Annotated in this window: 54 protein-coding genes and 1 riboswitch (1 of these 55 only partly in view); of the genes, 32 read left to right on the forward strand and 22 right to left on the reverse strand. The window is 71.2% G+C overall.

What is annotated here, in order from left to right; translation table 11 throughout:
* Both ACFO60_RS07845 and ACFO60_RS07850 read left to right on the forward strand, forming a co-directional pair.
* The coding region (locus tag ACFO60_RS07845; protein WP_380838668.1) for a cellulose binding domain-containing protein at positions 1-589 on the forward strand (589 nt) is incomplete at its 5' end.
* Positions 590-805: 216 nt separating this feature from the next.
* Positions 806-2,197, forward strand: a complete 1,392-nt coding sequence (locus ACFO60_RS07850) for an extracellular catalytic domain type 1 short-chain-length polyhydroxyalkanoate depolymerase (RefSeq protein ID WP_380838670.1) — start codon at positions 806-808, stop codon at positions 2,195-2,197.
* A gap of 204 nt (positions 2,198-2,401) precedes the next feature.
* Here ACFO60_RS07850 and ACFO60_RS07855 read toward each other — a convergent pair whose 3' ends face one another.
* Both ACFO60_RS07855 and ACFO60_RS07860 read right to left on the reverse strand, forming a co-directional pair.
* Positions 2,402-4,420, reverse strand: coding sequence for a CehA/McbA family metallohydrolase (locus ACFO60_RS07855; protein WP_380838671.1), 2,019 nt, complete (start codon positions 4,418-4,420; stop codon positions 2,402-2,404).
* 368 nt (positions 4,421-4,788) lie between these two features.
* Positions 4,789-5,559, reverse strand: coding sequence for a glycoside hydrolase family 25 protein (locus ACFO60_RS07860; RefSeq protein WP_380838672.1), 771 nt, complete (start codon positions 5,557-5,559; stop codon positions 4,789-4,791).
* 12 nt (positions 5,560-5,571) lie between these two features.
* Positions 5,572-5,717: riboswitch (cyclic di-AMP (ydaO/yuaA leader) on the reverse strand.
* A 142-nt stretch (positions 5,718-5,859) separates the two neighbouring features.
* Between ACFO60_RS07860 and ACFO60_RS07865 the strand changes: the two genes are divergently transcribed.
* Both ACFO60_RS07865 and ACFO60_RS07870 read left to right on the forward strand, forming a co-directional pair.
* A complete protein-coding gene (locus ACFO60_RS07865; RefSeq protein ID WP_380838674.1) occupies positions 5,860-6,141 on the forward strand; it encodes a substrate-binding domain-containing protein in 282 nt (93 codons plus the stop codon).
* A 299-nt stretch (positions 6,142-6,440) separates the two neighbouring features.
* The gene (locus ACFO60_RS07870) at positions 6,441-7,616 is read left to right on the forward strand and encodes a PP2C family protein-serine/threonine phosphatase (protein ID WP_380838676.1); all 1,176 of its coding nucleotides are present in this window, start codon (positions 6,441-6,443) and stop codon (positions 7,614-7,616) included.
* A 22-nt stretch (positions 7,617-7,638) separates the two neighbouring features.
* Here ACFO60_RS07870 and ACFO60_RS07875 read toward each other — a convergent pair whose 3' ends face one another.
* The gene (locus ACFO60_RS07875; protein WP_380838678.1) at positions 7,639-8,277 is read right to left on the reverse strand and encodes an STAS domain-containing protein; all 639 of its coding nucleotides are present in this window, start codon (positions 8,275-8,277) and stop codon (positions 7,639-7,641) included.
* Positions 8,278-8,451: 174 nt separating this feature from the next.
* Between ACFO60_RS07875 and ACFO60_RS07880 the strand changes: the two genes are divergently transcribed.
* Entirely contained in the window at positions 8,452-10,305 is a 1,854-nt protein-coding gene (locus tag ACFO60_RS07880) for a CheR family methyltransferase (protein WP_380838679.1), read from the forward strand.
* 43 nt (positions 10,306-10,348) lie between these two features.
* Positions 10,349-10,717 (forward strand): STAS domain-containing protein, encoded by a 369-nt coding sequence (locus tag ACFO60_RS07885; RefSeq protein WP_380838681.1) that lies wholly within the window; start codon positions 10,349-10,351, stop codon positions 10,715-10,717.
* A gap of 55 nt (positions 10,718-10,772) precedes the next feature.
* Here ACFO60_RS07885 and ACFO60_RS07890 read toward each other — a convergent pair whose 3' ends face one another.
* Positions 10,773-11,414, reverse strand: coding sequence for a TetR/AcrR family transcriptional regulator (locus ACFO60_RS07890; RefSeq protein WP_380838683.1), 642 nt, complete (start codon positions 11,412-11,414; stop codon positions 10,773-10,775).
* A 91-nt stretch (positions 11,415-11,505) separates the two neighbouring features.
* On the opposite strand from ACFO60_RS07890, the gene ACFO60_RS07895 reads away from it, so the two are divergent.
* Complete coding sequence (locus tag ACFO60_RS07895; protein ID WP_380838685.1) at positions 11,506-12,222, forward strand: SDR family NAD(P)-dependent oxidoreductase; 717 nt, start codon at positions 11,506-11,508, stop codon at positions 12,220-12,222.
* A 39-nt stretch (positions 12,223-12,261) separates the two neighbouring features.
* On the forward strand, positions 12,262-12,501 hold the full coding sequence (locus ACFO60_RS07900) for a tautomerase family protein (RefSeq protein ID WP_380838687.1): 240 nt from the start codon (positions 12,262-12,264) through the stop codon (positions 12,499-12,501).
* Positions 12,502-12,570: 69 nt separating this feature from the next.
* On the opposite strand, the gene ACFO60_RS07905 is transcribed toward ACFO60_RS07900, so the two are convergent.
* A complete protein-coding gene (locus ACFO60_RS07905) occupies positions 12,571-13,122 on the reverse strand; it encodes a helix-turn-helix domain-containing protein (protein ID WP_380838689.1) in 552 nt (183 codons plus the stop codon).
* A 53-nt stretch (positions 13,123-13,175) separates the two neighbouring features.
* Between ACFO60_RS07905 and ACFO60_RS07910 the strand changes: the two genes are divergently transcribed.
* Positions 13,176-14,477 (forward strand): alpha/beta hydrolase family protein, encoded by a 1,302-nt coding sequence (locus ACFO60_RS07910; protein WP_380838691.1) that lies wholly within the window; start codon positions 13,176-13,178, stop codon positions 14,475-14,477.
* A gap of 117 nt (positions 14,478-14,594) precedes the next feature.
* Here ACFO60_RS07910 and ACFO60_RS07915 read toward each other — a convergent pair whose 3' ends face one another.
* The 4 genes from ACFO60_RS07915 to ACFO60_RS07930 form a co-directional block, all read right to left on the reverse strand.
* Positions 14,595-15,239 (reverse strand): CHRD domain-containing protein, encoded by a 645-nt coding sequence (locus tag ACFO60_RS07915; protein ID WP_380838693.1) that lies wholly within the window; start codon positions 15,237-15,239, stop codon positions 14,595-14,597.
* A gap of 223 nt (positions 15,240-15,462) precedes the next feature.
* Complete coding sequence (lysA, locus tag ACFO60_RS07920; RefSeq protein ID WP_380838695.1) at positions 15,463-16,794, reverse strand: diaminopimelate decarboxylase; 1,332 nt, start codon at positions 16,792-16,794, stop codon at positions 15,463-15,465.
* A gap of 59 nt (positions 16,795-16,853) precedes the next feature.
* Entirely contained in the window at positions 16,854-17,141 is a 288-nt protein-coding gene (locus ACFO60_RS07925; protein WP_380838697.1) for an SAV_915 family protein, read from the reverse strand.
* 210 nt (positions 17,142-17,351) lie between these two features.
* Positions 17,352-18,569 (reverse strand): SGNH/GDSL hydrolase family protein, encoded by a 1,218-nt coding sequence (locus ACFO60_RS07930; protein WP_380838699.1) that lies wholly within the window; start codon positions 18,567-18,569, stop codon positions 17,352-17,354.
* Between the two features lie 83 nt (positions 18,570-18,652).
* On the opposite strand from ACFO60_RS07930, the gene ACFO60_RS07935 reads away from it, so the two are divergent.
* From ACFO60_RS07935 to ACFO60_RS07945, 3 genes are all read left to right on the forward strand, one after another.
* Positions 18,653-18,853 carry a hypothetical protein gene (locus tag ACFO60_RS07935; protein ID WP_380838701.1) on the forward strand — a complete coding sequence of 67 codons (201 nt, stop codon included), beginning with the start codon at positions 18,653-18,655 and terminating at the stop codon, positions 18,851-18,853.
* Positions 18,854-19,053: 200 nt separating this feature from the next.
* Positions 19,054-20,001 (forward strand): PaaX family transcriptional regulator, encoded by a 948-nt coding sequence (locus ACFO60_RS07940; RefSeq protein WP_380838702.1) that lies wholly within the window; start codon positions 19,054-19,056, stop codon positions 19,999-20,001.
* 361 nt (positions 20,002-20,362) lie between these two features.
* Positions 20,363-21,613, forward strand: coding sequence for a cellulose binding domain-containing protein (locus ACFO60_RS07945; protein WP_380838704.1), 1,251 nt, complete (start codon positions 20,363-20,365; stop codon positions 21,611-21,613).
* 86 nt (positions 21,614-21,699) lie between these two features.
* Here ACFO60_RS07945 and ACFO60_RS07950 read toward each other — a convergent pair whose 3' ends face one another.
* On the reverse strand, positions 21,700-22,500 hold the full coding sequence (locus ACFO60_RS07950; protein ID WP_380838706.1) for an ATP-binding protein: 801 nt from the start codon (positions 22,498-22,500) through the stop codon (positions 21,700-21,702).
* A 980-nt stretch (positions 22,501-23,480) separates the two neighbouring features.
* Between ACFO60_RS07950 and ACFO60_RS07955 the strand changes: the two genes are divergently transcribed.
* From ACFO60_RS07955 to ACFO60_RS07965, 3 genes are all read left to right on the forward strand, one after another.
* Complete coding sequence (locus tag ACFO60_RS07955) at positions 23,481-24,299, forward strand: helix-turn-helix domain-containing protein (RefSeq protein WP_380838708.1); 819 nt, start codon at positions 23,481-23,483, stop codon at positions 24,297-24,299.
* Positions 24,290-24,502, forward strand: a complete 213-nt coding sequence (locus ACFO60_RS07960) for a DUF397 domain-containing protein (RefSeq protein ID WP_380838710.1) — start codon at positions 24,290-24,292, stop codon at positions 24,500-24,502. Before ACFO60_RS07955 ends, ACFO60_RS07960 begins: the two co-directional genes overlap by 10 nt.
* 257 nt (positions 24,503-24,759) lie before the next feature.
* Positions 24,760-25,533 carry an SAM-dependent methyltransferase gene (locus ACFO60_RS07965; RefSeq protein ID WP_380838711.1) on the forward strand — a complete coding sequence of 258 codons (774 nt, stop codon included), beginning with the start codon at positions 24,760-24,762 and terminating at the stop codon, positions 25,531-25,533.
* Positions 25,534-25,581: 48 nt separating this feature from the next.
* Here ACFO60_RS07965 and ACFO60_RS07970 read toward each other — a convergent pair whose 3' ends face one another.
* Positions 25,582-26,472, reverse strand: a complete 891-nt coding sequence (locus ACFO60_RS07970; protein WP_380838712.1) for a LysR family transcriptional regulator — start codon at positions 26,470-26,472, stop codon at positions 25,582-25,584.
* Positions 26,473-26,578: 106 nt separating this feature from the next.
* Between ACFO60_RS07970 and ACFO60_RS07975 the strand changes: the two genes are divergently transcribed.
* From ACFO60_RS07975 to ACFO60_RS07985, 3 genes are read left to right on the forward strand one after another with little or no spacing between them, the layout of a single operon-like run.
* A complete protein-coding gene (locus ACFO60_RS07975) occupies positions 26,579-27,079 on the forward strand; it encodes a cysteine dioxygenase family protein (protein WP_380838713.1) in 501 nt (166 codons plus the stop codon).
* Positions 27,080-27,092: 13 nt separating this feature from the next.
* Positions 27,093-27,590: a pyridoxamine 5'-phosphate oxidase family protein gene (locus ACFO60_RS07980; RefSeq protein WP_380838715.1), complete on the forward strand. Its 498-nt coding sequence runs from the start codon at positions 27,093-27,095 to the stop codon at positions 27,588-27,590.
* A gap of 51 nt (positions 27,591-27,641) precedes the next feature.
* A complete protein-coding gene (locus tag ACFO60_RS07985; RefSeq protein ID WP_380838716.1) occupies positions 27,642-28,118 on the forward strand; it encodes a VOC family protein in 477 nt (158 codons plus the stop codon).
* 19 nt (positions 28,119-28,137) lie between these two features.
* Here the strand turns inward: ACFO60_RS07985 and ACFO60_RS07990 are convergent, their stop codons facing one another.
* The 6 genes from ACFO60_RS07990 to kdpF are packed head-to-tail and all read right to left on the reverse strand — an operon-like array spanning position 28,138 to position 36,160.
* Positions 28,138-28,803: a response regulator gene (locus tag ACFO60_RS07990; RefSeq protein ID WP_380838717.1), complete on the reverse strand. Its 666-nt coding sequence runs from the start codon at positions 28,801-28,803 to the stop codon at positions 28,138-28,140.
* Positions 28,800-31,361: a DUF4118 domain-containing protein gene (locus tag ACFO60_RS07995; protein ID WP_380838719.1), complete on the reverse strand. Its 2,562-nt coding sequence runs from the start codon at positions 31,359-31,361 to the stop codon at positions 28,800-28,802. Before ACFO60_RS07995 ends, ACFO60_RS07990 begins: the two co-directional genes overlap by 4 nt.
* 4 nt (positions 31,362-31,365) lie before the next feature.
* Positions 31,366-32,244, reverse strand: a complete 879-nt coding sequence (locus ACFO60_RS08000; RefSeq protein ID WP_380838721.1) for a potassium-transporting ATPase subunit C — start codon at positions 32,242-32,244, stop codon at positions 31,366-31,368.
* Entirely contained in the window at positions 32,245-34,410 is a 2,166-nt protein-coding gene (gene kdpB, locus ACFO60_RS08005) for a potassium-transporting ATPase subunit KdpB (protein ID WP_380838723.1), read from the reverse strand. It lies immediately after the preceding gene.
* Positions 34,410-36,071, reverse strand: a complete 1,662-nt coding sequence (gene kdpA / locus ACFO60_RS08010) for a potassium-transporting ATPase subunit KdpA (protein WP_380838724.1) — start codon at positions 36,069-36,071, stop codon at positions 34,410-34,412. The genes kdpB and kdpA overlap by 1 nt, the downstream gene beginning before the upstream one ends.
* Positions 36,071-36,160 carry a K(+)-transporting ATPase subunit F gene (gene kdpF / locus ACFO60_RS08015; protein ID WP_380838726.1) on the reverse strand — a complete coding sequence of 30 codons (90 nt, stop codon included), beginning with the start codon at positions 36,158-36,160 and terminating at the stop codon, positions 36,071-36,073. The genes kdpA and kdpF overlap by 1 nt, the downstream gene beginning before the upstream one ends.
* Positions 36,161-36,553: 393 nt before the next feature.
* On the opposite strand from kdpF, the gene ACFO60_RS08020 reads away from it, so the two are divergent.
* Positions 36,554-37,213, forward strand: a complete 660-nt coding sequence (locus tag ACFO60_RS08020; RefSeq protein ID WP_380838728.1) for a class I SAM-dependent methyltransferase — start codon at positions 36,554-36,556, stop codon at positions 37,211-37,213.
* Here the strand turns inward: ACFO60_RS08020 and ACFO60_RS08025 are convergent.
* Positions 37,140-37,865: a class I SAM-dependent methyltransferase gene (locus ACFO60_RS08025; RefSeq protein WP_380838730.1), complete on the reverse strand. Its 726-nt coding sequence runs from the start codon at positions 37,863-37,865 to the stop codon at positions 37,140-37,142. The two genes, ACFO60_RS08020 and ACFO60_RS08025, sit on opposite strands and share 74 nt — an antisense overlap.
* 171 nt (positions 37,866-38,036) lie before the next feature.
* On the opposite strand from ACFO60_RS08025, the gene ACFO60_RS08030 reads away from it, so the two are divergent.
* Entirely contained in the window at positions 38,037-39,176 is a 1,140-nt protein-coding gene (locus ACFO60_RS08030) for a substrate-binding domain-containing protein (RefSeq protein ID WP_380838731.1), read from the forward strand.
* Here the strand turns inward: ACFO60_RS08030 and ACFO60_RS08035 are convergent.
* The gene (locus ACFO60_RS08035) at positions 39,142-41,112 is read right to left on the reverse strand and encodes a DUF2264 domain-containing protein (RefSeq protein ID WP_380838733.1); all 1,971 of its coding nucleotides are present in this window, start codon (positions 41,110-41,112) and stop codon (positions 39,142-39,144) included. The two genes, ACFO60_RS08030 and ACFO60_RS08035, sit on opposite strands and share 35 nt — an antisense overlap.
* A gap of 148 nt (positions 41,113-41,260) precedes the next feature.
* On the opposite strand from ACFO60_RS08035, the gene ACFO60_RS08040 reads away from it, so the two are divergent.
* Genes ACFO60_RS08040 through ACFO60_RS08070 form a run of 7 tightly spaced genes read left to right on the forward strand, consistent with a single transcriptional unit; the run spans position 41,261 to position 47,386 of the window.
* Positions 41,261-42,277 carry a hydroxyacid dehydrogenase gene (locus ACFO60_RS08040; protein WP_380838734.1) on the forward strand — a complete coding sequence of 339 codons (1,017 nt, stop codon included), beginning with the start codon at positions 41,261-41,263 and terminating at the stop codon, positions 42,275-42,277.
* A gap of 35 nt (positions 42,278-42,312) precedes the next feature.
* A complete protein-coding gene (locus ACFO60_RS08045) occupies positions 42,313-43,614 on the forward strand; it encodes an ABC transporter substrate-binding protein (RefSeq protein WP_380838736.1) in 1,302 nt (433 codons plus the stop codon).
* Between the two features lie 4 nt (positions 43,615-43,618).
* Positions 43,619-44,560, forward strand: a complete 942-nt coding sequence (locus ACFO60_RS08050) for a carbohydrate ABC transporter permease (RefSeq protein WP_380838738.1) — start codon at positions 43,619-43,621, stop codon at positions 44,558-44,560.
* Positions 44,557-45,456, forward strand: coding sequence for a carbohydrate ABC transporter permease (locus ACFO60_RS08055; RefSeq protein WP_380838740.1), 900 nt, complete (start codon positions 44,557-44,559; stop codon positions 45,454-45,456). Before ACFO60_RS08050 ends, ACFO60_RS08055 begins: the two co-directional genes overlap by 4 nt.
* A 5-nt stretch (positions 45,457-45,461) precedes the next feature.
* Positions 45,462-46,154: a hypothetical protein gene (locus ACFO60_RS08060; RefSeq protein WP_380838742.1), complete on the forward strand. Its 693-nt coding sequence runs from the start codon at positions 45,462-45,464 to the stop codon at positions 46,152-46,154.
* Positions 46,154-46,969, forward strand: a complete 816-nt coding sequence (locus ACFO60_RS08065) for a sugar phosphate isomerase/epimerase family protein (protein ID WP_380838744.1) — start codon at positions 46,154-46,156, stop codon at positions 46,967-46,969. Before ACFO60_RS08060 ends, ACFO60_RS08065 begins: the two co-directional genes overlap by 1 nt.
* A 57-nt stretch (positions 46,970-47,026) precedes the next feature.
* Positions 47,027-47,386, forward strand: coding sequence for an MmcQ/YjbR family DNA-binding protein (locus ACFO60_RS08070; protein WP_380838746.1), 360 nt, complete (start codon positions 47,027-47,029; stop codon positions 47,384-47,386).
* A gap of 159 nt (positions 47,387-47,545) precedes the next feature.
* Here the strand turns inward: ACFO60_RS08070 and ACFO60_RS08075 are convergent, their stop codons facing one another.
* On the reverse strand, positions 47,546-48,649 hold the full coding sequence (locus tag ACFO60_RS08075) for a glycosyltransferase (protein WP_380838747.1): 1,104 nt from the start codon (positions 48,647-48,649) through the stop codon (positions 47,546-47,548).
* 829 nt (positions 48,650-49,478) lie between these two features.
* Between ACFO60_RS08075 and ACFO60_RS08080 the strand changes: the two genes are divergently transcribed.
* The 4 genes from ACFO60_RS08080 (at position 49,479) to ACFO60_RS08095 (ending at position 54,103) form a co-directional block, all read left to right on the forward strand.
* Positions 49,479-51,845 (forward strand): beta-xylosidase/alpha-l-arabinosidase, encoded by a 2,367-nt coding sequence (locus ACFO60_RS08080; RefSeq protein ID WP_380838749.1) that lies wholly within the window; start codon positions 49,479-49,481, stop codon positions 51,843-51,845.
* A gap of 156 nt (positions 51,846-52,001) precedes the next feature.
* A complete protein-coding gene (locus tag ACFO60_RS08085; protein ID WP_380838751.1) occupies positions 52,002-52,802 on the forward strand; it encodes a hypothetical protein in 801 nt (266 codons plus the stop codon).
* 227 nt (positions 52,803-53,029) lie between these two features.
* Complete coding sequence (locus ACFO60_RS08090; protein ID WP_380838753.1) at positions 53,030-53,431, forward strand: VOC family protein; 402 nt, start codon at positions 53,030-53,032, stop codon at positions 53,429-53,431.
* A 51-nt stretch (positions 53,432-53,482) separates the two neighbouring features.
* Positions 53,483-54,103: a class I SAM-dependent methyltransferase gene (locus ACFO60_RS08095; RefSeq protein WP_380838755.1), complete on the forward strand. Its 621-nt coding sequence runs from the start codon at positions 53,483-53,485 to the stop codon at positions 54,101-54,103.
* Positions 54,104-54,140: 37 nt separating this feature from the next.
* Here ACFO60_RS08095 and ACFO60_RS08100 read toward each other — a convergent pair whose 3' ends face one another.
* Entirely contained in the window at positions 54,141-54,563 is a 423-nt protein-coding gene (locus tag ACFO60_RS08100) for a DoxX family protein (RefSeq protein ID WP_380838757.1), read from the reverse strand.
* Positions 54,564-54,826: 263 nt separating this feature from the next.
* On the opposite strand from ACFO60_RS08100, the gene ACFO60_RS08105 reads away from it, so the two are divergent.
* A complete protein-coding gene (locus ACFO60_RS08105) occupies positions 54,827-55,528 on the forward strand; it encodes a TetR/AcrR family transcriptional regulator (protein WP_380838759.1) in 702 nt (233 codons plus the stop codon).
* A 143-nt stretch (positions 55,529-55,671) separates the two neighbouring features.
* On the opposite strand, the gene ACFO60_RS08110 is transcribed toward ACFO60_RS08105, so the two are convergent.
* Positions 55,672-55,845, reverse strand: partial view of an Acg family FMN-binding oxidoreductase gene (locus ACFO60_RS08110; protein WP_380838761.1) — the 3' end only. 825 nt of this gene lie beyond the right edge of the window; 174 of the gene's 999 nt are visible here — the last part of the coding sequence; its start codon lies beyond the right edge, outside the window; the stop codon is at positions 55,672-55,674.

Raw genomic sequence — 55,845 nt, forward strand, 5'->3', positions numbered from 1 at the left:
GAGCAAGGTCAACGCCGGCAAACACGTCCATCTGGTCGACATGCACGCCGCGCTGACCACCGCCGACCTGATCGACGGCATCCACCCCACCTCCGGCGGCTACGACAAGATGGCCGCCACCTGGTACCGGGCGCTGCAGTCCGTCCCCGGCAGCATCAGCCCGAACCCCACCCCCACCCCGACGCCCACCCCGACTCCCACGCCCACACCCACCCCGACGCCCACCCCGACCCCGACGCCGACCCCGACGCCGACTCCCACCCCGACCCCGACTCCCACGCCGGGAGGCAAGTCGTGTTCGGCCGCCTATGCGATAGCCGGGCAGTGGGGAGGCGGCTTCCAGGCCACGGTGACGGTCACGGCAGGCGACTCGGCCATCTCCTCGTGGACGGTCAACTGGCAGTTCGGCAACGGCCAGACGGTCACCCAGAGCTGGAGCACCACGATCAGCTCCAGCGGATCCCAGGTCACCGCCCGCAACGTCGACTACAACGGCGCCCTGGGCGCCCGTGCCAGTGCGCAGTTCGGATTCCTCGGCACCTGGAACGGCACCAACAGCGTGCCGGTGCTGACCTGCTCCGCGAGCTGACACACCCGGTCCACGGAGGCCGATGACCGCACCGGGAGTCCACCGGTGCTGGCGAGATCGGCGTCGTGGACCCGCCGCCCTGGCGGCCTGGCCGGCTCCCCCGCGAACTCCGCGGGGGAGCCGGCCGCGAACGTCATGGGAAGACGACCGCACCGGCGACAGCCGGTCCTCACCCGGCGAACCACCGCGGATCTCTCCGCGACGAAAGGATCTGGCGTGAAACGAAGGCTCAGAGCCGTTCTTGCCGCCGCCATCGCGTCCCTGGCGGTCGTGAGCATGTTCTTCGGGACCCGGCCCGTCGAGGCCGCGTCGCTGACCCGGGTCACCGGCTTCGGTACCAACCCGACGAACCTGAACATGTACATCTACGTGCCGGACCGGGTCGCGGCACGACCGGCGCTGCTGGTGCTGGTGCACTATTGCGGCGGTTCGGCCAGCTCGATCTTCGGCTGGAACGGCAAGGACTACGTCACCGCGGCCGACCGGTACGGGTACGTCATCGTGCTCCCCGAAGCCACCCGCAGCGAGAAGTGCTTCGACGTCTCCACCTCGAACGCGCTCAAGCGCAACGGCGGCGGCGACTCCACCGGCATCATGTCGATGGTCTCCTACGCCCGGCAGCGCTACAACGTCGACCCCGGACGCATCGTGGTCAGCGGCTTCTCCTCCGGCGCGATGATGACCAACGTGCTCGCCGCCCAGTACCCCGACGTGTTCTCGGCCGCCTCGGCCTTCTCCGGCGTGCCCGCAGGCTGCTTCGCCACCACCAACGGATCGCTGTGGAACAGCCAGTGCTCCGGAGGGAACCTCATCAAGACCGCCCAGCAATGGGGCGACCAGGCCCGCGCCATGTACCCCGGATACACCGGCCGCTATCCCCGGATACAACTGTGGCACGGCACCACCGACACCACCCTCGCCTACCCGAACTTCGGCGAGGAGATCAAGCAGTGGACCAACCTGCACGGGCTGAGCCAGACCCCGGCCTCCACCGACCGTCCACAGTCGAACTGGACGCGCACCCGGTACGGGACCACCGGAACGCAGGCCACCATCGAGGGGGTCAGCGTCAGCGGTGTCGGCCATGACCTGCCGATGACCGGCATGCTCGCCTACGCCATCGCCTTCCTCGGCCTCGACGGCAGCACGCCCACTCCCACACCGACACCCACTCCCACCCCCACACCCACCCCCACCCCGACGCCGACCCCCACGCCTACTCCGACACCGACTCCCACGCCTACTCCGACACCGACTCCCACGCCCACGCCGACGCCGACACCCGGCGGGGGAGCCTGCGCCGTCAGTGCCACCGTCAACGCCTGGAACACCGGGTTGACGGAGAACATCATCATCACCAACACCGGCTCCTCCCCCGTCAACGGCTGGTCACTGGTCTTCACCCTCCCCGGCGGACAGACCATCACCTCCGGGTGGAGTGCCTCCTACGCCCCGACCAGCGGGCAGGTCACGGCGAAGAACGTCGACTACAACGGCTCACTGGCGCCCGGGGCCTCCACCACCATCGGGTTCCAGGCCAACCACACCGGCAACACCGCCGAGCCCGCCGCCTTCACCCTCAACGGAGCCGCCTGCACTCTCTCCTGACGAGCCAGGATCCTCGGTCTGCGGCGTCCGGACGCCGTCGACGCAGGCGGCCGCGAACCGGACGCCTGACACCACCACGCCGATGGCCGTCTCCGAGGGGAGACAAGAAGGGCAGGTCCTGGCCGCTCGCCGAGCGACCAGGACCTGCCTCCTTTCGCGTGGCCGGCGACGGCCCTCCGGCAGGGCGGTTCGGACGGCCGCCGGTCAGGCGCGCAGCCGGGCGGCGTGGACGTCTCTGGCCTCGTCGATCAGGCGGAGGTAGTCGCCGAGTTGCTCCTCGCTGTCCAGCCGCGCCCGTTCCCGGATCAGCCGCTCCAGCCGGTCGAGCCATTCGAGGCACCAGCGGAGGTCCTCGGCGCGGGCCACCCGCCGGCCGCGAACGTCCACGTAGACCGGGCTGGTGTGCGCGAAGACCTCGGCGAACAGCGATCGTGGGTGGGGGGCGCCCTCGGCGAGGGCGACGACGTAGGTCGGCGCGCCGACGACGAGTTCGGCCGTGATCTCGCCGGGCGGCCCCTCGGCCAGCACGCCGTCCGCCGTGCGGATCGTCAGCCGCTCCACCTCCGGGCCGATGACCCGTACCGTGACCCTCACCCGGTCTCCGGGGGCGCGGTCGATCGTGTCCCCCGGCTCGTGGCCGTCCACGGCGAGCTCGACGAACGGCCCCGTGGTGGCGAACGTGCGCCCGCGCCGTACCGCCTCGGCGTAGGAGGCGGCGGTCAGCGGGCCGTCCACCCTGGCGTAGGTCCGCTCCCAGCCCAGCGGGTTCGTCACCGTCTCCACCCGCTGGCGGGTGAACGACAGCATCGAGTCGGTGCCCGCGACGGCGGCCAGCCGATGGCCCGCGCCGAGCAGCCGCCTGTACACCGCCGATGATCCGGCGGCAGAGGAGAAGTGCAGCACCTCCATGCTGTCGACCAGGCCGAGCGCGGCGTCGACCACCGCCATCCGCGCCGAGCACTGCGGCCCCCCGAAGCCGATGACGTCCTCGGGCGTCTCGACGGGCGAGTGGAAGGCGTGGGCGTAGCCGACGACGGCGCCGAGGCCGCGGAGCTCCTCGCACGCCGCGCTGGTCGGCGGCCAGTCGGCGGCGCCGGCGAACCCGCTGTGGTACCGGCCCGGCGGGGCGGTCATCCCGAAGGCGTGCAGGTGCCCGAGCAGGTCGTTGCGGTACTCGACGCCCATTCGGGCGACGTGGGTCGCGTCCGACCACGGCAGGTCCTCGCCCGCCCAGTGCTCCAGGGCCTCCTGGTCGAAGACGCGGTGGCCGGAGACGTTCGCGGCGAGCAGGTTGAGCACGTGCAGGTCCTCGCCGTGCTGCATGGCCGCCGCCGTCGCCGGCGTCGCCACGAGGTCGCCGACGAAGTTGAGGTGCACGTGCAGGTCCCCGCCGTACCAGCCCTTGGCCGCCGCGTCGTACAGTCGCGCCGGTGTCAGCTCGACCAGGGTCTCGCCGTGGGGGGTGACGGTCGTCTGCGCGAAGTCGTACTCCATCCCCCGCGCCGCCCGGACCGTCAGCGGCTCGGCGGGCACGTCGAGCACGATGTCGTCGCCGTGGAAGTACGGCAGGCCGTGATGGTCGTATCTCGCCGGGCCGCCGTCGGGGTGCCAGCCCTGGCCGCCGGCGCTCCACACGCTCCATCGGCAGGGGAACCCTGCGCGCACCCGGAGCCGTGCCCGTGGGGCGAGGCGGGTCAGGCCGGACAGATCGACCCGCTCCGCGCCGGCGGTGACGCCGGTGGCGGTGTCCGTCTCGACCAGCCGTGCCCCGCCGGGGGCGACGCGGTACACCTGGCCGCCGACGCCGACCTCGGCCTCGGCCGCGCGGCCGTTGTCGATCAGCAGCGTCAGCGGGAGCGCTCCGCCGCCGGGTTCGAGCACGATGCGCGGCCGGCCGTCCAGCCGGTGGCCCGACGGCGTGAGCCGCAGCACGGCCAGTCCCTCGGGCGGTTCCTCGTCGAGCGCGTCTCTGAGCACCTCGTCGAAGTCCAGCTCGCGCACCAGGATTTCGCGCTCGGCGTCGCTGCTGTCCGGATGCTCGGCTCGCACCCGGCCCGCGGCGGCCCGGAAGAACGCCTCGTCGTCGACGAACCGCGACGGGCTCATCGACCTGACGTAGGCGATCGGGGGCTCGCCCCAGCTCATCCCGTGCTCGGCGAGCGCCTCGCGGTACCTCTCCAGCGCCTTGGCCACGGCCTCTGGAAGCATCGGATCGTCACTCATTCGGCCCTCCCGTGATCCCCGTTGTGCCGTAATGGTCACACCGGCGGAAGGCTTCCGGTCCGGAGGAACCCGAGGCGGGTGAGGTTTCTTCCCATCTCGGATCGTTTCTCTGAATAGGCGGATAAAGCACCCACAGACCGGCCTGCCGCATCAGGCCTCGGGCGGCGACCCGCCGGTGGCGGGCGAGGGCGAGAGCGACGAGTCCGGGCCGGGGCCGGCGGAGTTATCCACAGTTTCCACAGACTCGTACACAGGTTCGAATTTGATCTCTACGGTGGACTCGCCGGCGACGATCACGCCGCCGCCGGCATCATTCCGAATCCGGCGCGATCCCGCGCGAACGGGCGTCCGCCAGGCCTGCCCGCCCCTCAGCGGCGGCCGAGGGCGCGCAGCTGGCCGGGGGTCAGCGAAGAGACGTTCTGGTCGATCGGGACGTCGGTGTACTGGTGGATGGTCCAGGTCTTCCAGTCGGCGGGCGGCGTGACGTCCCCCTGCGCCCTGCCGTAGTAGGCCACCCACAGGGGGTAGGCCTGAAGGCCGTGGCCGTAGGTGTCGGCGAAGTTCCAGCCGCTGTAGAACAGCGGGGTGATGCCGGTCTTGGCCTTCACATGGGCCAGCCAGGTCTTGGCCCAGGTGTTGACATGCTCGACGGACTGACCGTCAGCCGTCTCCAGGTCCAGCACCAGCAGGTCGCCGCGCTTGCCGGGCTGGGCGTTCACCACCGACAGGAAGTGGTCGGCCTCGGCGATGGGGTCGTCGCCGGGATGGCCGTAGTGGTAGGCGCCGCGGACGATGCCCTTCTTCGCCAGTTCCTGCCAGTGGCGGGCGAAGGAGGAGTCGCGGAAGGTCAGGCCCTCGGTGGCCTTGATGATGCCGAACTGGGCCGGGCTGGCGTTCCAGTCGTGATCCGACTCGTAGGAGGAGACGTCCTGGCCGTAGGTGTGGACCGAGTCGGCGTGCGCGGCGGCGGGCGCGGCGGCGGGCGCGGCGGCGTCCGCCGGGCCGGTCAGGACGACGGTCGCCGTGGCGGCGGACGCGGCCAGGGCCACACCTGCGACGGCCGCGCGGAGGCGGTCGCCGGAGAGGCCGACGTGGTTACCGAGGGAGCGGGCGATCGAGGCAAGCCGACGAGAGGGCATGTAGAGATTGGCTCCTAGCTTCCATGCCGCTTACCGGGTCAACTGACGGGTTCAGGCGAGAAAGGCCCTGCGGGCGGGCCCTTGGGGCCGGCGCTCCGATACACCCTGGAAAGATTGGTTCCCCGGCTCCGCGAGTGCGGATTCAGCGAGCGCGTATCCTCATCGGGGCTGCTCCCCGGGCACGCGCGATCTGGGCAACGAACCGGCAACGGACCCGACAGCGCAGGCCATGGTCACGTATGCCGCTATCCACAAAGGTACACCAAACCCCATAACGGTGCAAATCAGACAAAACTCTCCTTGGGATACCGCCGCCGCCTGGGGCCCGCCTGCGGCGATGACGCGACCCACCACTCTCTGAAGGTTCCCGGCGACGTCAGCGTGGTCGGATTCGACGACCTGACGCCGGCGCGGTGGGTGCCCCCTCCGCTCACCACCGTCCGCCAGCCGCTCGGCGAGATGGGCCGGGCCGCCGCGTCCATGGTGATCGCACTCGCCGGCGGCGAACCCCTGCCGCACAGCCGCCTCATTCTGACCACCGATCTGATCGTCCGGGAGAGCACCACGGCTCCCAGCAGGTGATCTCGGCCGAGGGCGTCGCCGGCAAAGGAGTATCTACGACGGGCCGGGGTTTCGGCCGCCGCTGAGGGGTATGTGGCGCGTGCCGCGTCAGGTCGGATCCGTCCGCACGGCGCGCGCCGCCCGTCTTCCTGGCCCGCAGGAGGATTCGGCGTTCGAATCGCGAACCGCCGGCCGGTCACCGGTCATCGGGGCGAGGGTAGTGCAAGGTCGTCGAGAGATGCGGGTGGTCCCATGTGGCCGGAAACGTGGTAGAGGCCGGAACGGCGCGAATGCTCGCCGGGATACTCGAAGCCAGTCACGTGACCGCCTTCGAGGGCGTGCCTTACCTGGTCCACGAACACGCGGGGTACGCCGGGCTGAGCGACGTGCTGATCTACCTCGTCGACCTGCAGCAGGACGTGCTGCGCCTGTGCACCGGGCGCGGCGACAATGCCGGCGAGGGCGCGGGCCCCGAGGCGGACGAGCTGCGCATCGACACGACGGCGGCGGGCCGGGCCTTCCGGGAGACGCGCATCCTGGAGCCGTCCGGCGACGACGGCGGCCCTGGTCATTACTGGGTGCCGCTGCTGGACGGCACAGAACGGCTCGGAGTGCTGCGGATATCGATCGCCGACGCCCACCACGCGTCGCAGGACGACATGCGGGCCCTGGCGTCGCTGATCGCGTTGCTGGTGGTGAGCAAGCGCTCCCACAGCGATTCCTTCGCCCGGCTGGTGCGCACCCGGCCGATGCACGTGGCCGCCGAGATGCAGTGGAACCTGATGCCGCCGCTGGCCTTCGCGTGCGAGCAGGTGGTCATCAGCGCCGCCCTGGAGCCGGCCTACGAGGTCGGCGGGGACGCCTTCGACTACGCCATCGCCGACGACAAGGTGTACCTGGCGGTATTCGACGCCATGGGCCACGACGTCTCCGCCGGGCTCACCGCCTCCCTGGCGGTCGCCGCCTGCCGCAACAACCGCCGCCAGGGCGCCGACCTGATAGAGACCGGCGAGGCGATCGAACGCACCTTGATACAGGAGTTCGGCCGGGGCACCCGGTTCGTCACCGCGATCATGGCCGAACTGGACCTCTCCACCGGAATGCTGACCTGGGTCAACCGCGGCCATCACCCGCCGGTGGTGATCCGGGGCGGTCGCTGGACCACCAACCTGCACTGCCCGCCCGCGCACCCCATGGGCCTCGATCTCGGCCTGCCCGCCACTCTGTGCCGCGAGCAACTGCAGCCGGGTGACCGGCTGCTGCTCTACACCGACGGGATCACCGAAGCCCGCGGCCCGCACGGCCGCGAGTTCGGCCTGACGCGCTTCACCGACTTCATCATCCGCCACAACGCCGCGGGCCTGCCGGTCCCCGAGACCCTGCGCCGCCTGGTCCACAGCGTGCTGGACTACCACGGACGGCAGCTCCAGGACGACGCCACGGTGCTGCTGGCCGAATGGCAGGGCCCCGCCGCCGACAAGATGACCATCGGTTGAACGGCGCCCGCCGCGGGCGGGATCACGACACAGCGCGCCGGACGCCCTGGCGGGCGAGGAGCGTGGCGCGCGCCACCGCGAGCGTCTGCTGGATCTCCTCCACGGCCGAGTAGGTCACCGCGACCCGCTGGCGCATCACCTGGAGGTGGCTCTCCGCCTGCGCCCGCAGCCGCTTGGACCGCACCAGCTCCGGATGCGGCGTGCCGGCGCTCGCCGTCTGGGAGACCTTCTCCGCCTTGCGCACCGGTGGGCGGCGTTGATGGTTCAGGGTTCGTATCACGGCGACATGGCGCGGCACCGCGGTCAGGGCCGGGGGGACGTCCCACTCGGCGGATCCGGCGACGAGGAGCGCGGGACAGGTGTCCGGCGGGCCCGGCCAGAGCAGGTCGAAGAGGTTGCGCAGCTTGGGCTGGATGAGCAGCACGAGGCCGCCGCCCTCCGCCGTTCGCATCCGCGCGTGGACGTGGTCGAGGACGCGCGCCCCGGCGACGTCACAGAACAGCAGCCCGCGGCCGTCGATGAGGATGTGCGTGCAGCCCTGCTGGATCAGGGACGTCAGGAATTCTTTCGCGGCCGCGCTGGTGCTGGCATCCAATTCGCCGGACATATCGACCACTGCGGACTCAGACCGGCGATAGACCACTTTTACCTGTAAATCCATACTTTCCGCCCTCCGCCCCGATCCCCACGTCCATCTCTTCTACCATTCGCGGACGTGGGCGAACGGCCGAACCTCCGAGAGCGGTCAAGTACGGTGAGCCGCCGAGTACGGCCATGTCGATTCCCTTCCGCATAACGGCCACCTGAACGGTCCCGATGGCTAAGGTATTCAGTTGTGCACCCCGGCGCGGAACGCGATTTTCACGATCTTCTTCTAATGCTGAAGGAGACTCGGGGTTTCGACTTCACCGGTTACAAGCGGACGACGCTCATGCGCCGCATCAGCCGGCGGCTGGAGACGTTGCAGCTCAACGGCTACGGCGAGTACCGCGACCATCTCGAACTTGAACCGGACGAGTTCGCCAGGCTCTTCGACAGCCTGCTGATCAACGTGACGGCGTTCTTCCGCGACCCGGCCGCCTGGCAGGTGCTCCGTGAGACCGCGATCCCCGCGCTGCTGAGCGCCAAGGGAGCCGGTGATCCCATCCGCGTCTGGAGCGCCGGGTGCGCCACCGGGGAGGAGGCCTACAGCCTGGCGATGCTCCTGGCCGAAGAGCTCGGGATGGAGCAGTTCAGGAACCGGGTGAAGATCTACGCCACCGACCTGGACGACACGGCGCTCAAGGCCGCCCGCACGGCGACCTACAACGATCGCCAGCTCAAGGACCTCCCCGCCGAGTTGCTCGAGCGGTACTTCGAGCCGGCCGGGGCCGGGTTCGCCTTCCGCCGCGACCTGCGCCGCCAGCTGATCTTCGGACGCAACGACCTGACCCGGGACGCGCCCATATCGAGGGTCGACCTCCTGCTGGCGCGCAACACCTTGATGTACTTCAACGCCGAGACGCAGCTGAGCGTCGTGCGGCGATTCCACTTCGCCCTGAACCATCCGGGTTACCTGTTCCTGGGCAAGGCCGAGATGCTGCTCAACCACGGCGAGAGGTTCGAGCCGGTGGACCTCCGGACGCGGCTCTTCTGCAAGATCGCGCCCACTCCGCCCGGCGGACGTCCGTCCCGGGGAGCCGCACCGGCGCCGGCCGAGCCGGTGCGGCGGCTCTCCGAGATCCAGATCGCCGCCCTGAGCTCCGGCCCGGTGGCGCAGATCGCCCTGGACCTTTCGGGGAAGCTGGCGATGGCGAACTCGCGCGCCGAGGCACTGTTCAAGATCGCACCCCGCGACATCGGCCGGCCCTTCCAAGATCTGGAGGTCTCCTACCGGCCCGTCGAGCTGCGGTCGCTCATCGAACAGGTCGAGCTGGACATGCAGACCGCCGAGGTGCAGGGCATCAGCTGGCGGCGCGGGGGAACCGCGGAGACCGACGTCTTCGACATCTCCGTCGCCGCCCTCCAGGAACCCGGCGGCGAGCGCGTCGGGGTGGTGATCACCTTCCATGACGTCACCCCCTACCGCAGGCTCCGTGACGACCTCGAGCAGGCCAACAAGCAGTTGGAGCACGCCTACGAGGAGCTGCAGTCGCTCAACGAGGAGCTCGAGACCACCAACGAAGAGCTGCAGTCCACCAACGAGGAACTCGAGACCACCAACGAAGAGCTCCAGTCCACCAACGAAGAGCTCGAGACCATGAACGAGGAGCTCCAGTGCGGCAACGACGAGCTGCAGAAGATCAACGACACCCTCACGTCACGCAGTGAGGAACTGAACCGCGCCAACCGGTTCATCGCCTCGGTGGTGCGCTCTCTCGGCGACGCCGTCGCCGTGTTCGACGGCGAGATGCGCGTGCTGATGTGGAGTCCGGGCGCCGAGGAGCTGTGGGGACTCCGCGCGGAGGAGGCGACGGGCCGCCACCTGCTGACCCTGGACATCGGGCTGCCGGTGGAGGCGATCACGCCGGCGCTGCGCCGGCTGTCGGAGGACCACCGTTCCCCGGACGCCGCCGAGAACACCGGCCGGTTGCTCGTGGACGCGGTCAACAGACGGGGCCGTGCCATCAAACTGGACATCGGCGTCTCGGTCCTGCACGAAGGGGAAACCTCCCTCCAGGGCCTCATCTTGGTGATGAACGTCCTGTGAGGGCGTCCCGAGGTCGGTGTCGCGGTGACCGGAGATCGCTCCGATGAACGGGCGGCCCGGGGACGACCTCTCCTTCACCGTCGATCTCGGCGCCCCCGGCGAATGGGCCGTGGTGCGCATTCGCGGCGAACTCGACTGGAACAGCGCGGCCATGCTGACCACCATGGCCGAGCACCTGTGGGACTTCCTCCACGACGGTTGCCTGGTGCTCGATCTGGCCCCGATGACCTTCTGCGATTCGACGGGCCTCGGCACGATGATCGCCGTCTACAAAGGATGCGCAACCCGTAACGTGCGTTTCGTCCTGATGTCCCCGCCGCCCTCACTGTGCCGGCTCCTGTCCGTCACGGGTCTGGCCGCGTTCTTCCCCGTGTACGACACCCTCGCGGAAGTGCTGGCGAGCAGGCACTGACGTCGCGACGCGCAGAACCGGCCGTCACCCTCGCCGCGTGAGGACGCGGGCCCCGCTACTCCGGGCGCGCCCCGGCCAGGACCTCTCGCGTGCGGCCGGGGTCCGTGACTCCCAGCAGCGCCAGGCAGTTGCGCCACATCGCCTCCAGCTGGCCGGGGTCGTTGAGCAGTTTGGCGAACAGCACCCGCCCCTCCAGCTGGGCCACGATGGATCGCGCGGCATCTCGGACGTCCACGGCGGCGGCGGTGTCGCCGCGGTCGCGCGCTTCGGTGACCACCTGCTCGATCAGGTCGATCTGCTCGTTGAAGATCTGCTGCAGCCGGCCCTGTATGTCGCCGTCCTGGCTGCTGAGCTCCAGGGCGAGGTTGCCGAACAGGCAGCCGACCACGGCGCCGTTGTCCTGTTGCCCGCTGCGCTGCACCGTCTCGGTCGCCTCGAACAGGTCGCGCAACCGGCGCAGCGGGGGCCCGTCGCCGCCGAGCAGCTCGGTCCACTGCGCGCGTTGCGCGGTCCAGTGCTCGTCGATGACGGTGAGGGCGAGGGCCTGCTTAGACTGGAAGAAGTGGTAGAAGCTGCCCTTCGGCACCCCGGCCGCAGCGCAGATCTCGGCGACGCCCAGAGCGGTGTAACCCCGCTGCGCGATCAGCGTCCGCGCCGCGATGAGGATCTTGTCTCGAGCCTGACCAACGCGTCCCATGTTGCCATCATACGACCAGTCGTCTACCTTCGTAGTAGACCGGTCGTCTCGCGACCGGGACCATCCTCTTCACCTGCGAAGGAAGTGCACCATGAGTACTGATCGGGGACAGAAGGTCGCTGTGATCACCGGGGCGTCCCAGGGCATCGGCGCCGGGCTCGTCGAGGCCTACCGCAAGCTCGGCTACGGAGTCGTCGCGACGTCACGCTCCATCGCGCCCTCCGCGGACGCGGACGTCGTCACCGTGCAGGGCGACATCGCGGAGGCCGCCACGGCCGAACGCGTGATCGACGCGGCGCTGAGCCGCTTCGGCCGCGTCGACACCCTGGTGAACAACGCCGGGATCTTCGTCGCCAAGCCCTTCACGGACTACACCGCCGACGACTTCGCCGCCGTGATCGCCGTGAACGTCGCCGGGTTCTTCCACATCACCCAGCGCGCGCTGCGCCCCATGCTCGACCAGGGAAGCGGCCACGTCGTCAACATCACGACCAGCTTCGTCGACCACCCCAACTCCGCCGTGCCCTCCGTGCTCGCGTCGCTGACCAAGGGCGGCCTCGCCTCCGCCACGAAATCGCTGGCCATCGAGTACGCGACGAGGAACGTGCGGGTGAACGCCGTCTCCCCCGGAGTCATCAAGACCCCGATGCACGGCGTCGAGACCCACGCGACGCTCGCCGGCCTGCACCCCGTCGGCCGGATGGGCGAGATCAGCGACATCGTCGACGGCGTGATCTACCTGGAGTCCGCGTCCTTCGTGACCGGCGAGGTCCTGCACATCGACGGCGGCCAGGCCGCCGGCCACTGATCGCGCCCGCGCGACCACACCCGAGAGAGGACCGAAGCGATGCCGCTGGTCACCATTCACATCACCCGCGAAGGAGCCTCTCCCGGCGAGGACTCCGCCACGGCCGAGCAGAAGGCCGAGCTCATCCACGGCGTGAGCCGGCTGCTGCTCGACGTGCTCGGCAAGCCGATGGAGTCCACGTTCGTCATCATCGACGAGGTCGACCTGGAGAACTGGGGCCAGGGCGGCCTGCCCGTCGAGCAGTTCCGTGCCGCCCGGCGTTCACCGCACTCGGGATGACCCATCCGGCGCGCGTACGAGGGCCGCGCGCCGGGCACCCGGATTCCGCGCCTCGGCGGCATCCTGCGCTCAGCCGGGATCAGGTGCGACAGGGGGATCCTCCGCGGGGAACATGATCGGGCTGATCAGGTACCGGGTGCGGCCGGGCGCGGCCGGGTTCGCCAGGCGGGGGGCGATCGCCGCGCGCATCTCGCCGATCACCTCCAGCAACTCCTCGCGGCTGAGCCAGACCGCGTGCTGCCGGTAGCCGACCAGGTCCGCCGCCGGGTCGGCGTGATCCCGGTCGAGGTAGGCGCCGAACTCGGCGAGGAGGACGGCCATCGCCACGGCGAACCCGCGGCGCTGGTCGTCGGGCGACATCGACCGCATCGCGCCGGCGTCGATCACCGCCCGATCCTGGCGCAGCCGGTACCGGCGCTCGACCGCGCCGCGGACGCGCCGCTCGCCGGCCACCTCCAGGATCTCGCCGGCGGCGAGCAGGTCGACGTGCCGGTAGACGGTGGCCTTGGAGACATCGGGTATGCGGGCGCACAGTTCGGCGGTCGTGAGGATCCGCTCGCCGCGCATCGCGTGCACGATGCGCAGCCGCACCGGGTGCGCGAGTAGGTCCAGTGGGTCCATCGGCCAACGATCTCATATCTGCTACTGTTCGCAAAAATGCGAAAGGAGGCGGAATGGGATCCGGCACCGACCCGGCGGCGACGGCCCTCGCGGTCGTCGAGATGGCGGCGAGCGGACGATTCCACGAGATCGAAGGTCTGTTCGCGCCGCGGTTGCGGGCGGTCGTGTCCGCCGAGACGCTGAAGGCGGCCTGGGCGGCCGAGGTGGGGGCGGTCTCCGCCGTCGCCGAGCCGGTGTGCGAGCCGGCCGAGGCGGGGTTGGTCCGCGTGAGCGTCCAGGTGAGAGGACGGCACGGAGAACTCGCCGTGGTCATGTCGGTCGACGGCGACGGCCTGCTGAACGGTCTGCGGCTCGCGCCGGCGACCGTCACCTCCTCCTGGACGCCGCCGCCTTACGCCGTGCCCAGGAGGTTCGCCGAGCACGACGTCACGATCGGCTCCGGTCCGCTCGCCGTGCCCGGCACCATGAGCCTGCCCCGCGGACGCGGCCCGCGTCCCGGCGTCGTGCTGCTCGGCGGCGGAGGCCCGTTCGACCGTGACGGGACGAGCGGGCCGAACAAGCCGCTCAAGGATCTCGCGTGGGGTCTGGCGAGCCGCGGCGTGGCGGTGGTGCGCTTCGACAAGGTGACCCACGCCCACAGCTCGAAGGTGCAGCGGGCGGACGGCTTCACGATGACCGACGAGTACGTCCCGCACGCGGTCGCGGCCGTCCGATCGCTCCAGGAGCGGCCGTCCGTGGACGCCGCGCGGGTCTTCGTCCTCGGCCACAGCATGGGAGGCAAGGTCGCCCCACGCGTGGCGACCGCCGAAGCCTCCGTCGCGGGCCTGGTGATCCTGGCCGGCGACGCGCAGCCGATGCACCGGTCCGCCGTCCGCGTCGCCCGCCACCTCGCCTCGGCGGACACCGGATCGATGACCCGCGCGACCGTCGAGGCGATCACGCGGCAGGCCGCCATGGTGGAGAGTCCAGATCTGTCGCCCTCGACGCCGGCCGAGCTGCTGCCGCTCGGCCTGCCGGCGTCGTACTGGCTGGACATGCGCGACTACGACCCGGTGGCCACCGCGGCCGCGCTGGACCTGCCGATGCTCATCCTCCAGGGCGGCCGCGACTACCAGGTGACCGTCGAGGAGGACCTCTCGCGCTGGAAGGCGGGCCTCGCTCACCGGGCGGAGGTGGACATCCGCGTCTACGAGGCCGACGACCACCTGTTCTTCCCCGGCACGGGTCCCTCCACGCCGGAGGGGTACCAGCGGGCACAGCACGTCGACCCCGCGGTCGTGGCCGACGTCGCCGCGTGGCTGGCGCCCCGCCGCAAAGGCGTCGCGCGCTTCGTCGCCGGCCTCAGGCGACGGTGAAGGCCGCGACGGACCGGTGTCCGTCGCGGCCTCGTACCGGAGTCGGGCCAGGTCGCCGACCGGCGGACGGGCGCGGCCCGACCGGCGGACGGGCGGGCGCGGCGCCCGCCCTGGGTGCTACCAGCGGCCGCTCTTGAGGAGCTGGCCGCGGACGGCGCCGTCGGCGAAGCGCTGAGTGTGCAGGTTGGCGTACCAGTTCCTCGGGTTCTTCTTGATCCCGGCGAGCACGCTGCGGTCGGCGACCCGCACCGAGCCGAAGGCGGTGTTGCCGCGGATCTTGCCGGCCGACAGCAGGTCGATGACGACGGGCCCGTTCGTGCCGGCCTTGCCGCGGTGGATGTGGAACGCGGTCGGCTTGCCGGTCCGCTTCCACTGCACCAGGTAGTACATCCGGTCGCCCTTGATGCGGAACTTCGCGACCGCCACGCCGTCCCGGTCGTTGACCTTCTTGCCCGGCTCGGGCACCTCGTTACGACCCAGCAGCACCGCGCCGAAGTAGTAGCTCCTGGAGTTGACGGTCACCGTGGCGCCGTTGTGCGCCGTGCCGTTGTGCGCGGCGCCGTTGTGCGCGGCGCCGTTGTGCGCGGCGGCGTTGTGCGCGGCGGCGACGCTCGCCTTGGACGGAGCGGCCGTGGTGGCGGCGCCGGCGGGCATGGAAACCGCGCCGACGGCCAGCGCCGAGATCGCCGCCCCCGCCGCGACACGGCCCATCACTCGCTGCCACGTCTTACGCTCGCCACCGGCCTGCTCAACGTTCATCATGATCTTTCCTTCAGGTCTTTCGTATCCCCGTGTTTCGGACAAGTCAGACATTAGGACGATCGTTGGCGGCGTTATATGTACGAATCCACACAGCGCGGCGAGTGTGCAGAACGGCACACACCCCGCCTCTTCCCTCCCTCTGGACGCCCGCGTCCATGCGGCGCCCGCGCCCACGACGGGCCGGTCCGGCGGGCGGCGCGCCGCCCGCCGGCATGGGCGGGACCTACAGCCCGACGTCGCGGCGCATCAGGTCGCCGGCCTCTTCCCTGCGGACGAGCAGCCGCGCCCCCTCCGGCCCGACGGCCACGATGGGGGGACGTCCGGTGAGGTTGTAGCTGGAGGCCATGGAGTGGTGATAGGCGCCGGTGGCCGCCACGGCGATGAGGTCGCCCGGGTGGACGTCGGCCGGCAGCGGGACGTTCTCCGCGATGGTGTCCCCGGTCTCGCAGTGGTGGCCGACCACGGTGACCGTGCGCATGCCGCCCTGGGGACGGCGGCCGACCAGGCGGACCTCGTAGGGGGACCCGTACAGCGCGTGGCGCGGGTTGTCGCTCATCCCGCCGTCGACCGCGACGTAGGTGTGGTTGAGCGCCTTCTTCACCGAGATGACCCGGTAGAGGGTGAGGCCGGCCGGGCCGCTGATCGCCCTGCCCGGCTCGACGATCAGCCTCGGCGCGGGGAGCCCGAGCCCGGCACAGCGGTCCTCGACGGCGGCGGTGAGCCGCGCGGCCAGGCTCGCCAGGTCCAGCCCGCGCTCTCCGTGAAGGTAGGCGATCCCGTGACCGCCGCCGAGGTCCAGCTCCGGAAGCACGACGCCGTGGGTCTCCCTGATCCTCGCCATCTGCTCCACCAGCACGCGCGCGGCGTCCTCGTACGGCTCCACGGCGGTGATCTGCGAGCCGAGGTGGCAGTGCAGTCCGGCGAGCACGAGCGCGGGCTGGGCGAGCACCCGGGCCACGGCCTCGCCGGCGGCGCCGGAGGCGATCGACAGGCCGAACTGCTGGTCCTCGCGTCCGGTGCGGACGGCCGCGTGCGCACCGGCGGCGATGTCGGGGACGACCCTGACGAGCACCTTCTGCCGGCGGCCGAGCGGGACCAGCGCGGCCAGCCGGCCGATCTCGGCGATGTTGTCGATCACGATCCGGCCGACGCCCTCGGCGACCGCCGTCTGCAGCTCACGCGGGGTCTTGGCGTTGCCGTGGAAGATGATCCGCCCGGCGGGGAACCCGGCCGACAGCGCGACCGCCAGCTCGCCGCCGCTGCACACGTCCAGGCTGAGCCCCTCCGCGCGGACCCAGTCCGCCATGGCCCGGCACAGGAACGCCTTCGCGGCGTACGCGATCTCGGCACGCGGCAGCGCCGACCGGTAGGCGCGGCAGCGCAGGCGGACGTCGGTCTCGTCCAGCACGTAGGCCGGGGTGCCGAACTCCTGGGCGATCCGTACGAGGGGCACGCCCGCGAGCGTGGCCTCCCCGCCGGGACCGAACCAGGTCGATGAGGACCAGGGTCCCCTGGCGGCCTCGGCGACGGAGGGCATGGCGGTCATCGCGATCATGGGCGTCTCGCTTCGAGCCGGGTCTTGTTGGAGTCGCAGGTCTTGGGCCAGGACGCACATCACGCCACCCGCAGGTGGTGGACGTCGTGGCTCGGCGCGGACGGCCGCGCGGGCGTCGTCCCGGCAGGGTCGAGGACGACGCCGGTGACGGAGAGGCCGGCGAGCATGTGCCGCAGCGCGGGCTCGCTGAGGCGGATCCAGCGGTGGTCGGCGCCGAGCACCCTCGCCAGCGCGAGCGGCGAAGAGAAGGCGACGGCCGTCCTGTTGCCCGCCGTCGTGCGGAACAGGCGCAGTGACACCGTTCCCTTTCCTTCGCGTACCGGCACCACTAAGAGCGGATCGGGCATGACATCCCCCTAAGCGTTCTGAGCTCCATAAGGGTCAAATCCCTCAAAAGTCACGCTAAGCGGCGATAACGGACCGATGGGTCGTCCTTGACGAAGCCCTGACGGCCACGTCCGAAGAACTGACGCCTTCTTGACAGGCGGCCGTCGACGGCGCGGGAATCGACGTCCCGCGCCGGGGATAGGCCGGGGAAAGGCGGCGGGCCGGCCCGCTCACTCGAAGCCGAAGCCGAAGGGAAGCGGCTCGTCCTTGAACAGGTGGGCCGGCACGGCGTCGGCGAGCGCCTCGTAGCCGGCCGGGTTCAGGTGCAGGTGGTCGCCGACGTCGTAGGCCGGCAGGAGCCGGCGGGGGACGGCCGGGTCGCGCGCCGCCTTGTCGAAGTCGACCACCGCGTCGAACCTGCGGCTGGTGCGGATCCACGTGTTGACCGCCTGCCGGGACGCCTCCCGCAGCCCCTGCGGGTCGTCATAAGCGGTGTTGCCCCCGAACGGCGTCAGCGTCGCGCCGTAGACCCGGATGCCCTGCGCGTGGGCGCGGATGACCATCTGGTCGTAGGCCGCGATCAGGTCGGCGGTGACCTGCCGCTGGGCCGCCTCGGTGGCCGCGGCGGTGCCGATGTCGTTGACGCCCTCGAAGACCAGCTGCCACTTCACGCCGCTCTGCGCGTACACGTCCCGGTCGAGCCGTGCCAGCACGTTGGGGCCGAGGCCGTCGTTGAGCACCCGGTTGCCGCCCGCGGCCTGGTTCAGGACCGCTATACCGGCGGTGGCGGGATGGGCGTGCAACCGGTCGAGCAACCGGTCCGGCCAGCGGTCGTTCATGTTCGTGGTCGAACCCCTGCCATCGGTGAGCGAGTCACCGATGATGACGACCGCCGCGGTGCCGGGCCTGGACCACACCTCCAGCCCGCTGAGGAAGTACCAGTGAGCGGTGGAGGCCGCCCCGGGCAGGTCCTCGGCGTCGACGTGGTCGCCGTTCAGCAGGTAGGACGTGGTCCTGGATCCGGGGTGGGAAGTGATGTCGCCTGAGTTCTGTCCCTGCGCCAGGTAGATCGTCACGGTCAGGTTGGAGCGGGGGGCCAGCTCGAAGTCGAGCGGATCGGTCACGACCTGCGCCCCGATCGGGACGACCACGGAAGGCTTCCCTTGGAAGGTCACCGGCTGGGAGGTGCCGGCCTTGATGGCGCTGACCCCGGCCTGGCCGCCTGCCGGGAGCGCCACCGACACCCGCGTGAGGGGCAGCGCCGTGCCGCCGAAGGCGTTGGAGAAGCGCAGCCGCATCTGCCGCCCGCCGACGGAGGTGCGAACGGTCTGGCGCAGCGTGCTGTCCACGAGCACCAGGCCGTCCTGCGTGAACGGAGCCGGCGGCATGTTGTCCGGCTCGGTGAGCTGCGGCATCGACACCCAGGTGTTGACCCAGTGCCCGTTCATCTTCGGTGTCACCTTTGCCACGGAGGTGGACGCCCCTGATTCGCTCTGTACGCCGATGGCTCCGAGCGCGGGGGGAGGCCGCGGTGACCGCGACCGCGACGGACATCCTCACGATCGAGGCCGTGCCCGGCACGGGTGGCGCACCCGTGGCGGGAGACGGCTTCGCCGCGCCGGCCGGCGAGCGCCGGTCCGCACGGTGGATGTCATGCCATATGGCGAGCAGCGTGCACATGAGATGTGTCATCGAGGGCTCCCATCGGCACGGCCAGACAGAAACCACCTGATACTTCCGCCACTTCCCCCGAGCTACTTCAGGCGCACGGTATGCCACGGTGATCACCGGGTCAACGCCGTCCAGGAGCATCCGCGGGACGATCGGCACGCGGGGCCGCCGCCACCGTGAAACGTTCACGCGAAGACCCCGCGACTCGGCCGTCCCCGGTGGGCCGACCGCTCACACCCACGAGTGAGGCAAGCTGATGATGTGAGTGTCCACGTGCGTCCGGACGATGTCGGAGCCCCACGGGCGCAGGTCGGCCCCAACCCGCAACACCTGCTGACGACCTTGCTCGGCGAATACCTCGACTCCTCCGATGCCGACCTTCCGTCGGCGGCGGTGGTCGCGATACTCAGGGAATTCGGCATCAGCGAGTCCAGCGCGCGGGCCGCGTTGTCCCGGCTGACCAAGCGTGGCCTGATCGCCGTGCGGGGAACCGGACAGCCGCCCGTGTACCACCTCACACCGCAGGCGATCGCCAGGCACCGCTCCCGGATGGATCATTTCCTGAGCTTCGGCGCACGCCCGCCGCGGTGGACCGGCGACTGGGTGACCGTCTCCTTCTCGATCCCCCAGTCCGGCCAGGCCCCGCGGCACGCGGTCCGCAAGGCTCTCGGGTCGCTGGGTTTCGCACGGCTGTACGACAGCGTGTGGATCCGGCCCGGATCCGACTCCGGTCCGGTGACCAAGGCGCTGCACGACATCCTGGACGACGTCGACGGTGGCCGATGGTCGGTGATGCACACCCGGTTCGACGAGGAGGCCGGCCCGCACGGTCCGGCCGCCGCCTACGATCTGGCCGGCCTCGCCTCGGCCTACGAGGCTTTCATCGCCCAGTACTCCGACCTGCGGGTGGCCTTGCGCAACGGGGAGATCGACGTGACCCGGGCGCTGGTGGCCCGTACCTCCGTCATGGACTCCTGGCGGAAGTTCCCCGACATCGACCCGAACCTCCCCGAGCACCTCCTGCCCGCGCCGTGGCCCCGCCAGGCCGCCAGGGACCTCCTGCTGGAGATCCATTCCGCGCTCGGCTCGTTCGCCGAGACGCGGCTCATCCAGATCGCGACACCGTACTGGCCGGACGCCGCGTCCTGGATCACCCATTTCCATGCCTCGGACGACTCCGTCGCGGTCCCGGCGCACGGGCACGGCTGAACGAAACTTTCACCCACTCGACCGGCCGCCCGGCCGCCCGGGCGCGTCGCCGTGACCGCCGCGGCACGCCGGCCAGCGGCCTTTCCAGGCTGCGCGCGCACCGCTCGACCGGCCGGGTTTCGGTCGCTTGACACTTTATGTGACCGCAGTGATAGTAACTGCACGCTGCTCGCATCGGCTCATTCCGCCTGACACGAGCGCAACTTGCCGTCGATGGTCCGCCACGTCGATCGCGGGATTCGATCGGCGCCGACCAGCCCGGCCGCGGTGGGAGTGGTCGTGCCATTGCCGGGCCGACCGGCGTGCGCCGCGCATGCCGCACCCGATAGAGAGCGCCGTCGTGACACCCTCGGAGGGCGAAATGAGAAAACGCTCGATCATCAGCGCAGTACTGGCGGCCGCGATCGCCCCGGTCTGCGCCGGAATAGTGGTGCTCACCACGACGCCCAGCGCCGCGGCCGTCGGCGGCTCAGGCCCCTACCCGGCTGACTACGAGACCTCCACCAGCCTGACCAACCACACCATCTACCGGCCCGGGACCCTCCCGTCGGAGAAACTTCCCATCTACGTATGGGGCAACGGAGGCTGCTCCGCCAACGGCACGTCGCAGCTGAACTTCCTCCGCGAGATCGCCTCGCACGGGTTCCTGGTCATCGCCAGCGGCAGCCCGAACGGCTCAGGCTCGACGACGTCCCAGCAGCTCACCCAGTCCATCGACTGGGCGGTCGCGGAGAACGGCCGCCAGGGCAGCAAGTACTACGGCAAGCTCGACACCAGCAAGATCGCTGTGGGGGGCTTCTCCTGCGGAGGGCTGGAGGCCTATGCCGTCTCCAACGACTCGCGCATCACCACGACCACCATCTTCAGCAGCGGCTTGCTGAACGACTCCGACGACTACCAGCTCCGCCGGCTGACGAAGCCGATCGCCTACTTCATCGGCGGGTCCAGTGACATCGCCTACCCGAACGCCATCGACGACTGGGGCAAGTTGCCGTCGGGGCTGCCCGCGTTCATGGGCAATCTGAACGTCGGGCACGGCGGCACCTATGGCCAGACCAACGGCGGCGAGTTCGGCAGGGTGGCGGTGCTGTACCTCAAGTGGCGGCTGAAGGGCGACAGGACGGCCGGCACCAACTTCGTCGGCCCCACCTGCGGCCTGTGCAACACCCAGTGGCAGGTCCAGCAGAAGAACCTCACGCTCGACGGCGGCACCCCCTCCCCGTCCCCCAGCCCGTCCCCTTCCCCGTCACCCTCCCCTTCCCCGTCACCCAGTCCGTCCCCGTCCCCCAGCCCGTCTCCCTCTCCGTCACCCGGGACCAGGGGCTGCTCGGCGAGCTACGCGGTGCAGGACCAATGGGGCGGCGGTTTCGTCGCCGCCGTCAACGTCACCGCGGGCGGTAGCGCGATCAACGGCTGGACGGTCACGCTCACCCTGCCCTCCGGAGCCGTGATCACCTCCCTGTGGAACGGCGTCAACTCCGGCACCAGCGGCACCGTGACCGTCGCCAACCAGAGTTACAACGGGAAGCTGTCGGCCGGACAGAGCACCAACTTCGGGTTCCAGGGCAACGGAACCGGCGCCGGAGCCACCGTCTCCTGCACCGCCGTCTGATCCCGCCCATCGAACAGGACGAACCGTAGCGGCGGGCCGGGACCAAACTCCCGGCCCGCCGTGCCGCCTGGAAACAGTGGCCGGAGTCAGGCGGATCGAGGGGTGTCCGCCGGCAGGCGCCAGCGGCACCAGACCGTCTTGCCCTGACCGTCGGGTAGCAGGGTGACGCCGGCGTCGTCGGCGAGGGCGTCGATGATGGTCAGGCCGCGTCCGTGTACGGCTTCGATGTCGAGGTCCAGACGGCGGGGCAGTTCGGGGCCGTGGTCGGTGACGCGGACGCACAGGTCCTCGGCGCTGAGCCACAGTGACAGCCTGACGGGCGGCTTGCCATAGGTCATCGCGTTGGCGAGCAACTCCGCCACGGCGAGGATCACGTCGTCGGCGATGGTGGCCAGCGCCCAGGTGGCGAGGACCTCCCTCACCATGGCGCGAGTCTTGCCGACCAGCGACAAATCGTCGGACAGATCCCAGCAGGCGGTACGAAGACCGCCGTCCCGCGTCGGTGTCATCGATGCTCCGTCAGTCGTCGGGTCGCCCATACGGGCGAAGCGGTCCGCAGAAACCAGGCGACCGGCCACCCTTGTGGCGGCGCGATCGGGGCCGGAGCGGTACAGGACCGCTTGCTCGGAAGCGCGCATCAGGTCGCGCAGTTCGTCGGCGGTGCCCGCCTGGACGAGCAGCGGGCCGGGCAACGGCCAGGTGGCGACGGCGTAGAACCGTCGCGAGCCCATGCCGTACCAGATCGCCCACACCGGCTCCATCTGGTCCAACTGCTCAGCGGCAGCCCTTTCGCTCGCGTCCCATGGTCGCGGGGTGACCTGCGCCGGGGCCGCGCCCGGCCGGTGCCGTCCCCGAGGGCGTGCCTCCAAGGCCTCATCCCGGTTCATGCCGTCACTTCCTTGCGCCGCCGGTGCCGTCCGCTACGCGGTACGCGTCCGCCCGGCGGCCGGATCACCACCCCGGACCTCACCGCGTCCGACGCCTCCCGCCGCCGATGCCGTCCGGCAAAGGCCACGGGAGGATGCTCAGCGAGCATGACGGCGGCGTCCGCGACGGAAGGACGGAGCTTCGCGGGCGATGCGGTCGGGAGCCGGGGCGGCACGGACGATCTCACGGGTGGCCGCTGAGCGGGGGTGGGAGGTTGCCGCCGGGCCGGTGGCCGGACGTCCGGCCGCAGGAACGGGCGCGGCGGCCTCGTGACCACCGGCGGGCCGGACGCCCCCAAGCGCCGCCGGGCGTTCATCCGGGCCTGGACCTGCGCGGGAGTGGGCTGCTCCCAGTCGTGATGCGGGCGGTGGGGAAGACTCGCGGCGTCATGGGCGTACGGCGGATGCCCGCACCAACGGCAACCGAGCGGCATCGGCGGCTCATCGGCCTGCCAGCGGACACGAATGACACCGATTCCCCTGCCAGGGAGGCGTCCGCTACTAGGGTCATGCATCGGATCGGACCTCCACTGTCCGTTCAAGGGGCTTGTCCGTCGCGCACCGCCGCGACAAGCCCCGCTTCCTGTACGGGGGTTACGGTCGTCGACTCTGCTTCACGAGCTAGCCGGACGGTGACAAATCCGTGCTCTCCGGAGACGACGACTTGCCGCCAGGGATACGTATTCTCAACGTCGCGATCTGCATTTTGCGCCCCCTTATCCGGACATATCACACGAATTTGCCGACGCTAAGGAGCGACGCAGGTGCATATATAGGAGCGGGCTCCGAGAACGGCTTCCCGGTTTCCCGAAGGTCTTCACAGAATGCCTTCGGATGGCTACGTTGTGCATCGAAAGTGCAGCCACACTCTGGCGACACTTCGTGTCGCTGTGTGCCAATTTTGTGCCGGTGAAGATCCCCCGTCGGATGGAGCTGAGGAAATGGCTTCGTACGAGAAAAAATCAGCCAATAGGTCGCTCCATCTCTTCGGCCCGGAGCTCCGCAAGTACCGCGAAAGCGCTGATTTCACGCAAGACCAACTGGCTGAGGCGACCCGATTCAGCCGAAGCCTGCTGGGCTTCATCGAGCGAGGTCAGCGCACACCGAGCCGTGAGCTGGCCCAGCGCTGCGACGACGCCTTGGAAGCCGCAGGAGACCTGGTCCGTCTATGGGACAACCTGCGCGGCGAGGTAAGCCCTCATTGGTTTCGCGGTTGGCTCGGTGTCGAGCAGGAGGCGCATACCCTTCACACCTGGCAACCGCTCATAGTGCCGGGGCTACTCCAAACCGAGGAATACGCGCGAGCAATACTGCGAGGAAAACCCGGCATACGGGATCACGAGGTGGACGGATACGTGTCCGCCCGGCTGGAACGGCAGGCCGTCCTCGCTCGCGATGAACCACCGATGTTCTGGGTGGTGCTGGACGAAGGCGTCCTACATCGTCTGGTGGGTGGGCAAGAGGTTATGCAGCGTCAAATCGAACGGCTGCTCATGGCTACCGCGTCTCCTAGGATTGCCGTCCAGATACTCCCGAAGGATTTGGGTGTCACCACGGGGGTTTTGGGGGGTTTCGTCATCGCGCAGCTACCTGGCGCTGCGGATACTGTGTACCTCGAATCCGCACTGAACGGGCAAATCACCAACCGCCCGGAGGATGTCGAAGCTGTTCACGCTACGTACGACACGATTCGTGTGCAGGCACACCCCCGGCATGTGTCCACCGAATTGATCAGAGAGGCGGAGAAACTATGGACTTGAGCGACGAGCTACGGGACGCGGCCTGGCGTAAAGCGAGCAAGAGCGGTCCTAACGGTGGAGACTGCATAGAGATCGCGCCGTTGTCGGGGGGGCGGGTGGGGCTGCGGGACACCGAGGCTCCGGAGAGGGCGCCGTTCGTGGTGAGCGCGAGCGTCTGGGACGCCTTCATCGACGGCGCAAAGAAGGGCGAGTTCGACTTCTAGCCACACCGCTTGCTGACACGAGAAGCCTTGGACGAGCAGTCGCGGGCTTCTCGCCGACCTGGTCGGCCTCGCGGACGCCGGAGTGCGAGTGGCGACACGTTCTTCAGTGTCTCTAGTGTCCTGAGCCGTCGCGGCACCTTGCTGTTGGACAGGCCGTCGGTGCACGGCGTGCCTGGGCATCGACGCCTGGAGCTCCTTGTCGGCAGGGTGAAAAAAGGAATTGCATGCGTGCGTGTGGCCAGCTTTGATCGGTACCCGTGACGTTCGTCGATGAACTTGCCCGCCCAGATCGGTATCCGCGCTCGTCCCGGTACGACCCCGCCTGGCTGCTCGACCTGGACATGGGGCCGAACCCGTTGTGGCTGCTGGAGGACCTGGCCCGGGATCTTGACCTGCGCCCGGGAATGAAGGTCCTGGACCTGGGCTCCGGCAAGGGAGCGACGTCCGTGTTCCTGGCCCGTGAGTACGGCGTCCAGGTCGTGGCGGCCGATTGGTGGATCGCGCCGGATGAGGCCGCGGCCGTGTTCGCTGACGCCGGCGTTTCCGGCCAGGTGACCGCCGTGCGTGCCGAGGCGCACAACCTGCCGTTCGGGAAGGACAGCTTCGACGCCATCGTGAGCATCGACGCATTCGAGTATTTCGGCACCTCTGACTGGTACCTGCCATACCTCGTGAAGTTTCTGCGGCCTGGCGGCCAACTCGGCATGGCGACGCCGGGAATGACCCAGGAGGTCCGGGAACTCGGGGCGATCCCAAAGCGCATCAAGGAACTGTTCGGCTGGGAGCCGATCGCCTGGCACACCGCCGAGTGGTGGCGCTTTCAGTGGGAAGTCACCGAACTCGTGACCGTCACATCGGCACGACTGCAGGAAGATGGCTGGCGGGACTGGCTGCTGTGGACACAGGCGGTGGCCGAGCGCACAGGCGACTGGACTGGCCCAGAACACAATCGCCAGGCGGTGATCGACCTACTCGCCGCCGACGCCGGCGAGTTCCTCGGCTTCGCGATGGTGACAGCGAGGAAGAACTGACGAGCAGGCTCCGCGCAGTCGGACATCAGTGGCGGGAGGTGCGGGGTCCTACGTGGGTGGGGGCGGGTCGCCTGGTCGGGTCTGCTGGACGGCCTGGTGCAGTGCGGCGATGAAGGCCGTGGTCGCCGGCGGATCCGGCGGATCGCCGTAGGTGGCCAGGTAGACGTGCCGCCGGAAGTCGCGCAGGACGCTGGCCTCGATGCCGGGCGCGTGGTGGGTGCGCAGTGCCAGCCCCGGCATGGTGGTCACGCCCATGCCCGCGGCGACCAGTGCCTGCTGGACGATGATGTCGTCGCTGGTGTACGCGATGGGCGGGACGAAGCCCGCCCTGTCGCAGGCCTCGAGGAACTCGCGGCGGCAGTTCTCGCAGCCCGCGATCCAGTCGGAGTCGCGGTTGCCCGCCAGTGTCTGGCCCGGTTCGAGGCTGAGCAGGTACATCGGGTCGTCGAACAGGTGCGTGGCGCGGATGTCGTCCGGAGTCGTGTCGTCGTAGCGGAAGACGACCGCGACGTCGACCTGCCCGGCCCGCAGCAGATCGAGTGCCACGCGCGGGTGGGACTCGACCAGCTGTAGTTCGACGCCGGGGTGCTCGCGGCGCAGGGTGCCCGCGGCGTGCGGCACCAGCGCGGCGAGCGCCGACTGGAAGCCGGCGACCCGGACACGGCCGGTGCGCAGGCCGACCATCGCGGACAGTTCCGCGGCGGCGGTGTCGACCCGGCCGACGATCTCGGTGGCGCGCCGGGCCAGGTGCTCGCCCTCCGGGGTGAGCCGGATGCCCCGGCCGACCCGCTGGACGAGCCTGGCCCCGGTCTCGGCCTCCAGCCTGGCCAGATGATGGCTGACGGCGGGCTGGGAGTAGTTCAGGTGCTTGGCGGCCTTGGTGACCGAGCCCTGCGAGGCGACCGCCGCGAGAACCCGTAACCGCAGGATATCCAGCATGCATAAAGGATACGCATGAGTTAGCCAACGTATTGTCATTAGACGAATGAGTCGGCGTGCGGAACGCTGAGGGGGACGAACCCGCTCCGCGAAGGAGGCCGCGGCCATGATCCGCTCTCTGGCGACACTCACCGATCTCGTCGCGGCCGTGCGCCAGGCGGTCGACGTGCGGACCGGCTGGACGGACACCGCGCAGCTGGTCGCCGATCAGCTCCGCGCGCACCTCCCCGGCCCCGAGATCCTGACGTCCGATCAGCGTCTCGGCCGGCCCGACCGGGTCGCGGGCCACCTGCTGCACGCCGAGCCCGACGGGGCGTTCTCCGTACTCGGCCTGGTCTGGCGCCCCGGGCAGACCACCCGGATCCACGACCACATCACCTGGTGCGTCGTGGGCGTGCTGTCGGGCACCGAGCACGAGGAACTGTTCGACGAAGCGCTCAACCCCATCGGCGCGCGGGACAACCCTCCCGGCGAGGTCGGCGGATTCGCGCCGCCCGGCGACATCCACCGCATTCGCAACGTCGGCGACGAGATCGCCATCAGCCTGCACATCTACGGCACCGACATCTCCCGCGTCGGGTCCAGCGCCCGCCGCTTCTACAACTGAGGGATTTCGAACCATGGACCAGCACGCCATCGACGAGGTACTGAACCGCCCGCTCAGCCAGGAACTGCTGGCCCGTGACCTGGCCAGGCTGGCCTTCGTCGCGCTGGACGGCACCCCGCGGGCGATCCCGATCGGCATCTTCTGGAACGGCACGGAGATCGTCATGTGCACCGCGACGAACGCGCGGAAACTCCCGGCGTTGCGCCGCAATCCCGCGGTCGCGCTGACGATCGACACCGAGTCGCACCCGCCGAAGGTCCTGCTCCTCCGCGGCCAGGCGGAGCTTGATGCCGTCGACGGCATCCCGGACGAGTACATGCGGTGGAACGGCACCTACGAGATGACGCCGGAGCAACGGGCCGAGTGGGAGGAAGGCGTGAAGTCGCTCTACGACGGCATGGTCCGGGTCGTGGTGAAGCCGACCTGGGCCAAGCTGATCGACTTCGAGACCACCCTGCCCACCGCCATCGAGGAGCTCATGCAGCGGCAGAAGGACCGCCGGCGCGCCTGAACACGCACCCGCGCCGCCGAACCCGGCGGCCGGCCCCGAAAGGAGATCACCATGGAGGACACAGATAGGCGGGGCCCCCGCCCTGGACGCGGGACGATCCAGCGGTTGGACAACATCGCCATCGTCGTCGACGACCTCACGGCCGCCAAGGCGTTCTTCGCCGAACTCGGCCTGGAGCTGGAAGGCGAGGCGACGGTCGAGGGCGGCGCGGTGGATCGCCTCGTCGATCTCGAAGGGGTCCGATCGGACATCGCGATGATGCGCACCCCGGACGGCCACGGACGGCTCGAGCTGACCAAGTACCACACGCCTCCGAGCCGGGACGGTGACCCGCGCGCGCCGACGAACACGCTGGGCATGCACCGCATCATGTTCGCCGTCGAGGACATCGACGACATCCTCGACCGCCTGCGGCCACACGGCGCCGAACTCATCGGCGAGCTGGTCCAGTACGAGGACAGCTACCGGCTCTGCTACCTCCGCGGGCCCGCGGGCATCATCGTCGCGCTGGCCGAGCAGATGAAGTGAGGGACGAGGGGCGGGCGCGTCAGGGGTTGAAGCGGTAGCCCATTCCCGGCTCGGTGAGCAGGTGGACCGGCCGCGCGGGGTCGGGTTCGAGTTTGCGGCGCAGCTGGGCCATGTACTGGCGCAGGTAATGGGTCTCCTTCACGTGCTCGCCCCACACCTCGTTGAGCATCTGCCGCTGACTGATCAACCGGCCGGGGTTGCGCAGCAGGAGCTCCAGCATGTGCCACTCGGTCGGCGTGAGCCGCACGCCGCCGGAGACGGTCTTGTCGACCAGGTCGATCGTGTGGTCGCCGATCTGGACGCGTGCCAGTTCGGCCTCCTGGACCGCGATCCTGCGGGTCACGGCGCGGATGCGCGCGAAGAGCTCCTCCACGTCGAACGGCTTGCTGACGTAGTCGTCCGCGCCGGCGTCCAGAGCGTCGATCTTGTCCTGGTTCCCGGCCCGCCCCGACAGGACGATGATCGGGACGGAGCTCCAGCCGCGCAGCCCGTGGATCACCTCCACCCCGTCGATGTCGGGGAGGCCGAGGTCGAGCAGTACGAGGTCGGGACGCCAGTCGGCCGCACCCCGCAGGGCGGAGGCCCCGTCGGGCGCCATGGCCACGTCGTAGTGCCGGGCCGCGAGGTTGATGCGGAGGGCCCGGCGGATCTGCGGTTCGTCGTCGACCACCAGGACGCGGATCATGCCCGGTCCTCGGCGGCGACGGCGTGCGCCCGTGACGAGATGGGCAGCGTGATCAGCATGGTGAGGCCTCCGCCCGGCGTCTCCTCCGGCACGAGGGTGCCGCCCATGGCCTCGGCCAGCCCTCTGGAGAGCGCGAGGCCCAGGCCGACGCCGGTGTGGTTGTCGCGGTCGCCCATGCGCTGGAACGGCATGAACACCTGGTCGCGCGCCTCGGGCGGTATGCCGGGGCCGCGGTCGATGACGCGGATCTCCACCTGGTCGCCGTGCCAGCTCGCGGTGACGAGCACCGGGGCGTCCGGCGGGCTGTAACGCACCGCGTTGGTCATGACGTTGACCAGGATGCGCTCCAGCAGCGCCGGGTCGGCGACCACCTCCGGCAGGTCGGGCGAGATATCCCCTTCGATGCGATCGGTGAGCGGGCCCAGGTCGTCGATCGAGCGCGGGACGATCTCTTCGATCGCCACCGGCTGCGCCGTGACGCCGAGGACCCCGGCCTGCAGGCGGCTCATGTCGAGCAGGTTGGCGACCAGCCGGTCGAGCCTCGCCAGCGACTCGTCCGCGGTCGCGAGCAGCTCGCGCCGGTCCTCCTCGCTCCACCGGATGGCGGTGTTGCGCAGGCTGTCCACGGCGGCCTTCGCGGAGGCGAGCGGCGTGCGCAGGTCGTGGCTGACCGCGGCGAGCAGGGCGGTGCGCATCTTGTCGGCCTCGGCCAGCGGCTTGGCCTGCTGGGCCTCCTCGCGCAGCCGCTCGTGGCGCAGCGCGATGGCGGCCTCGGCGGCGAAGGCCTCCAGCACGCGGCGGTCGGAGGCGTCCAGCAGGCGTCCCCGCACCGCGAGGACGAGGCTCTCGTCGATGGACACGTCGGTGTCCGCCCCGCCCGGGGACGTGCACGGCAGCCCGCCGGACGTGGCGACGATGCGCCACGCCTGCGGCTCCGAGTGGTCGTCCGGGCTCGGCTCGGCGGCCCGTTCCAGCAGCGTCACCGAGGTCAGGCCGAAGGTCTCGCGCAGCCGCGCCAGCAGCGACGCGAGGGCCGCGTCGCCGCGCAGGACGTGCCCGGCCAGGGTCGACAGCACCTCGGCGTCCGCGCCGGCGCGGGCGGCCTCCCTGGTCCTGCGCGCCGCCAGGTCCACCACGGCGCTCACCATCACGGCCACCAGCACGTAGACGAACAGCGCGAGCAGGTTCTCCGGCTCGGAGATGGTGAACCGGCTGACGGGCGGCGTGAAGTAGTAGTTCAGCAGCATGGATCCCGCCACGGCCGCGGTGACCGCGGGCCACATGCCGCCCACGAGGGCGACGCCCACCACCATCAGCAGGAAGAGCAGGATCTCGCTCGACAGCGCCAGGTCGTTTCTCAGCGGGACGAGCGCGGCGGTGAGCGCGGGCAGCGCCAGCAGCGCCATGGCCCAGCCGGCGACGCGCCGCCTGCGGGTGAGCGCGGCGCCCGAGCGGAAGCGCCGCGCGCCCTTCCCTGCCTCGTCGTGAGTGATCATGTGAACGTCGATGGACCCCGACCGCGCGGTCGTGGTGACCCCGACGCCCGGAGAGAAGAGCTGGGCGAACCGCCCGCGCCGGGAGGCGCCGAGCACGAGCTGGGTGGCGTTGACGCCCCGCGCGAAGTCCAGCAGGGCACGGGGCACGTCGTCTCCGACGACCTGGTGGTAGGTGCCGCCCATGCTCTCCACCAGCGAGCGCTGGCGGACCAGGTTGGCCGGGTCGGCGCCGCTCAGGCCGTCGGAACGGGTCGCGTGCACCGCCAGCAGGTCGGCTCCCTTGGTCCTGGCGGTGATGCGGGCCGCCCGGCGGATCAGCGTGTCGCCCTCGGGGCCGCCGGTCAGCGCGACCACGACCCGCTCGCGGGCCTCCCAGGTGCCGGCGATGCCGTGGTCGGCGCGGTAGCGGTCGAGCTGCTCGTCGACCTTGTTCGCCACCCACAGCAGCGCCAGCTCGCGCAGCGCGGTCAGGTTGCCGACCCTGAAGTAGTTGGACAGGGCCGCGTCGATCTTCTCCGGCGGGTAGACGTTGCCGTGCGCCATCCGGCGCCGCAGCGCCTCGGGGGCCATGTCGACGATCTCCACCTCCTGGGCCCGCCGCACCACCTCGTCCGGCACGGTCTCCCGCTGGGGGACTCCGGTGATCTGCCGCACGACGTCGTTCAGGGACTCCAGGTGCTGGATGTTGACGGTCGAGACGACGTCGATGCCGGCGTCCAGGAGTTCCTCGATGTCCTGCCAGCGTTTGGCGTTCTTCGAGCCCGGGACGTTGGTGTGCGCCAGCTCGTCGATGAGCGCCAGCCGCGGCGCGCGGGCGATGACGGCGCCGGTGTCCAGCTCGGTGAAGGTCGTCCCGCGGTAGACCATGGTCGTGCGCGGGACGACCTCCATGCCCTCCGTCAGCGCGGCGGTGCGAGGCCTGCCGTGGGTCTCGACGTAGCCGACGACCACGTCGGTCCCCCGCTCCATGCGCCGGCGTCCCTCGCAGAGCATCGCGAAGGTCTTGCCGACGCCGGGGGCGGCGCCCAGATAGATCCGCAGCCGTCCGCGGGAAGGGCTCACGAGATCACCCCTTGAGGTGGTCGAGGGCCAGGTTGAGCGTGAGGACGTTCACCCCTGGCTCGCCCATGAAGCCGAGTCCGCGCCCGGTGGTGTTCCGCTCGATGAGCGTCTTGACCTGGTCGAGCGGGAGGCCGCGTTCCCTGGCGACCCGGGGGGCCTGCAGGGCGGCGTAGGCCGGGGAGATGTCCGGGTCGAGGCCGGAGCCGCTCGCGGTGACCGCGTCCGCCGGCACCACGGCCCTCGCGGCGCCGCGGACCGCGACCGTGCGGCCGGCCGCGTAGTCCTCGCCGGGCTTGCCGCACTCGACCTTGACGCCCTGGTACTCGCCGATGAACGGCGCGGCAGGGCAGGCCTGGTTGACGCTGACCGCGCGGGTGGGCGTGCCGACGGCCGGGAAGACCTTCAGCACCGCGCCCACGCCGTCGGGGGTGCAGTACGGCCGCCCGCCGCTGACCCCTTCCAGCTCACCGGCGGCCCTGCTGCGGGCGCAGACCTGGGTGAGCAGGCTCTGCCTGCCGGTGTCGGGGTTGCCCTCGTCGTCCTTGGCGCCCGGCACCGGGAGGGTGTCCACGATGTCCTCGGGGCCGAGGTTGCTCGCGGCGGTCGAGGTGGGGTCGTAGCCGTCTCCGGCCGCCGAGGGGCGGGACTGGAAGTACTTCCTGACCGCGTTGCCGTCGGCGTCCGCGAAGCTCTGCCCGAGCAGGGCACTGCCCGCGTCCTTGCCGTCCTTCTGCACGATCGAGCCGTTGGCCTTGCCGTTGAACAGGGCCTGGGCGACTCCGGTGACCACGAGCGGGTAGATCGCCCCGGTCACCAGGGTGAGCACCAGCAGCGCGCGAAGCGCGGCGAGGTGCTGGCGGATCCAGCTTGGCAGGCGTTCCATTTATGACATCCCCGGGAGGAACTGGACGAGCAGGTCGATGATCTTGATGCCGACGAACGGGACGATGATCCCGCCCAGGCCGTAGATGTAGAGGTTGCGGCTGAGCAGCTTGGAGGCGCTGGAGGGCCGGTAACGCACCCCGCGCAGTGCCAGCGGGATCAGCGCCACGATGACGATCGCGTTGAAGACGACCGCCGACAGGATCGCCGACTGCGGGCTGGCCAGCCGCATGATGTTCAGCGTGTCCAGGCCCGGGTACACCGCGGCGAACATCGCGGGAATGATCGCGAAGTACTTGGCGATGTCGTTGGCGATGGAGAACGTGGTCAGCGCGCCGCGGGTGATCAGCAGCTGCTTGCCGATCTCGACGATCTCGATGAGCTTGGTGGGGTTGGAGTCGAGGTCGACCATGTTGCCGGCCTCTTTGGCGGCCGAGGTGCCGGTGTTCATCGCCACCCCGACGTCGGCCTGGGCGAGCGCGGGGGCGTCGTTGGTGCCGTCCCCGGTCATCGCGACGAGCCGGCCGCCCTCCTGCTCCCTCTTGATCAGTTCGAGTTTGTCCTCGGGGGTGGCCTCGGCCAGGAAGTCGTCCACCCCGGCCTCGTCGGCGATGGCCTTGGCGGTCAGCGGGTTGTCACCGGTGATCATCACGGTGCGGATGCCCATCCGGCGCATGTGGTCGAACCGCTCCCGCATGCCTTCCTTGACGACGTCCTTGAGGTGGATGACCCCGAGCACGCGCGCCCGGCCCCCGGTGACCTCGCCGACCACCAGCGGCGTGCCGCCGGAGGCCGAGATGCCGTCGACCAGGGGGCCGACCTCGTCCGTCGGGTGGCCGCCGTGGTCGCGCACCCACTTCATCACCGACGTCGCGGCGCCCTTGCGCACCTGGCGGCCGTCCACGTCCACCCCGGACATGCGGGTCTGGGCGGTGAAGGCGACCCATTCGGCGTGGGCCAGCTCCCCGGGCCCGCGCTCGCGGAGGGCGTAGGCCTGCTTGGCGTACACCACGATGGAGCGCCCCTCGGGGGTCTCGTCGGCGAGGCTCGCGAGCTGCGCCGCCTCCGCCAGCTCCCGCTCGGGGACGCCGGCGACGGGCACGAAGTCCGACGCCTGCCGGTTGCCCAGGGTGATGGTGCCCGTCTTGTCCAGCAGCAGGGTGTTGACGTCGCCGGCCGCCTCCACCGCGCGGCCGCTCATGGCCAGCACGTTGCGCTGCACGAGACGGTCCATGCCGGCGATGCCGATCGCCGACAGCAGGGCGCCGATGGTGGTGGGGATGAGGCAGACCAGCAGCGAGACCAGGACGATGCCGGTGACGCCGTCCCCGGTCAGGGCGAGCGAGTCCGGGACGCCGGGATTCTGGGCCTTGGAGAAGATGGCCAGCGGCTGCATGGTGGCGGTGGCGACCAGGAAGATGATCGTCAGCGCCGCCAGCAGGATGTTGAGGGCGATCTCATTGGGGGTCTTCTGCCGGTTCGCGCCCTCGACCAGCGCGATCATCCGGTCGATGAAGCTCTCGCCCGGCTTCTGGGTGATCTTGACGATGATCCGGTCCGACAGCACCTTGGTGCCGCCGGTGACGGCCGAGCGGTCGCCGCCGGACTCGCGGATCACCGGCGCCGACTCGCCGGTGATGGCCGACTCGTCGACGCTGGCGATGCCCTCGACCACGTCGCCGTCACCGGGGATGATCTCCCCGGCCTCCACGACCACGAAGTCGCCCTGCGCCAGTTCGGGGGCGCCGACGGTGTCGAAGGGGCCGGGCTCCTGCCCGGGCCGCCAGCCGGTGAGCCGGCGGGCCGTGGTGTCGCGCTTGGCGGCGCGCAGCGTCGCCGCCTGCGCCTTGCCCCGGCCCTCTGCCACCGCCTCGGCCAGGTTGGCGAAGATCGCCGTCAGCCACAGCCAGGCGACGATCGCCCAGGCGAAGAAGGAGGGGTCGGTGATCGCCAGGACGGTCGTGAACACCGCGCCGATCTCGACGATGAACATGACCGGGTTGCGCCACAGCGTGGCGGGGTTGAGCTTGCGCAGCGCCTCGGGCAGCGAGGTGATGAGCTGCCGGGGGTCGAGCAGGCCGCCGCCCACCTTGTCGTTCTGCGATGCGGGAGTGCGGGCGGGCGGTGCGGGGGCACGGCCCGGGGCGTGGGTCGAAGGGGTGGCCATTAGCTGATTCCTTCTGCGAGCGGCCCGAGCGCCAGGGCGGGGAGGAAGGTGAGCGCGACCAGAATGATCGTCACGCCGACGAGCATTCCGACGAACTGCGGCCGGTGCGTGGGCAGCGTGCCCGTCGAGGCCGGCACGGGCGCCTGCCTGGCCAGCGACCCGGCCAGGGCGATGACGAAGATGATCGGCAGGAAGCGGCCGAACGCCATGCACAGCCCGAGGACGGTGTCGTACCAGGGGGTGTTCACGGTGATGCCGGCGAACGCCGAGCCGTTGTTGTTGGAGGCGCTGGTGAACGCGTAGAGCACCTCGGACAGGCCGTGCGGGCCCGAGTTGAGCATGCTCGCCCGCTCGGTGGGCGACCCCATGGCGAGGGCCGTGCCGACGAGCACCAGCACCGGCGTGGTCAGGAAGTACATCGACGCGAGCTTGATCTCGCGGGCGCCGATCTTCTTGCCGAGGTACTCGGGCGTGCGGCCGACCATCAGCCCCGCGACGAAGACGGTGATCACGGCGAGCACGAGCATGCCGTACAGGCCGGCTCCCACGCCGCCGGGCGCGACCTCGCCCAGCATCATGTTCACCATGGTGATCATGCCGCCGAGAGCGGTGAAGGAGTCGTGGAAGGAGTTCACCGCGCCGGTCGAGGTCAGCGTCGTCGCCGCCGCGAAGGTCCCGGAGTTCGGCACGCCGAACCGGATCTCCTTGCCCTCCATCGCGGCGCCCACAGCCTGCGGGACGGTGCCGTTGTGCGCGATCTCCAGCCCGGTGAGCACGGCGATGCTCGCGAACGCCAGGATGCCCATGACGGCGGCGATCGCGTAGCCCTGCCGCCTGTCGCCGACCATCCGGCCGAATGTGCGCGGCAGCGCGAAGGGCAGGACGAGGATCGCGAAGATCTCGACCCAGTTCGTCCAGCTGGTGGCGTTCTCGAACGGGTGGGCGGAGTTGGCGTTGTAGAAGCCGCCGCCGTTGTTGCCCAGCTCCTTGATGATCTCCTGGCTCGCCACCGGCCCGCCGGTGATCTTCTGCGCGCCGCCGGCCAGCGTGGCCACCTCGTGCACGCCCGCGAAGTTCTGGATCAGCCCGCCGGCCACCAGCACCAGGGCGCCGACGAACGCGATCGGCAGCAGGACGCGCACCGTGCCGCGCACCAGGTCGACCCAGAAGTTGCCGAGGTCCTCGGTCCGCTTGCGGGCGAAGCCGCGCACCAGGGCGACCGCCACCGCGATGCCGACCGCCGCCGAGACGAAGTTCTGCACCGCCAGTCCGGCCATCTGCACCAGGTGGCCCATCGTGGACTCACCCGAGTACGCCTGCCAGTTGGTGTTGGTCACGAAGCTGACCGCGGTGTTCCAGGCGACGTGGCCGGGCACCCCGGGGAAGCCCAGGCTCAGGAAGAGCTTGTCCTGGAGTCGCTGGAAGCCGTACAGGAAGAGGATGGACACCGCCGAGAAGGCCAGCACGCTGCGGGCGTACACGCTCCAGCGCTGCTCGGCGTCCGGCCGCACGCCGATGAGGCGGTAGACCACCCGCTCGACGGCCAGGTGCCGCGTGCCGGTGAAGACGCGGTACATGTAGTCGCCCAGCGGCCGGTGCGTCAGCACCAGGGCGGCGAGAAGGGTTCCGATGAACAGGATGCCCGCGAAGGTCGATGACATCAGAAGCGCTCCGGGAAGAGCAGCGCGGCGACCATGAAGATCACCAGTGCGGCGGTGACCACCAGCCCGGTTGCGTTGACGGCGCTCACAGGCGCTCCACCGCCTTGACGACGAGCCCGAGGATCACGAAGATCGCGATCGTCAGGGCGACGAAGATGACGTCAGCCATCCCCACTCCCTCAGAATCCAGACGAACATGCTTGAGGCCGCCCGGAGCGGACGGCCACAGAGCTAGCAAAGCGCGGGATCTGAGGCTTATCGCCCTTCTTGACGGCTTCCATACGGGCCCGTCCGCATTATTGACGCGATCCCTACGAGGGCTTGCCTCAGCCGGCGCGGAGCCCGCCCCGTCGCCCGGCCCCGGAGCGGGCCGGCGTCAAGATGGCGCATGAATCCGCCCGTGAGCCGTATGGATCGCATATCGACCGCCCTGGCGACGGGAAGGCGCGCGCAAAGTGGAGGTGTCGAGTTCAGGAGAAGACATGACAGTGCGCCCCCTCGCCCTCAGCCGGCCTCCCGACGCCGGGCACGCCTGCGGCCGTGGCATGGAGCAGTTCCACCACCCGCGTCCGGTGTGCGCCGGCCGCGGAAGCGGCTCCGTCCCCACCCCGGAACGCCAGAGGCTGATGGCCGGCCTCACCGGACGCGTTCTCGAGATCGGGGCCGGCGACGGCGTCAAGCTCGGCTGCTACCCCTCCGGCGTCGAGGAGATCGTCCTCGTCGACCCCGACCCTTTCCTGCGCGCCACGGCGAAGGACGCCGCGGCCGGCGTCCCGGCTCGCGTGCGCATCCTCGACGGCGGTCCGGCGCGGCTGCCCGTCCCCGACGCCTCGTGTGACGCCGTCGTCTGCTCGCTGACCCTGTGCTGCGCGGACAGCGCGGAGGCGGCGCTCTTCGAGGTGAGACGGGTCCTGCGCCCGGAGGGGCGGCTGCGGTTCTACGAGCACCAGTGCTCGGGCCACCTGGCGATCATGATGACCGAGCGGTTGTTGACCCCTGTGTGGTCCCGCGTCGCGGGCGGCTGCCACCCGGCTAGGGACGTCCTCGCCGCCATCGGGTCGGCGGGGTTCACCATCGAGCGGCTGGACCGCTTCCACCTGTACCACGTGAGCCACGTCCTCGGCGTCGCGCGGCCCGAGTAGCGGGGGGCGGGGCGGCCCCGGCGCGGGCGCTGCCCAGAATGTGCCTCATGGCGGGGAGCCCGCGGTCGGGGCTGTAGACGACCTCGTCCAGCCGGTCGATCTGGAACCCGGCCCGGCGGATCGCCTCAGCAGTGTCCCGGTTGAGGTGGCAACCGCCGGCCATACGGCTCCAGAGGGGCGAGACGGCGTCCTGGACCAGCGCCCGCCACCACATGGCCGACCTGACGTGCTCGAAGAACCGCAGCTCGCCGCCGGGCTTGAGGACCCGCCGCAGTTCGGCCAGGCCGCGCCGCTGGTCGGGCACCGAGCACAGCACCAACGACACCACCGCCGCGTCGAAGCGGGCGTCCGGCGCCGGAAGCGCGTCCGCGTGCCCGGCCACGACCCGGATGGGGATCGGCGCCCGCCGGGCCGCGCTCTCCGCCAGGCCGCGCAGGATGTCCTCGGGCTCCACGGCCACCACTTCGGCCACCTCAGGCGGGTAATGGCCGAAGTTCATCCCGTTGCCGGCCCCCACCTCGACCACGCTGCCGGACAGGCCCGCGAGCAGGACCCTGCGGTGCCCCGCGGTGCCGCGCCGCTCGGACTCGGCGCTGGTGCGCTCGTACATCCGGGCGAAGCGCGGACGCTGGAAGCGTGACAGCTCATCCATCTGGACAGCCTTCCCGGCGGCCCGGCACCCGCCGGAATGCCCACTGTTGTCCCCAGTATCACCGGCTCGCGGGTGTCCCGGCCCTCCGTCGCCGCCGTGCCCGCGCGCGGCCATGGTTCAACTCCGATCAACATCGATCGGTAGCATGGCGGTCTCCGGCGAGGAGGAGCCATGACAGAGACCGCGGGACGGCCCGCGCCCGCCCAGCTGCCGTACGAGCGCCGCGCCCAGGTCGTCGAGCTGCTGCGCCGGCGCGGCGTCGTGCGCGCCAACGACCTGGCCGCCGAGCTGGACGTCTCGGTCATCACCATCCGCCGGGACATCGCGCTGCTGGCCTCCCGGGGGGTCGTCCGCCGCGTCCGCGGCGGAGCCGTCCTGTCCGGCGGGGCGCCGGCCGGCGACGGCGAGCGTGAACGGCACGCGGTCCCGGAGGCCACAGGCACGGCCGTGCGGCAGGTCACGGTCGGCGTGGTGGTGCCGTCGCTCACCTACTACTGGCCCGACGTGATCCGCGGCGTGCGCGAGGCCGCCACGCCCTCGTCGGCCCGGGTGGTGCTGCGCGGCGCCACCTACCAGGCCGAGGACGAGCGGCGGCAGCTGTCCTGGCTGGTGGAGTCGATGGAGGTGGACGGCCTGCTGGTCGCGCCCACCACCACAGGCGAGGAGGGCGAGGCGCTGGTCCGGTGGCTGCAGGCCGCCGACCTGCCGGTGGTGCTCCTCGAGCGCGCCGCGGCGGTGGGGCCCTACCGCGAGGCGATGGAGTCGGTGGTCAGCGACCACGCGCTCGGCGCCGCCATGGCCGTGCGGCATCTCGCCACGCTGGGCCACCGGCGGGTCGGCGTGCTCACCGCCGCGCAGAGCCCGACCACCCAGCACGTGCGGCGCGGGTGGCGGCAGGCGTGCGAAGAGCTCGGCCTCGCGCTGGAGGGCACCCCCGACGTGAGCCCGGCCGGCCACGGCGAGGCGACGCGGGCCGCCGTGCTCGACGGCGTGCTCGACGCGTGCCTCGCCTCGGGGACGACCGCCATGCTGGTCCACTCCGACCCCGAGGCGATGTCCCTGGTGGAACGCTGCCAGGTGCGCGGCGTCCGGGTGCCCGGCGATCTCAGCCTGGTGGCCTACGACGACGAGGTCGCCGAGCTGTGCGACCCGCCGCTCACGGCGGTCCGCCCGCCCAAGGCGGCCGTCGGCCGGGCGGCCTTCGAGCTGCTCGCGGCGCGCCTGGCCGATCGGGACGCGCAGCGCCCGGCCCACCGTGTGGTCATCGCGCCCCGTCTCATGGTGCGCTCGTCCTCCTCGGCGCCGCGCTGACCGCGCCGCCGGAGGCGTCCACGACGTCGGCCGTCCCGTCGGGCCAGCGCACCCGCGCGGACGCCGGGCCGTCCCATGAGATGTCCGGCCACCCGGCCGGCTCTCCCCCGCCCAGGTAGACCAGCGCGTGGTACCACCTGTCCGGCCGCGCGGCCGAGGGCGTGGCGCACCACGGTACGAGCGTCCGCTCGGCGAGCGGGGATGCGTCCTCGGCCGAGACGACCCCGGTCGCCTCCAGCCCCGGCCCGCCGAGCACGCGCGAGCACAACACCGCGTCGCTCGCCGTGACCGTCCCGTCGGGGGACGGCTCCGGCGCGGGCAGCGGCCACCCGCCGACGCGCAGCGGGCCCTGCCACGGCGCCCCGCCCGGATCCGAGATCCGCACGAGGCGCGCCTCCCAGGGGCCGCGCAGCACCGAGACCACCTGGATCCACGGTCCGAGGCGCACGCGTCCTGAACGCCCGTGTCCGTGGTCCGCGCCTTCGCTCTCAGGGGTGACCCAGTGGGCCCGCCAGCGCGACGACCCGGCCAGCGCCCCCGAAGGGAGGCGATGGGCGGGCAGCGTCTCGAAGCCCGTGCGGTGGCTGGGCGCCCCGTCCGCGTCGAGGAGCACCACCGACTGGTCGACCGGGTGCGCCGCGTGCTCACCGGCGATGAGCGGCGCGGTGGCGGTCGAGTACCCGAGGCGCGCGTACAGCGGCGAGTCGGTCAGGTGCGATCCGGGGAGGGAATGGTCGGTGCCGTGGTTGACCACGCGCACCACGCCGTCGGCCCGCGTCCCGCTGACCAGCCATCCGGGCGCGGGAAGGAGGAGATGGTAGTCGCCCGACTCCACCGGCAGCGGCTCCTCGACGGCCGTCCAGACCGGGTGGTCCTCGGGGAGGGTGAGCCCGAACAGCCCTTTCGCCGCCCAGTACGGGGAGCCGGGCCCGGAGTAGGACTGGGCGATCGGCCGCCAGGGCCGGTGCCAGCCCAGGGTCAGCACGCCGTCGTCGTCCGGCGCTCCGCGGTCGGTGAAGTGGCGGGCGATGCCGGAGGCCGCGCGGCGCAGCAGCCCTGGCGAGGGGGTCGTCAGCCCGGCGCGGGCGCCGGCCCAGAACTGCGCGGCGGCGGCGAACCGGTAGGTGAGGCTGCGTCCCTGGACGAGCGGCGAGCCGTCGGCGCCGACGAGGTGGAGCGCGTCGCCCAGATAGCTTTCGAGCCGGCGCAGGTACACGGGCCGCCGGGAGTCCGCCCGCGGATCGCCCGCCGCCATCTCGGTCCACAGCAGCGGGTAGAACTGCAGCGCCCACCCGGCGTAGTGGTCGTAGGAGCGTTCGGCGCCGTCGGCGTACCAGCCGTTCTCCCGCGCGAAGCCGTCGGACAGCTCAAGCCCCGCGTCGATGTCCTCCTCCGAGCGGGGACCGCCCACCGAGGCCAGGAACTGCTCCACGACGATCTGGAACCAGACCCAGTTGATCGGCGGGTATTCCGAGCCGATCGCGGGAGCGAGGTAGTCGACGACCTGCTCGCGCACGACCGGGTCCAGGCGGTCCCACAGCCATGGCCTGGTCAGGTGGAGCACCATGGCGATGGACGCGGCCTCGACCTTCGCCTGGCCGTGCTCGTCCAGCCGCACCCAGCGCTCGGGCGAACGGGGATCGGTGCCCGCGGCGAGTCCTTGCGCGTACCACTCCATCAGACCCAGCGGATCGCGCCCGCGCTCGCCCGCCACCCGGAATCCGGCGGCCAGGAAGGTGCGCGCGAAGCCTTCCAGCCCGTCGACGTCCGCCCCGTAGCCGCCCGGCGGGCCGGGGAAGGAGACGCGCGCGTGGGCGGGCGAGGCGTACCGCCGCGCCACCAGCAGGAGGTGGTCGGCGAGCGCCGCCCAGTGGTTCCTGGTCCACCCGGTATGGGGCGACAGCTCCCAGTCGTCGAACTCCCGCCAACTGATCATGGACACTCCCGGATGCAGGTCGCACGCATATCGATCACATTCGATCAGAAATCACGACTTCTTGCACTTAACACACCGTTGACATGAATGACATGACCGGACATGATCGGCGCACTGGCAAGCGCTTTCCGCCGAAGGGATCTCGCGCGTGACGCACCGACGACGCCCGCAGGCCCTGCTGGTCATGGACCCCGCCCACTTCCGGGTGCAGTTCCAGGAGGCGCAGTTGCGGCGGCTGCGCGACCTCGCCGAGCTCGGCGAGCCCGCCACGACGGCCGACCTGGACGCGGCCCGCGTGCGGCGCCGGCTGCGCGAGGTCGAGGTGCTCGTGACCTCGTGGGGCTGCCCGCCGCTGACGCCCGCGCGGCTCGCCGACGCCCCCGGGCTGCGGGCCGTCTTCCACTGCGCGGGCACGGTGCGCTCGTTCGTCACCGACGAGGTCTTCCGCCGCGGGATCCTGGTGACCAACGCCGCCCACGAGAACGCGATCCCGGTGGCCGAGTTCACCCTCGCCGCCGTCATCTTCGCCGGGAAGAAGGCGCCGTTCCTCGCCCAGGACGCGCGCCTGCACCGCGACGACTGGTCCTACGCGACCCGCCGCGGAGAGCTGTCCAACCGCGGGCGCACCGTCGGCGTCGTCGGCTTCTCCCGGGTGGGGCGCCGCGTCGTGGAACGGCTGCGCCACCTGGAGATCGACATCCTGGTGTCCGACCCGTACGCCGCGCCCGCCGACGTGCGCGCGGCCGGCGCCCGGCCGGTGGGCCTGGCCGAACTGCTGCGCGGCTGCGACGTGCTCACGCTGCACGTCCCGGCGCTGCCGTCCACCCGCCACCTCATCGGAGCCCGGGAGCTGTCCCTGCTGCGCGACGGGGCCACGGTGATCAACACCGCCCGCGGCGCCGTCCTGGACACCGCCGCCCTGGAACGCGAGTGCGCGGCGGGCCGGCTGGACGCGATCCTCGACGTCACCGAGCCGGAGCCGCTGCCGTCCGGCTCGGTGCTGTACGACCTGCCCAACGTCATGATCACCCCGCACGTCGCCGGGTCGCTCGGAGCCGAGACCCGGCGGATGAGCGAGAGCGCGCTCGATGAGCTTGACCGCTATCTGGCCGGCCGGCCGCCCCGCGCCGCCGTGACCCCCGCCGAGTTGGCCACAGGCGCCTGAGCCCGCACCGGCCAGGATGAGAGGAGACCGGAACGATGAGCACAGCGAACACCACAGCAGGCCCCGGCACGCGACGCCGCCTCGCGTGGTGCGTGGCGGCCGCGGCCGCCGTCTCCCTCCTGGCGGCCGCGTGCGGCTCGGGCGAACGGGCGGACGGCGGTGGCGGGCCGGTCACCCTGACGGTCGCGGCCTGGAGCCTCGCGAAGACGCCCGAGTTCGGCGCGCTCTTCGACGCGTTCGAGAAGGCCAACCCCGGCATCAAGGTCAAACCGGTGGACATAGCCGCCGACGACTATCCCGCGAAGGTGAACACCATGCTCGCCGGTGGCGACCGGACCGACGTGGTCACGATGAAGACCCTCACGGACTACTCGCGCTACGCCGGCCGCGGGCAGCTCCTCGACCTCACCGACCTGGTCAAGTCGGCGGGCGGCGCCGAACTCGCGGGCCTCCCGGCCTACGACGTGCGCGGCACCTACTTCGCCCTGCCGTACCGCCAGGACTTCTGGCTGCTCTACTACAACAAGAAGCTCTTCAAAGACGCGGGCATCACCGATCTCGACGGGCTGACCTGGGAGAAGTACGCCACGCTCGCGCAGCGGCTCACGAAGGGCGAGGGGACCGGGAAGGTCTACGGGACCTACCACCACACCTGGCGGTCGGTCGTCCAGGCCATCGCCGCGGCGCAGACGGGCGGCGACCAGCTCGGCGGCGACTACGGGTTCTTCGCCGACCAGTACAAGACGGCCCTGTCGCTGCAGAAGGCGGGCGCGGCTCTCGACTTCGGCACCGCCACCTCGCAGCACTCCGACTACCGCGTCATGTTCGAGACCGGCAAGGCGGCGATGATGCCCATGGGCACCTGGTACATCTCCGGCCTCCTGACGGCCAAGAAGAAGGGCACCACGAACGTCGACTGGGGCCTCGCGCCGATGCCGCAGCGTCCGGGGGCCACCGACGTGACCACCTTCGGCGCGCCCACGGCCTTCGCCGTCAACAAGAGGGCGGAGCACGCGGACGCCGCCAGGAAGTTCGTGGCGTTCGCCGCGAGCAAGGCCGGCGCCGAGGCCATCACCAAGGTCGGCGTCGTGCCGGCACTGAAGACGCCGGAGATCACCGACGCGTACTTCTCGCTCGACGGCATGCCGTCCGACGAGCTGTCCAAGAAGGCGTTCGCCCCCGGCAAGGTCGTCCTGGAGATGCCGGTCAGCGACAAGACCGCCGACGTCGACACCATCCTCAACGAGGAGCACGAGCTCATCATGGTCGGCGACAAGTCGGCGGAGGAGGGCATCCGCACGATGAACGACCGGGTCAAGAACGAAGTCCTGAACTGAAGTCATGACCCACTCGACGACGCGGCCCGCCCCCGTGGCGCGGCACGACCCGCCCACGCCGGTGCGGGACCGGCGCCGGACCTGGCGGAACACCCTGGTCGGCTGGAGCTTCATCCTGCCGAACTTCGTCGGCTTCGCCGCGTTCACGCTGGTGCCGGTGCTGGCGGCGCTCGCGCTGGCCTTCATGGACTGGGACTCCTACGGCGCGCCGCAGTGGGCGGGGCTCGCGAACTTCGAGCAGCTGCTCCGCGACCAGAACGTGCGCGTCGCCCTGGTCAACACCCTGTACTACGCCGCGGGCCACATCCCGCTGACGCTGGTCGCGGCGCTGGCGCTGGCCCTGGCGCTCAACGGGAGGATCCGCGGGGCGCGGTTCTTCCGCACGGCGGCGTTCCTGCCCTACATCACCTCGCTGGTCGCCGTCGCCGCCGTGTGGAACATGCTGTTCAACCCGGCGGCGGGGCCGATCAACCAGGTGCTCATGGCGCTGGGCGTCGACGAGCCGCCCCGGTGGGTCGCCAGCACCGGCTGGGCCATGCCCGCCGTGATCGTCACCAGCGTGTGGCGGGACATGGGCTACTACATGGTGCTCTACCTGGCCGGCCTGCAGACGATCCCGGCGGAGTACCACGAGGCCGCCAAGGTCGACGGGGCGAACGCCTGGCAGCGCTTCTGGAGCATCACGCTGCCCTGCCTGCGGCCCACGACGTTCCTCGTCCTGGTCATGCTGACGATCCAGAGCTTCAAGGTGCTCGACCTCATCGTGGTGATGACCGACGGCGGTCCCGGGCGCAGCACGCTGGTGCTGTCGCAGCTGGTGTACAGGGAGGGGATCGTCGAAGGCCACTTCGGCTACTCCTCGGCGATCGCGCTGGTGCTCTTCGTGATCGTGCTCACCGTGACGGTCGTCCAGTTCCGGTTCAACGAGCGGAGGCGGCTCCGATGACCACGACGCACGGCCTTCCCCCGGCGACGGCCGCCCCGCCCCCGCCCGCGGCGCCCGCCGCGCGGCACCGCGGCGGGCGCCGCTCGCTGCGCAGGGTGCCGGCCTACGCGTCCCTGACCGTCGTGGCTCTGCTGGTGCTCGTGCCGTTCGGCTGGATGGTGTCGGCGTCGCTGAAACGCGACAACGAGGTCTTCACCATCCCGGTCGAGTGGATCCCGAGGGAGCTGCGCTGGTCGAACTTCGTCGACATCTGGGAGCGCATCCCGATGCTGACCTACCTCGGCAACTCGGCCCTGCTGTCGGTCGCCGTCACCTTCCTGCAGGTGCTCACCGGCAGCTTCGCCGCCTATGGGTTCGCCAAGGTGCGCTTCCCGGGCCGCGACGCGCTCTTCCTCGCCTACATCGCCACCATCGCCGTGCCGTGGCAGGCCTACATGGTGCCGCAGTACATCATGATGCAGAGGGCCGAGCTGACCGACACCTACTGGTCGATCATCCTGCTCCAGGCGTTCGGCGCGTTCGGCGTCTTCCTCATGCGCCAGTACTACATGTCGATCCCCGACGAGCTGTGCGAGGCCGCGCGCATCGACGGCCTGAGCGAGTACGGCATCTACCTGCGCGTCGTGCTGCCGCTGTCCAAGCCCGCGCTCGCCAGCCTGGCCCTGCTCACGCTCGTCACCACCTGGAACGACTACATGGGGCCGTTCATCTACCTGACGAGCAACGAGCTGTGGACCGTCCAGCTCGGCCTGCGATCGTTCATCGGCCAGTACGAGGCCGAGTACGCGATGATCATGACGGGCGCGGTGCTCTCGGTGCTGCCCATCCTGGTGATCTTCCTGTTCGGCCAGCGGTACTTCATCCGCGGCATCGCCACGACCGGCCTGAAGGGGTGAGCGCGATGCGTAACCCGCTCAGGCCCGCCCCGCAGGCCGCGTACGAGAGGCTGTTCGCCTCCGTGTACGCGTGCCTGATGACGAACGTCCTGGTCACCGTCGCCTGCGCGCCGCTGCTGGCCGCGCTCGCGGTCGTGCGCGATCCGGCGTCGTCCTGGCCGTTCTTCGCCGTCCTGTCGCTGGTGTGCGCACCGGCGCTGGCCGGGGCGTTCGGCTGCTTCGCCGCGCTGGGCGAGGGGTCCGCGGGCGTCTTCCGCACGTTCTGGCGCGCCTACCGCCGGGCCGCCGTCCGGACGCTGGCCGCGTGGGCGACCGGCCTCGCGGCCGCGGGCGTGCTGGCCGTGGACGCCGTCGTCGTCGCGCGGACGGCGTGGGGACCGGTGCTCGTCCCCTTCTTCGTGACCGCCGCCGTCCTGGTCGCGGCCGTCGTCGCCGCCGTGCTCGTGCTGGCCGCCGAGCCGCCGCCCGGCCGGTTCGCCCGGCCGCGCGAGGCGGTCCCGCCGTGCCTGTACCTGGTGGCGCGGCGCTGGTACCTCGCGGTCCCCGCCGTCGCCGTGTTCGGCCTGGCCGGGGCCGCCGTCCTGGTCAGGCCGGTCGTCGGCGCCCTCGTGCTGTGCTCGCCCCTGCTGTACGCCGGATGGGCGACCATGCGGTTCGTGGTGGCCCCCCTGCTGCCCGCCGGCCGGGTGCCGGCCTGATGGGCGGCGCCCGGCTGCTGACCGCGGGGGTGTGCAGTGTCACCTACCGGCCGCTGCCGGCCGACCGCGTCATCGCGCTCGCGGCGCGGGCCGGGCTCGACCACATCGAGTGGGGCCAAGACGCCCACATCCCGCTCGGCGACGTGGCGGAGGCGCTCCGCGTGGCCGAGGCGACCAGGGCCGCCGGCCTGTCGGTGTCGGCCTTCGGCTCGTACTACCGGGCGGGCGCCATCGCCGACCCGGGCGAGGACCGCCGCGTGTGGCGCGACGTGCTGGCCGCGGCCCGCGCCCTGGACGCACCGCGCATCCGGGTGTGGGCGGGCGGCCGGGGATCGGCGGAGGCGAGCCCGGCGGAGCGCCGCAGGACGCTTTCCGCGCTGAGACGCTGCGTCGACACCGCCGGCGACATCGCCGTCGCGACCGAATACCACGCGGACACCCTCACCGACGACTCCGGCTCGGCGCGGGCGATGCTCGACGAGGTTCCCGGGCTGCGCACGTACTGGCAGCCGCCGAACGGGATGCCCGACGACGAGGCGCTGACGGGGCTGCGCGCCGTGCTCGACCGTGTGGACGCGGTGCACGTGTTCAGCTGGTGGCCGACGCCCCGCGAGCGATGGCCGCTGGACCACCGGGCGGCGCTGTGGCGCGAGGTCGTGCGCCTGCTCGCCTCGACGGGCAGGCGCGTGGCCGCCTCGATCGAGTTCGTCCCCGGCGACGACCCGGGGATGCTGGCGGGGGAGGCGGCGAGCCTGCGCCGCCACCTGACGGCGGCCGACCGGCGGCAGGACGTCCGGGGAGTGCCAGAATCCTGAGGAGTCCCAGGAGGATGTGCGCCACGCGGGCGGGCTGTGAGAAGGATGGTGGTCAGGGTGGGCGACGATGACGTTCTGGGGCGGCTGCGGGACATCTGCGGGTCCTTGCCGGAGGTGGCCGAGAAGCCGTTCGGAGGGCACACGGCGCCGGCGTTCCGGGTGCGCGACAAGCTCTTCGTGATGACCAGCGAGGACGGCGATTCCATGACGTTCAAGGCGGGGCCGGGGGTGCAGGAGGCCCTGGTCGCCTCGGATCCCGGGCGTTTCTTCGTCCCGCCGTACGTGGGGGCCAAGGGCTGGGTGGGGGCGCGGCTCGACGTCGAGCAGGACTGGGACGAGATCGCCGGGCTGGTCGAGGACAGCTACCGGCTGATCGCGCCGAAGCGGCTCGCCGCGCTGCTCGACCGCCCGGCGTGAGCGACGGCGTCCGCCGCCGCCGCGAGGTGGGACGGGCCACGGGCGGGCGGCAGGCGCCCGGCCCCCATGCCTCCCGGACGCGCCAGGCCTCCCCTGGCCGTCCGGATCGCCCGCCGCCGGTCCCGGCGGCCCAGCCGCCGCGCCAGGCCGCCTCGCCGGTCAGGGCCGGTGGCGGGCCGCGGCCAGGAGGTACGCCTCGCGCAGGCCGTCGGCCAGTGTCCGCGAGTCGTGCGCCGTGGCGGCGGTCGCGGCCAGCGCCGCCCACGTGGCGCGCACCGGCGCGTCCTCCAGGCTCCGCAGCAGCTCGACGAACTCGGGCACGGTGCGGGCGTGCAGGTAGGCGTCCTTCAGCCAGTCGCGGTAGCAGGGGAGGTCCGGCACCACCACCGGCAGGGCGGCGGTCGCGGCCTCGAGCGTGGCCAGCCCGAAGGTCTCGTGCTTGGACGGCAGGAAGAACACGTCGGCCGCGGCGCAGTACGCGAACACCTCGTCCCTCGGGACCAGACCGGTGAAGGTCACGTTGTCCGGGGCGGTCTCCCGCAGGCGGGTCAGATCGTGCCGGGCGTCGGACAGCATGCCGAACTGCATCCCGCCCACCCACACGAACCGCAGATGCGGCAGGGCCCGGGCGCAGGAGACGAATTCCTCCACGCCCTTTCTCGGCTGCACCTGGCCGACGCCGAGGACGACCAGGTGGTCGCCCCACCCGAACCCGCGGCGCAGCTCGGCGCGGCGGCCGGCCAGCGAGCGGATGCGCTCCTCGTCGATGGCGTTGCTCATCAGCATGACCGGCCGGCGCACGCCCAGGTCGGTCAGCTCGGCGGTCGTCGCCTTGCTCACCGACAGCACGAGCGTGGCCAGGTCGAAGACTCCCCGCATATAGCGGTTGACCAGCCCGCGGATCAGGTGGGCGCCCTTGATGCTGCCGATGAGCGTTTCCGGCGTGACGTGGGCGCTGATCAGCTTCGGGCCGCGGTGGGCCATCATCCGCAGCGCCGCCAGCGGGCCCATCGTGTGCACATGGAGGACCACGTCTTTGCGGTAGGCCCGCAATCCGGATACCCGCCGGAAATCCGGCATTCGCTTTATCGCACGGAGGCTTTCCTCGAAGACGCTGTGCACGCCGTGCCCTCGTACGGTGAAAGCCGACTCCGACACGACGCTCACCGGCACGGGCTCCGCCGCACGCCGGGACCCATGCGGGGAGCTTTCTGAAGGCGAATCCGACACCTGCTCCAGCGGGAGGAGCATCCCCGGACCCATTTCACGGCGCTGACGAATACGGCGAATGTTCTTACCGATCACGGCCACGCGCTCATGCTAGGACAAAGGCCATGAAAAAGCTATGGACAATTAAATGACGAACAATTCATAAATGGTCGTCCACTTGTCAATCAAAAGAATGATCGTGTTAACCTCCGGCGCCTATCGCGCCGTCCGCCGGACGGACGGACGGCGTCCACGGCGGGCCGGGCCGAGCGCCGAACCGCACGTGTCTGGCACCGAGAGGGCGGCGGCGCCGGACCTGACACGGGACCGGCCGCGCGGAACCCGGCCGCGGAACGCCGTCGCCCGCGTCTCACACCGGCTCGCGCCAGGTGGCTCTGAAACTTTCGGCGATCTAGCACTCGCGAACGCGCCCATCAGGACAAAACTGCCGAGCGGCCGGAGGTCTCCCCAAACATGCTCACGTGCCCATATCTTGCTAAATAACGGTTCGGTAGCTGTGCTCTCCCACCGTTGATCCCGATCTCCTTCACCCCTTACTGTCCACGAAGATGACAACTTTCGAAGATATAATCGAAACTTTCGAAAGGTTCCGATGAAGAGACGCGCATCGCCCGTACGCACCATCGGCGCCCGCACGGTGCCGGCCCGAGGCCTGACGCCGGCAGCCTGCGAGAACGGCACCGCTCCGGGGAACACGGACGCCCGGTCTCGACGCTCCTCCTGTCCGGGGTGACGCGCGGCATCACGCCTGAGCCGTACGAGGCCTGACGCCGTCCATGGTCCCCATCCCGCTCGTCTATCTGTTCGCCCGTCGTGCCCTGGTGCAGGGCCTGATGGGCGCCGGAGGAAAGTGACCTCAATCGTGTCCGTTGAGACAGACCCCGCCGCTCCCGCATGGCAGGACCCCGCCAAGGCCGCCGAGACCCGCGTCGAAGCCCTGATCGCGGAGATGACCGTGGAGGAGAAGGTCGCGCAGCTTTTCGGCGTCTGGGTCGGCGCCTCCCGCGATGGCGGAGAGGTCGCGCCGCACCAGCACGAGATGGATGACGCGGTCGACCTGGACGCCCTGCTGCCGAACGGTCTCGGACAGCTGACGCGGCCCTTCGGCACGGCTCCCGTCGACCCCGCGATCGGGGCCCTGTCACTGCTCAGGACCCAGCAGCGCATCACCGGCGCCGGCCGGTTCGCGATCCCCGCCCTGGCGCACGAGGAGTGCCTGGCCGGCCTCGCCGCCTGGAACGCCACGGCCTACCCCGTGCCTCTGTCGTGGGGCGCCACCTTCGATCCCGCGCTGATCCGCGAGATGGCGGGCGCCATCGGCGGCGACATGCGCTCGGTCGGGGTGCACCAGGGCCTCGCGCCCGTGCTGGACGTGGCGCGCGACGCCCGGTGGGGCCGGGTCGAGGAGACCATCGGCGAGGACCCCTATCTGGTGGGCACCATCGCCACCGCCTACATCCAGGGCCTGGAGTCGGCGGGGATCATCGCCACGCTGAAGCACTTCGCCGGGTACTCCGCGTCCGTGGCCGGGCGCAACCTGGCCCCGGTGTCGATGGGCCCGCGCGAGCGCGCCGACGTGATGCTCGTGCCGTTCGAGATGGCCGTGCGCGAGAGCGGCGTGCGGTCGGTCATGCACGCCTACACCGACACCGACGGCATGCCCGCCGTGGCCGACGAATGGCTGCTGACCACCCTGCTGCGCGACACGTGGGGGTTCGACGGCACGGTGGTCGCCGACTACTTCGGCATCGCCTTCCTCAAGACGCTGCACGGCATGGCGGGCAGCTGGGCCGAGGCCGCGGGCATCGCGCTGGCCGCGGGCGTGGACGTGGAGCTTCCCACCGTCAAGACGTTCGGCGCGCCGTTGACCGAGGCGATCGCCGCCGGGCAGATCCCCGAGGACCTGATCGACCGGGCGCTGCGCCGGGTGCTGGCGCAGAAGGCGCAGCTCGGCCTGCTCGACGCAGGCTGGAGCCCGGTGCCCCCCGGGCTGGCGGGCGCCGACCTGAGCGACCCCGAGGCGCTGCGCGGGTCGATCGACCTGGACTCGCCGGCCAACCGCGCCATCGCGCGGCGCATCGCCGAGCAGGCCGTCGTCCTGCTGCGCAACGACGGGACGCTGCCGCTGCGGCAGCCGGGGAAGATCGCGGTCATCGGCCCCAACGCCGAGGACCCGCTGGCCGTCCTCGGCTGCTACTCCTTCCCCCTCCACGTGCTCGTCCACCACCCCGACGTGCCCACCGGCATCGAGCTGCCCACGCTGCGCGCCGCCCTCGCCGCCGAGTTCCCCGGCGCCGAGATCGTCACCGCGCCCGGCGCCACCGTCGACGGCCTGGACACCGGCGGCTTCGCCGAGGCGATCGAACTGGCGCGCGGCGCGGACGTCGTCGTGGCGGCGCTCGGCGACCGGGCCGGCCTGTTCGGGCGGGGCACCAGCGGCGAGGGCTGCGACGCCGAGTCGGCGGCGCTTCCCGGCGTCCAGCAGCAGCTGCTCGACGCCCTGATCGGCACGGGGACGCCGGTGGTCACCGCCCTGCTCGCCGGCCGGCCGTACGCGCTGGGCGCGGCGGCGGACGGCTCCGCGGCGATCGTCCAGTCGTTCTTCCCCGGGCAGGAGGGCACCCCCGCGATCGCCGGCGTGATCAGCGGGCGGGTCAACCCCTCGGGACGCCTGCCGGTGAGCGTCCCGCGCCGGCCGGGCGTGCATCCGTCCACCTACCTGTCGGCGCGGCTGGCGCAGGCCAACGAGGTGTCCAACATCGACCCGACGCCGGCCTTCGGCTTCGGCCACGGCCTGTCGTACACGACGTTCGAATGGTCGGACCTCGCGGGCGACGGCGCGCAGGCCGGCACGGACGGCGAGCTGAGCCTGGCCTTCACCGTGCGCAACACCGGGGACCGCGAGGGCGCCGAGATCGTGCAGCTCTACCTGCACGACCCGGTCGCCTCCGTGGTGCAGCCGGTCCAGCGCCTCGTCGGGTACGCGCGGGTGCCGCTCGGCCCGGGGGAGGCGAGCCGCGTCCACGTCACCGTGCCCGCCGACCTGGCCTCCTTCACCGGCCGCGCGGGGCGGCGGATCGTCGAGCCCGGAGAGCTGGAGCTGCGGCTCAGCGCGTCCAGCACCGAGCCGCGCCTCACCGCGACGGTCGCGCTGGCCGGGCCCGTCCGCGAGGTGGACCACACGCGCCGTCTGCATGCAACGTTCACCGTGTCCGGCGCGAGCGCCTGACCGCGAGCGGCGCGGCAGGCCGCCGCGACCTCGGCGTCCGTCCGCGGACGCCCGGCCGCGGCGGCCCGCGCGGAGCGACGGAACGCCCGGACGCTATGGGCCCCCTCCCGATTCCCGTAGCTTACGTCTGCATCATCCGTCGCAAAGGAGCTCGTCGTGCGGAAATGGTTATCCGTGGCCTCCTTGGCCATGCTGCTACCCCTGACGGCCACGCCGGTCGCCGCCGCGGAACCCGCCCGTCACGGGGCCGGCACCTGTTCCGACCGGACCCTGCTGTTCTGCGAGGACTTCCAGGACCTGCCCATCGGCGGCGCCGCCTCCCTCGACTGGGGCGTCGACACCAAGCACGGCGCCCTCACCGTCGAGCGCGGGCGCGACGGCCATGACGGACGGGCCGGCCAGAAGGTGCTCCGCGTGCACACCGAGGGCAACGGGCGCGCCTTCTTGAGGGTCGACGACTTCGCCCCGCCGGGCAACGGCTTCTACGGCCGGGTGCGGCTGCGCGTCAAGGCGTTCCCCGTCGCGCCGGACTGGGCGCACTACACCCTCATCGAGACGACCGGCGCCGGCCCCGAGATCGTCCGCCCGCTCGGCGGCCAGTACGTCCCCGAGGTGAGAGGCGGCGTCGCGCTCTGGGGCGTCGGCGCGGACGGCGGTCCCACCGGCGACTGGACGAACTGGCGCGAGAACGCCCCCTCCCGGGCCGGCGTGTGGCAGTGCTTCGAGTGGCGGATGGACCCCGCCGACAACCGCGTCACCACCTGGTTCGACGGAGTGCCGCGGCCCGAGCTCAGCGCCTCCACCCGCGAGCACGGCGGCAACGACGTCGACTTCGTCCTCCCCCGCTTCGACACCGTCAAGCTCGGTTGGCAGCTCTACCAGTCGAACCCCTCCCCGGCCGCCTACGACGTGTGGCTGGACGACATCGCGCTGAGCACGAAGCGGATCGGCTGCTAGAGGCCTGAGCGGACGCACGCCGCCACGGCCGGACGCACGCCGTGGCGGCGCGGGCCCCCGTCCACGCCACCGACCGCGCCTGAGGCCCATGACCGCCGGGAAACGAGGACCGCTGATCGCCGGGGAATGAGGACCGATCCTTTCCGCATTGCTGCGTAGGGTCTGTCTCACGGCACCCCTCCGGCCGTCATGGCGGGACCGGGGTCCGCGAGCCGAAGGGGACACCGATGTTGCGAGGAATGGCAACGGCCAACTACTGGGCGGACGACCTGGAGGAGGCGAAGAAGTGGTACACCGAGGTGCTGGGCGTCGCCCCGTACTTCGAGCGGCCCGGCTACGCCGAGTTCCGCGTGGGTGACTACGAGCACGAGTTCGGCCTGGTCGACGCCCGTTACAGGCCCGGCGGCCCGCCCCCGGGCCCCGCGGGCGGCATCCTGTACTGGCATGTCGATGACGTCGAGGCGACCGTGGCGAGGCTGCTGTCCCTGGGGGCGAAGGAGTACGAGCCGCCCACCGAGCGCGGCCCCGGGTTCTTCACCGCCTCGGTGGTCGACCCCTTCGGCAACATCCTCGGGGTCATGTACAACGTGCATTACCTGAAGGTCGTGGACGCCTCCCGCGCGCTCTGACCCCGGCGCCTCCCACCGGGGCGGGCATATGATCGCCCCGGGAGGTCGCGCATGAAGAAGGCGGAGTGGGACCAGCGCTACGAGGCGAGCGGGCTGCTCTGGACCGCCGAGCCCAACCGCTTCGTGGTCGAGCATCTCGCCGGGCTGCGGCCGGGGCGCGGTCTCGACCTGGGCGCCGGCGAAGGGCGCAACACCGTGTGGCTCGCCGAGCGGGGCTGGCGGATGACGGGGGTCGACTTCTCCGCCACCGGGCTGGAGAAGGCCCGGCGCATGGCCGGCGAGCGCGGCGTGGCCGTCGAGTGGGTCATGTCCGACCTTCGCGAGTACCGTCCCGAGCCGGCCGCTCACGACCTCGTGCTCATCGCCTACCTGCACCTGCCGCCGGACGACCTCGCCGCCGTGCTGCGCGCGGCCGTGGACGCGCTGGCGCCCGGCGGCCGCCTGCTGGTCGTCGGGCACGACGTGACCAACCTGGAGGACGGCGTGGGCGGTCCGCGCGACGCCGGCGTCCTGTACACCCCGGAGTCCCTCACCTCGTCGCTCGCACCGTTGACCGTCGCGCGCGCCGGGCGCGTGCGCCGTCCGGTCGCCACCGACGCCGGCACGCGTGAGGCGATCGACACCCTGGTCATCGCCGTTCGCGACGTCCCGGACGGCGCCCCGAGCGCCTGACCTGCCCGAACGCACGGCCAGTGCCCGGTGTCGCCGGTCAGCGCTTGAGGGAGCGGATCAGGTCGCGCGTCTGCTCACGGCGGTCCCAGGCGATCAGCGCGAACACCACGCCCATGCCGATCGGCAGCAGCGCCCAGACGGGCTCGGTGACGAGGAAGTGGGTCAGCGCGGCGCCGGTCATCAGGCCGACGAGCCCGGCCGCCGCGGCCCCGGCCAGGCGCGGGATCAGCAGGCCGATGCCGCCCGCCAGCTCGACGGCGCCGGTCACGTACCGGAACCACTGCCCCCAGCCGATCAGCGTGAAGGTCTCGACGGCGTCCTTCTGACCGGCGAACTTCGGCAGGGCGGACGCCCCGATCAGAAACAGTCCGAAGAAGATCTGGAAGACCCACAGGACCCTGCGCAGGAGGCGGGGACGGGTGGAGGGGGCGGTTCCGGAGGTGAGGGTGGTGGCGGCCATGAGGGGGTCCTTCCGTGGGGGAGTGCTTCGCTCTCACCAAGGCGTCGCCCCGGGACGTCGCGAATCGACACGCCCGCGACTTGTTCTCCTGGATTTTTTTTCGCGCGCGTACGAAGGGAGTCCGGGCCGCCCGTCGAGCACGGCCCGGCGCCGCGGCGGAGGGGCCGGGCGGGCCTGTGCACAACCGTGGAATCATTCTCTATCGTTGGTTAGGGCATGTAACCAACGCTGGGCATGCCGGCGGGGTCGAGAGGGTGATTCGCATGGCGGTCCGCGGCGGCACACCGCGCCAGCGCTACCGGGACCAGGTGCGCGCCGAGATCAAGGAGGCCGCGCTCGCCCAGATCGGGTCGGGCGGGGCGGCCGCGCTGAGCCTCAACGCGGTGGCCAAGCAGCTCGGCGTCACCGGTCCCGCGCTGTACAAGTACTTCCGCAGCCGTGACGACCTGCTCACCGAGCTGATCGGCGACGGCTACGACCAGGCCGCCGCGGCGGCGGACGCGGCGGCCGCGCGGGTCGCCGGCCGGCCGCCGCGCGAGCGCCTGCACGCCCTGGCCGCGGCGTACCGCGCGTGGGCCGTGGCCGCGCCGCACCTGTTCCACCTGCTCGCCGGGACGCCGTCCCCCGGATACCAGGCACCGCCCGAGACGCTCGAACGGGCCAGGGCCGTGCTCGGCCCCTTCCTCTCCGTCATCGCGCTCGGACGCCCGCCGCACGGGGCGGAGGAGCTCACGGCCCAGATGGCGCGGTGGGCCGCCGAGACGCCGCCGGTCGCCGACTGGGTGCGGGCCTACGCTCCCGAGGGCGACGCGGCCACGGCGCTGGCGGGCGCCGTCGTCATCTGGGCCCGGCTGCACGGCATCGTCAGCCTGGAGGTCCAGGGCCAGTTCGACGGCATGGGGCACTCCCCCGCCACGCTCCTTGACACGGAGGTGGAAGCCTTCGCCGACGCCTGGAGCCTGTGACGGCGGCTCGCGAGGGCTCGGCGTCCCAGAGCTCGCGAGGGCTCGGCGTCCCAGAGCTCGCGAGGGCTCGGCGTCCCGGAGCTCGCGAAGGCTCGGTCCCCCTGGTACACGAGGGTTCGGCGTTTCCCCGGGCTCGCGGGGGCTCAGCGTTCCTCGACGACCTCGGTGGCCGGGCGGCGGACGCTCGTGCCCTCCTCGGCGACGTAGCCCAGCCTCATGATCATCTGTGGATGCTCGCCCGAGCACACCTGGTCGCGCAGGAACTCCCGCAGCTGGGGCATCTCCAGCGCCTGGGTGTGGAACGCGGCGCCGACCCC

The organism is Sphaerisporangium dianthi, from assembly GCF_042654065.1.
GTDB lineage: Bacteria > Actinomycetota > Actinomycetes > Streptosporangiales > Streptosporangiaceae > Sphaerisporangium > Sphaerisporangium dianthi.

Excerpts from the sequence above, each read along its gene's own strand:
- ACFO60_RS08105 (WP_380838759.1), top strand. The coding sequence starts at position 54,827 with ATGGCGGTCCGCGGCGGCACACCGCGCCAGCGCTACCGGGACCAGGTG.
- ACFO60_RS07930 (WP_380838699.1), bottom strand. The coding sequence starts at position 18,569 with ATGAACGGGCACTGGGTCAACACCTGGGTGTCGATGCCGCAGCTCACC.
- ACFO60_RS08030 (WP_380838731.1), top strand. The coding sequence starts at position 38,037 with ATGACAGAGACCGCGGGACGGCCCGCGCCCGCCCAGCTGCCGTACGAG.
- ACFO60_RS07950 (WP_380838706.1), bottom strand. The coding sequence starts at position 22,500 with ATGAACCGGGATGAGGCCTTGGAGGCACGCCCTCGGGGACGGCACCGG.
- ACFO60_RS08075 (WP_380838747.1), bottom strand. The coding sequence starts at position 48,649 with ATGGGTCCGGGGATGCTCCTCCCGCTGGAGCAGGTGTCGGATTCGCCT.
- kdpA (WP_380838724.1), bottom strand. The coding sequence starts at position 36,071 with ATGTCATCGACCTTCGCGGGCATCCTGTTCATCGGAACCCTTCTCGCC.
- ACFO60_RS07980 (WP_380838715.1), top strand. The coding sequence starts at position 27,093 with ATGGACCAGCACGCCATCGACGAGGTACTGAACCGCCCGCTCAGCCAG.
- ACFO60_RS07910 (WP_380838691.1), top strand. The coding sequence starts at position 13,176 with ATGGGATCCGGCACCGACCCGGCGGCGACGGCCCTCGCGGTCGTCGAG.
- ACFO60_RS08000 (WP_380838721.1), bottom strand. The coding sequence starts at position 32,244 with ATGGAACGCCTGCCAAGCTGGATCCGCCAGCACCTCGCCGCGCTTCGC.
- ACFO60_RS08020 (WP_380838728.1), top strand. The coding sequence starts at position 36,554 with ATGACAGTGCGCCCCCTCGCCCTCAGCCGGCCTCCCGACGCCGGGCAC.
- ACFO60_RS07900 (WP_380838687.1), top strand. The coding sequence starts at position 12,262 with ATGCCGCTGGTCACCATTCACATCACCCGCGAAGGAGCCTCTCCCGGC.
- ACFO60_RS08100 (WP_380838757.1), bottom strand. The coding sequence starts at position 54,563 with ATGGCCGCCACCACCCTCACCTCCGGAACCGCCCCCTCCACCCGTCCC.
- ACFO60_RS07955 (WP_380838708.1), top strand. The coding sequence starts at position 23,481 with ATGGCTTCGTACGAGAAAAAATCAGCCAATAGGTCGCTCCATCTCTTC.
- ACFO60_RS08035 (WP_380838733.1), bottom strand. The coding sequence starts at position 41,112 with ATGATCAGTTGGCGGGAGTTCGACGACTGGGAGCTGTCGCCCCATACC.
- ACFO60_RS08025 (WP_380838730.1), bottom strand. The coding sequence starts at position 37,865 with ATGGATGAGCTGTCACGCTTCCAGCGTCCGCGCTTCGCCCGGATGTAC.
- ACFO60_RS07945 (WP_380838704.1), top strand. The coding sequence starts at position 20,363 with ATGAGAAAACGCTCGATCATCAGCGCAGTACTGGCGGCCGCGATCGCC.
- ACFO60_RS07915 (WP_380838693.1), bottom strand. The coding sequence starts at position 15,239 with ATGATGAACGTTGAGCAGGCCGGTGGCGAGCGTAAGACGTGGCAGCGA.
- ACFO60_RS07855 (WP_380838671.1), bottom strand. The coding sequence starts at position 4,420 with ATGAGTGACGATCCGATGCTTCCAGAGGCCGTGGCCAAGGCGCTGGAG.
- ACFO60_RS07860 (WP_380838672.1), bottom strand. The coding sequence starts at position 5,559 with ATGCCCTCTCGTCGGCTTGCCTCGATCGCCCGCTCCCTCGGTAACCAC.
- ACFO60_RS07985 (WP_380838716.1), top strand. The coding sequence starts at position 27,642 with ATGGAGGACACAGATAGGCGGGGCCCCCGCCCTGGACGCGGGACGATC.
- lysA (WP_380838695.1), bottom strand. The coding sequence starts at position 16,794 with ATGATCGCGATGACCGCCATGCCCTCCGTCGCCGAGGCCGCCAGGGGA.
- ACFO60_RS07925 (WP_380838697.1), bottom strand. The coding sequence starts at position 17,141 with ATGCCCGATCCGCTCTTAGTGGTGCCGGTACGCGAAGGAAAGGGAACG.
- ACFO60_RS08095 (WP_380838755.1), top strand. The coding sequence starts at position 53,483 with ATGAAGAAGGCGGAGTGGGACCAGCGCTACGAGGCGAGCGGGCTGCTC.
- ACFO60_RS07890 (WP_380838683.1), bottom strand. The coding sequence starts at position 11,414 with ATGGGACGCGTTGGTCAGGCTCGAGACAAGATCCTCATCGCGGCGCGG.
- ACFO60_RS08090 (WP_380838753.1), top strand. The coding sequence starts at position 53,030 with ATGTTGCGAGGAATGGCAACGGCCAACTACTGGGCGGACGACCTGGAG.
- ACFO60_RS07990 (WP_380838717.1), bottom strand. The coding sequence starts at position 28,803 with ATGATCCGCGTCCTGGTGGTCGACGACGAACCGCAGATCCGCCGGGCC.
- ACFO60_RS08060 (WP_380838742.1), top strand. The coding sequence starts at position 45,462 with ATGCGTAACCCGCTCAGGCCCGCCCCGCAGGCCGCGTACGAGAGGCTG.
- ACFO60_RS07875 (WP_380838678.1), bottom strand. The coding sequence starts at position 8,277 with ATGGATTTACAGGTAAAAGTGGTCTATCGCCGGTCTGAGTCCGCAGTG.
- ACFO60_RS07960 (WP_380838710.1), top strand. The coding sequence starts at position 24,290 with ATGGACTTGAGCGACGAGCTACGGGACGCGGCCTGGCGTAAAGCGAGC.
- kdpB (WP_380838723.1), bottom strand. The coding sequence starts at position 34,410 with ATGGCCACCCCTTCGACCCACGCCCCGGGCCGTGCCCCCGCACCGCCC.
- ACFO60_RS08065 (WP_380838744.1), top strand. The coding sequence starts at position 46,154 with ATGGGCGGCGCCCGGCTGCTGACCGCGGGGGTGTGCAGTGTCACCTAC.
- ACFO60_RS07975 (WP_380838713.1), top strand. The coding sequence starts at position 26,579 with ATGATCCGCTCTCTGGCGACACTCACCGATCTCGTCGCGGCCGTGCGC.
- ACFO60_RS07970 (WP_380838712.1), bottom strand. The coding sequence starts at position 26,472 with ATGCTGGATATCCTGCGGTTACGGGTTCTCGCGGCGGTCGCCTCGCAG.
- ACFO60_RS07885 (WP_380838681.1), top strand. The coding sequence starts at position 10,349 with ATGAACGGGCGGCCCGGGGACGACCTCTCCTTCACCGTCGATCTCGGC.
- ACFO60_RS08045 (WP_380838736.1), top strand. The coding sequence starts at position 42,313 with ATGAGCACAGCGAACACCACAGCAGGCCCCGGCACGCGACGCCGCCTC.
- ACFO60_RS08050 (WP_380838738.1), top strand. The coding sequence starts at position 43,619 with ATGACCCACTCGACGACGCGGCCCGCCCCCGTGGCGCGGCACGACCCG.
- ACFO60_RS07905 (WP_380838689.1), bottom strand. The coding sequence starts at position 13,122 with ATGGACCCACTGGACCTACTCGCGCACCCGGTGCGGCTGCGCATCGTG.
- ACFO60_RS08055 (WP_380838740.1), top strand. The coding sequence starts at position 44,557 with ATGACCACGACGCACGGCCTTCCCCCGGCGACGGCCGCCCCGCCCCCG.
- ACFO60_RS07895 (WP_380838685.1), top strand. The coding sequence starts at position 11,506 with ATGAGTACTGATCGGGGACAGAAGGTCGCTGTGATCACCGGGGCGTCC.